This is a genomic window from Microcystis sp. LE19-195.1E, assembly GCF_027532095.1.
In the GTDB taxonomy this organism is placed as follows: Bacteria; Cyanobacteriota; Cyanobacteriia; order Cyanobacteriales; family Microcystaceae; genus Microcystis; species Microcystis aeruginosa.
The window spans coordinates 1-42,417 of record NZ_JAPZSZ010000018.1 but is presented as its reverse complement, the minus strand read 5'-3'; the positions used below and the strand labels follow the sequence as shown (position 1 = coordinate 42,417).

Sequence of the window (42,417 nt, the reverse complement as noted above, 5' to 3'; positions counted from 1 at the left end):
AACCAAGCTAAAAACTGAACCTTGACAACAGATAGTAGGGGGTTTTGTTCAGAAAAGAATTCAAATTCGGCCTTGAACGAGTAAAACTTTCTAGGAAATAAGGTTGAACATTAGATTTTTTCGACTTGTTCAAAGTGGCCGGAGGGCATTCGGACACTCAAAACGGACGTGGAGGAAAGCGTAAGACTACCGCTAAGGTAGCAGCATCCCGGGTCGCGTCAACCCCATTCAACGACCATCCTAAAAAGGTGGCGTGGTGAGGATGTCAACCGGCTGAATTTTTTTCAGCCAAAGACTTGACAAACTCCAAAATTTCTGCTAACCTTGTAGTATAGTGGGAATCCGTGTCGGCCTACAAACCCTCTTTTTAACTCTTTCTTAAGAATAAAAATTTTAACCCGAATTGCCGGTAGTAGCTAAACTAAGAGCAGTACCACGGGAAACGGTGACTATGGAAGTTATTTGCACGCGTCCCCACTGTCCGAAACCGCGTAATCAATGCCCAGACCTAGACGATAGCAATCGCTTAACCTCGATCGATCAGAAATATTGTACTACTTGCGGGATGCCATTAATTTTAGGGGGACGTTATTTGCCAGAACGTCTATTGGGACAAGGAGGATTTGGGGCGGCATTTTTGGTAGTAGATCGTTATAGTCCCAAAAAAGCTAAATGTGTACTCAAACAATTTCAACCTTCTGGTAATTTAAGTCCGCAAGCTTTAGAAAAAGCGAAAAACTTATTTTTTCAAGAAGCGCACGTTTTAGAAGATTTAGGCCGAGAACATCCCCAAATCCCCGATCTCTATGCTTTTTTCCCTTTAACAGTCAAGAATCAATTAACGGGAAAAGAAGAGCAATTTTTCTATCTGGCCCAGGAATATATCGACGGTAAAAACTTAGAAGAAATTCTCCAACAGCAACAAAAACCCTTTCAAGAAAGTGAAGTCAAAAACATTCTCGAAGAATTACTTCTTATCCTCAAATTTATTCATGAAAATGGTTCCATTCACCGGGATATAAAACCATCTAACATCATGCGCTCCCAAAATGGCCGCCTCTATTTACTCGATTTTGGGGCAGTAAAACAGGCTACCAATAACCCTAGTAATACACAAGAGAAATCCACAACAATTTACTCAGCTGGATTTGCTCCTCCCGAACAACAATTAGGCAATCAGGTATCGGCAGCCACGGATTTATATGCCCTAGCAGCTACCTGTGTTATGCTCTTAACTAATCGCGATCCTGATGATCTATACGATCCCCAAAAACAGGTCTGGAATTGGCAAAATTATGCCCCCAACATCAGTGCAGATTTAGCAAGAGTATTCAATAAAATGTTACTAGCAAATCCCCTGGATAGATTTCAATCCTGTGGAGAAGTTTTAACCGCTTTAAATACACCTCCCCCATCTCCTCCATCTCCTCCACCTTCTCCAATTCCTCCATCCCCTCCAGCTTCTCCAGTGATTAGAAAACCTTCCCGTTTTTCTCTTGGGGAAACTTTCGCTAATGCTGCCTTTACAGGATTTGAAGGGACATTATTAGTAATTGCCTTAAATAGTTTACTCCCCTCGCTAGGAATTGTCATCGCTTTTATGATCTTAGGTGGCTTAGTTTGGGCATTATTTAAAAAAGTGATTGAAGGGAGAGATTTACCGATTCTAGCAGCAATTACCCTCACCCTCATCTTCTTTCTTTCGCAACTGCAAGGAAGCCTAAATTTTCCTGAAATTGCTATCATTGCCGTGATGGCAGCCATCGGAGCAATTGCTATTACCGCCTTTTTCCGGTTAATATATCAGATAATTTTGCGATTATTTTAAAACCCTGAAAGTTTCAAAATTATCATCACTACCGCCAGTAATCGTGCCGCCGAGGTCTAAAATAGTTTGCAGATAGTCGAGGACTTCCTGAGAAATTAACTCTCCCGGCATCAAAACGGGAATACCGGGGGGATAGGGACAGATAACATCAGCACTAAGACGATCGAGGGCATTTTTCCGGGATACTATCTCTGTAGGGGCAAAAAAAGCCTTTCTAGGAGAAATAGCCAAATTTCCCGTGACTGGGGGAGGAGTGGGGGGTAAACTGGGAGAGGAAGGAGATTGAAGGCATTGAAAAGCAGTAATTAGGCGATTAATGTGTTCGCGATGGTTGCCGATGGAGATAATAAAAGTAAGTTGGCTTAAAGTCGGTAATTCTGCCGTGACAGCGTATTTTTCTCGCAAAATATCGTCTATTTCGTAACCAGTTAAGCCAAAATCTCTGACGATTACCGTTAAACGAGTGCGATCGAACCAGTGACAACCCGGGATAGAATGGGGAAAGTCTAGAACAGAGATATTAGGAATTTTATCGAGTTCTTTTCGGGCAGTAGCGGCTAAATCGAGGGTTTTGCTCAGTAAATCTAGTCCTTGCGTCGCCATTTGCTTTCTAGCACTATCAAGGGAAGCGAGAAGCAAATAACTAGGGCTAGTGGTTTGAACTAATTGTAAGGCTCGATCGACTTTTTCGGAACTAATGCGATCGCTTTTTAAGTGTAACATTGATGCTTGAGTTAAGGCCCCTAAAACCTTATGGGTGGACTGAATAGCCATATCAGCGCCGAGAGACAGGGCAGCCGGAGGTAAATCGGGATGAAAGGCAAAATGCGCCCCGTGAGCCTCATCGACGAGCAGCGGGATAGAATAATGATCGGTAATCTGGGCGATAGTTTCTAAGTCACAGCAAACCCCTTGATAGGTGGGAGAGACTACCATCACCGCTTTGGCGTCGGGATGAAGTTTCAGGGCATTTTCGAGGGATTGGGGGGTTATATTTAAATTTAGATCGATAGTGGGATTATATTCGGGATTGATAAAGATGGGCTGCGCCCCAGAGAGAATTAAGCCCGAAATTGCCGATTTATGAATATTTCTCGCCAAAATAATTTTATCTCCCTCGCCGCAAGTGGCTAAAATCGCCGCAATAATGCCACAACTGGAGCCATTGACTAAAAACCAGCTTTTATCTGCCCCAAATGTCTCGGCTGCTAAAATTTGCGCTTCTTTAATCACCCCCGTCGGGGCAAACAAATTATCAAGGTCGGGTAATTCGGGTAAATCGGCTTTAAAGACGCTTTTTCCCAGTAAATTACTTAAATCTTCCCCGATTCCTTCCCCCTGCTTATGCCCTGGCGCATAAAATGGTACATCTAAACTATTGACTTTTTTTTGCAGTTGTGAAACTAGCGGAGCAGATTCTGGCGAAGGCATTGTGAGAAGTGGGGTGTGGGGTGTGGGGTGTGGGGTGTGGGGTGTGGGGAAGTAGGGTGTGGGGTGTGGGGTGTGGGGTGTGGGGAAGTAGGGTGTGGGGTGTGGGGTGTGGGGTGTGGGGAAGTAGGGTGTGGGGTGTGGGGTGTGGGGAAGTAGGGTGTGGGGTGTGGGGTGTGGGGTGTGGGGTGTGGGAAGTATAAATAAAAATAATCTCCTGTCTCGGAGTCTCCTGTCTCGGAGTCTCCTGTCTCCTGTCTCCTGAATCCTGACTCCTGACTCCTGACTCCTGTTAACTATCTGTGCCTAACATTTGCAGTTTATATAAACTAGCGTAGAGGCCGTCTTCGGTTAATAAATCTTCATGGGTTCCCGATTCGACTAATTCCCCGCGTTTAAGGACAAGAATTCGATCGACATCGCGAATAGTGGAGAGACGATGGGCGATAATAATAGCAGTACGATTGACTAAAATCTGTTCTAAAGCTTCTTGAATTAATACTTCTGTCCCCACGTCTAAACTAGCGGTAGCTTCATCTAAAACTAAAATTTCGGGGTTACGAATAGCGACTCTCGCAAAAGCGAGTAATTGTTTTTGTCCTCCCGATAAATTTGCACCCCGTTCCCGTAAAAGGGTATGATAACCATCGGGTAACTCCTCGATAAAGTGATCGATATTAGTTAATTTAGCTGCTGCCTTCACTTGCTCAAAATCATAATTTTCCCCTAAAGTAATATTGCGAGTAACATCTCCGGCAAAGAGAAAAGTTTCTTGGAGAATGACACCGATATAACGTCTTAATTCTGCTTGGGGAAGATAACGAATATCGATCCCATCCACTAGAATTCTGCCCTTACTTGGTTCGTAAAGACGACAGAGAAGACGAATAATCGAACTTTTTCCCGCACCGGTGGGACCAACTAAAGCGACTTTTTCCCCTGGATGAATGATAAAATTGAGACCTTTGATAATATATTCATCGGGTTTATAACCAAACCAAACATTCTCAAAAATAATCTCGCCAGTTTGACGTTTTTCTGGGAAGTAAATATCTTTATAATTGTTAGAATCGTTGATTTCAATGGGAATACTAATTAATTCACCAATTCGTTCTATAGCAGTAAAACCCGCTTGAAACATAGTAAATTTTTCGGCAAACTGACGCAGGGGATTAAAGAGACGTTGGGAGAATAAAATAAAAGCTGATAAAACCCCAAAATCAATGGTTTTCTGGAGAATAAAAATCCCGCCTAACCATAATACTCCTCCCACGGCAATTAATCCGATCCATTCCAAAGTGGACGAGACAGCCGAATCATAAAAAATTGTTTTATCTAGGGATTGACGATAGTGAGTATTGATAGCGCGAAACATTTCAGCATTAAAGCGTTCGCGGCGAAATAATTGAACAATATTAACTCCGACTATATTTTCCTGTAATTGGGCATTAAGTTTTGATAATTCCTCGCGTACTTGATAGTTAGCGATGCGGTATTGTTTTTGAAAAAAGATAATTAAAGCAGTGACGGGAAATAACATCAACACCAACAATAGAGCTAATTGCCATTGCAGGGTAAACATGGTGATGATAATAACTAAAATATTGACCAAATCACTGACAACTCCGATCGCCCCACTAGCAAAAACTTCTCCTAATGCTTCCACATCGCTGGTTAAACGAGTGACTAAACGTCCCACGGGAGAGCGATCAAAAAAACTGGAGGAAAGGGAGGTGACATGGGTAAATAAATCTTCCCGGACATTAGCAGTAATTGACTGACCGACTTTCTGCACTAGATAACCTTGCATTGTCCCTAAAATCAGTCGTAAAATAATCGAAGCCGAGAGGATAATAATTAGGGTATTAATGGCTGCTGTTAAGGGCATTCGAGCCAAAAAATCCCAAGTTTGTTCCTTTTGCAAAAGGGAGACCGCTTGACCGATAATTAAGGGTTGGATCGCCCCTGTGAGAGATAGGGGAAAAAGAAGTATTAATGACCAAAATAGCAGGGCTTTTTGCTTTTTTGCGTAGGGAAGTAATCTTAATAACAATCTCCAGTCATTTTCTTTGACCGGAGGGGACACAGGGGAGGATGATAGACTCATGAAAGGGTTTCCAGTGAAATTCTCGGCAGCCAGGGAGAAATTACCCCCCTGTTGTTAACTTTTCTAACAGGCGATCGATCTGGAAATATTCCTCCATTAATTCTCGAATACAAGCGACTTTTACCTGTTCCTGTAAGCGAATCTTCCCGAAGGCCTGATCGACGATTTCCACGGTGGTGAGAGTATCTAAATTTACCGAGAGAATCGGTACTTCTAAATCCTCGGCCCGGCCCAAAATCAGGGGATCTGGAGAGATAGAACCAGTTAAGATTAAACAGGTGGTGGAAGTTTCTAGGGCAGCTAACTGTAGGTCTGTGCGATCGCCACCCGTAATCACGGCCATATTTTCCCCCTTGCGAAAATATTCTAAAGCGGCGTTGACATTCATTGCCCCGATCGCTAAACTTTCTACCATCCAATCCAAACGATCGGGCCGACATAATACTTTGGCCTCTAAAAGATGGACAATTTCCCGAACACTAATACTGCGCAGCAGTTTACTAGCGGGTAACAGTCCTAAAACTTCCACACCTTGGCCAGCGAGATAGGGTTTAAGGAGAGATTGTACTTCATCCCAATCATCGGTGGGGATATCGCTAATTACTACCCCCAGCAGCTGATTATTTAATTCCTGTTGCGCTTTCAGCAGACTATCGGCAATCAGGGGAGAACTATAGCGGGCCACCAATAGGATCGGAGTCTGGAGAATTTTGGCCATCTCCCCCATCGATAACTGAAAAATACTCCCTTCCCAGAGAGTCCCCGGCCCTTCGAGGAGGGCAATATCACTGTTAACCCGATCGAGATAGCCAGCAAGAATATTGCCGTAGTCCTGTTTATCTGCACCTTGCAGACGTTTAGCAACGGAATCCACATCTGTATAGATCACGGGTAAACGCAGCTGATCGGGGGATAATTCTAGTAATTGCCGGATAAATTCTACATCCTCATCGACCAATTGCCCATCGACGTAGCCCGGACAATTGCCCACTGGTTTGCCGTAACTTATCTCTAGGCCTTTTTGCCGCAAGAGATGCGCTAAACCGACGATAGTTCCCGATTTACCACTGAGGGGTTCCAGGGAAGAGATGAGTATAGATTTGGCTGATTTCGCCACGATTTGCTCCTTTTTAACCCGTAAAATCCCGACTTTTATTCTTCAAATCGCAGCAGTTTCCGATAAAATCCCTGCGAAAAGTCGGCTGAACCTAGCTGCTTAAAGGTTTTAATCGCATCGATGAGGTATTCGATCAACTCGGCGTTAATAATCGTCATCTCATAGCTTAGGTCGGCCTGTCCTTCAAATTGTAAACGACAACGGGTCAATTCCGAGGGCAATTTTGATACATACCAAGACGCCACAAAGGGAATCCCTTGACTGTTTTCTATGCGACGACGACCTTCTAAAGATCCTGCTTGATACAAAGCGATCGCATAGGGCAGGATACTATGTTTGTCCTTGGCATAGTAGGGCATATATACTACCACATCGGCCTTATTAGCGGGTTCTAATTGTTCGATAGTCGGCATAATTTAAGTAATAGGACAAAATTAACTTCTTGGTTAGGATAGGCACTCATGCAAGGGGCAAAAGGCAAGAGTTACTTAGATGTGTGTAATTGATTGTCTCTAGCTACTGTTAATTCTTTGGTTCACAGCCAAGTTACCATTGACACTGATATTTTCCATATATTTTAACCGATCGCCCCAGGAATCTCCCGATCGAGAAAATAGGCAGAATTGACGACCAGATCATCCCTCTATACTGAGGTTATCATCGGGTATAACTGGTATATGAACCCGAAAAACCGTGCCGGGGTAGAGGGAACTTGTTTGCTCGGGATTGGGACTGATAAATTCAATCGTCCCCCCCATGCTGGTAATTAATTCTTTTGCGATCGCTAAACCCAATCCTGTACCGGGTATATCTCCCCCTGCTTGCACTCCCCGGTAGTGACGTTGAAAAATTCTTTCTTGATCGCTCCTCGCTATACCATAACCCGTGTCTTTAAAAACAATTTCTACACTGTTCTTAACATTCTGCACCTCGACGGTGACTTTTCCGCCAGCAGGAGTATATTTGAGGGCATTATCAATTAAATTGCTGAATACTTCCCGCAAACCGGGGATATTGGCGCAAATAAGTGGTATGTCTTCCCCGTGAATCGTTTCTAGACTGAGATTTCTCTCTTTGGCTACGGCCTGGGCCGAAAGGAGCAGCGGATCGAGAATATCATGGAGATCGATCGGAGTTAGTTGGCCGCTGCCAGCAGGCAAGAGAAAGGCGGTGGGGGAAGATTGCGCTTGCAGGAGAGGAATATCGACGGTGGGGTAATTTTCGCTTTCTTGCTGAATTTGTGCCTCAAATTCGGCGATTAAGTCCCGAACTCGATCGCTTTCCCTCAGGATACCAGTAATGGCGGGATCGTTACCTTCTTCGGCTAAAAGCCTTTTGAGCAGAAGTTTACCAAAGGTTTTTAAAGCGGTGAGGGGATTGCGGATTTGATGGAGAAAGGTATCGAGGCGCTGACGTTGCCATTGTCGATAATAACGTTCTTCTCCTAATTGGCGATCAAGTACACAGGCCAAAGCGAGGGTTTGGGTGATTTTTTCCATCCGGGTTAATTCCCAACTTTGCCAAGGTCGTTTTTCTCTGGTTGTCACCAATAATCCGATCATGCCCTCTTCATACATTAAGGGTAAAAACAAGCGATGACTGCTGACGGTCTCCTGATTACCCCAGAGGTGGGATAAATCTTCTAACTTAACCGCAGTTAACAAGTCTGCCGCCGGTTGCCCCGGTTGTAAGGAAAGCCGCTTTTTTTGGGGAGAAGGGGGATTAAAAGGCGGATAAACAACGACTGGAATTAAATTACTCGATAAAGGTTCATTTAAATAAACCGCACTTCTGTCCGTTTCCATTTGCTCTCGCAAAAGTTCCATCTGTGCCTGACAGAGGGCAATAAAATCATCACTCAGGGGAGTCCGGGAGGGGGAGGAGAAGGGCATACCAAGAAAGTAAAAAGTAAAAAATCAGAAAACCTAGATACAGCTAGGGTTGCGAGTTTTGTTTCCCGGTTTACACAGGAGAGAATGGCCATCCTCTTGGGTCGAGGGCAGCCAGCAAAAAGCAATTAGGACAAGGGTTTGGTCACTATTTTCGGGGTGGATCAAGGTATATATTAAAAAAAGTTTAAGAATAATAAGTTTTGTATCGATATTTGTGGGTGTGTTTTTGTCAGAAAAACTTAAACCTAGTCTCAGTCTAGCTTCTAGTCAAACTTGTCTGTAATTGGGTTTGTGAGAGACACTTGATTTCTTGGTCTAGAACGGATATAATTGCTACGGCTTTTGTAACTATCATTACAACGATTAGCCAAAACAGGAGGTAATTGGGTTGGCCAGAAAACGGAAACGTAAAAGTCGCCGTCGTCAAGAAGGACGTAAGATACTTGAACTTATACCCCAGTATAGTATTGAAAGTGGCGAAGATAAACCCGTAACTGCGGCGCGTAAGTATATTCAAGCTATAGGCATTAGCCCACCAGCTTTATTGATTGTTAAGCGTAACGAGCATACAACCGATCGCTATTTCTGGGCTGAAAAAGGACTGTTTGGAGCGCAATATGTGGAGGAAAACCACTTCCTTTTCCCAAGTTTGCGCGACCTGCAGCCCCAGCCCCAGCCCCAGCCCGTCAAAGCACCGGTAGCAGTTGCCAAATAATTCACAGGACTATTAATCATATCATGGAAAGTCAACTCGTTTACCGAAAAGTAAACGAGTTTTTTTGTCTGAGATCTGGGAATCAGCCACCAGCTTTTCGCTGATGGCTAAAGATAAGAAATCTGAGGCTGAAAAACAGCCAAGTTTTAGGCGACATTACCGGCTGTGGCAGTAATAATTTGACGTACTTGAGCATCGGTCAGATTAGGATTGGCACTCAACATTAGGGCCACCAATCCGGCCACATGAGGTGCTGCCATCGAGGTTCCACTCAAGAAACCATAGCCACCATTAGGGAGAGTAGAATACACTTGCACGCCTGGAGCGGTGACATACCTCATCGAAGAATTGGAGCCAGCACGATTGGAGAAGGAAGCCATCTGGTTAGAACTATTAACGGCACCTACGGCAAGACCCCAAGAGGTGGCATTGAAAGCGGGATAACCGGGTTGAGCTGCCCCCGCATTACCGGCGGCCATAACCACGATAACACCGCGACTGCTGGCATACTGGAGGGCCGATTGAACTGCACTGTTAGTGCTACCACCGCCCAAACTCATATTAATCACATCAGCACCGTTGTCCACGGCGTAGCGAATGCCTTGGGCAACGCCACTATAGCTGCCACTACCAGAATCGCTCAAAACTTTCACTGGCATAATTCTGGCATTGTAGGCCACACCAGTGGCCCCGAAACCATTATTACCGGCAGCAATGGTTCCCGCCACATGAGTACCATGGCGGTTGCCATCTAAAGTGTTATTATTGCCATTGGCAAAGTTCCAGCCATAAACGTCATCAACGTAACCGTTGCCATCGTTATCAAGCCCATCATTGGCAATTTCGCCCGCATTCGTCCAAATATTGCCCGCTAAGTCGGCATGATTGCGGTCAACTCCTGTATCTAGTACAGCAACGACGACTCCTTGTCCTGTATAACCTCTTGCCCAAGCTTCCGGAGCATTAACTAAGTTAACCCCCCAGTCATTAGCACCACCAAAAGTGGGAACATTGGCAAAAGGACTTTGATTCAAGGCTCCGGCGACGGCTCTCGCGGCATTAACTAAACCGTATCCCGAAGTGGCACTATATCCGGGTACAACTGTGGCTGTGGTCGCCGACAGGGTTAAGTTATAGTTAGTGCTGCCACTGTAGGGATAAACCAGGACAAAGTAAGTACCCGCATTCAGTTGACCAGTAATACTCTCACTGATGTTACTGCCATTAGTGGAGCTAGTAATCTCATTGCCATTACTATCTAATAAGGACACATCGGCATCGGCACTTAATCCCGTTAAATTGAGGCTAAAGTCGCTACTGGTTCCTAAACTGAAACGATAGTAATCATTGGTGTCTGTAGAACCAACAAAATCACTGTAGCTGGTGGGAGTCGCTCCAATGGTGATATCACGGGCCGTTGCTAAGGTATTGCCGGCGTTATCTAAGGTAGTAAGATCAAGATCAATGCTCGCTACTTCTTCTTTGAAAAGAGATGTGGCTCGATTAGTGGCTATGGTGGGAAAAATTGATGAGTTATTCCCCGCTAGGAATTTCTGAAAATCTGAGGAATCTAGACTATCTATACAGTTATAGAGGTCGTTGGCGGCAAAGTTATCTATCATGGTGTTCTGGTGGTTTTTTAGTGGTTAAATGGCTGAGAGAACAATCAATAAGATATTATCAGACAGACAATATGGCGCTTCTGGTTTCTGTGTGAAAACGAGGTCTATACTGATAGAATATCCGCAAAATAGTCCTAAAAGTCTTGCCCGATAAGCATTAAGCAAAAATTATCACACAAAGTCGAGAAGAGCCAAAATTAGTTGCACATGGGGTGAATTATGAAGTAGGGAGCAGGGAGCGGGGAGCTTTTTTTCAGTGACCAGTCAACAGTAAACAGTAATCAGTGAAATGAAAACTTAGATCTGATCACTGATCACTGATTCAAAGCTGACGACCGACGAATGTTACGATTGTTACAACATCTTGACATTAATTCTGATACCCTGACAATGTGTCAATCTGTGCAGTAATGGGGCAGAAACTCAAGTGGTATCGATCCATATTTCTATTGTTGAGGGCAACCCGCACTTGCGATCGCTATTAACTTGGCATCTGCAACAGGCCGGTTATTTGGTTAATCAATCGGCAACCCTGCAAAGTGCTCGTCAAGCTTTCCTTCATCGTCAACCCACCTTAGCAATTATCGATTCCGACTTGCCAGATGGGGATGGAATCGAACTCTGCCGTTGGCTTGATCAACAAAAACAGTCTTTAATACTGATTCTCTCGGCCCGCAATAGCGAAAAAGATGTGGTCAATGGTTTAAAAGCAGGGGCCGACGACTACCTGAGAAAGCCCTTTGGAATGCAAGAATTTATGGCTAGGGTAGAAGTGTTAACTCGTCGTTTAGGCAGTAGGGCTGCCCCTCTACACTTGGATTATGGGCAATTAAAAATAGATTTAGCCCAACGACGGGTACAATTTCACGGGGAATATATCGAATTAACGCCCCAAGAATTTAGCCTACTCTACGTTTTAGCCCAAGCGGAGGGGACACCCCTATCAAGAGCCGATTTACTGCGTCGCGCTTGGCCTGAGGAAATTGATAATCCCCGGACAATCGATACTCATGTTCTCTCTCTGCGGAAAAAAATCGAAACCGATCCCAGGCAACCTAATTTAATTCAAACCGTCCGCAACGTCGGCTATCGTTTCAATTTAGAAATGTTGGCCGAGATGACTTCAGCTTTAGAAGCTAATATTATTGCCTCCACCAAAGGCAATCATAACGGCCATTCCATTAATAAAATTCCCGCTCACAATGTTAGTCGTTAATTCTGGCTTTGTCCGACTGATTAGCAGATTGTCTGAAATCGTCTCCTAACCACTTAATCGAAGCGAGGAGACGAAGGGCAAATTAAACCGTAGTCACCATTGACCGATCCGCTTGTTGCTGAAATTCCGTCAATAAACGCCGGAATTCGTCGCCGTCAATGGTTTCCTGTTCAATCAGTATATCCACCAAGCGATCGATCGCCACACGGTTATCAAGGATAAGTTTTGTTGCTAAATCGTGGCATTGCTTGACAAGTTCCCGTACTTGTGCATCAATTTTCGCCATCATCGCGAAAGAATGGTCGGCATGATAACCAGCAGCAGCACCACCGAGATAGGAATTGCCCTCCTCCTCTAGGGCAATCAATCCCAATTCCGACATTCCCAGACGCGTTACCATCTGTCGGGCCAGATAGGTAATTTTTTCAATATCATTACCGGCCCCGGTGGTCACTTCATCCTCACCGAAGACACATTCCTCCGCCACTCGTCCCCCTAATAATCCCGCAATTCGGGCTAATAACTGGGAACGACTGGTTAAACCCTGTTCTTCATCGGGAGTGAACCAAGTTAACCCCTGCGCTTGACCCCGGGGAATCAGGGTGACTTTTTCCACCTGATCGTGGCCGGGACAGAGAGTACCGACAATCGCATGGCCAACTTCGTGATAGGCGATCAAACGCTTGGCTTTACTATCGACTAAAGCGCGCCCTTCCATACCGGCCACAATCCGATCGATCGCATCGTTGACTTCCGCCATGGTAATCGCCTCTTTCCGTCTTCTAGCGGTAAAAATCGCCGCTTCGTTGAGCATATTAGCCAAATCTGCCCCGGTAAAACCGGGGGTGCGACGGGCGATCGCCTCCAGAGCCACATCAGCAGCCACCTTTTTATCGCGAGAATGGACCTCTAAAATGGCCAAACGTCCCTTACAATCTGGATAATCCACCACTACCTGCCGATCAAAACGACCCGGACGCAAAAGGGCCGAATCCAAAACATCGGGGCGGTTGGTGGCGGCAATGACGATAATGCCGCTATTTCCCTCAAAACCGTCCATTTCCGTCAATAATTGGTTCAGGGTTTGCTCCCGTTCATCATTACCTCCCCCATAACCGACCCCTCGTTGACGACCAACGGCATCAATTTCATCGATAAAAACCAAACAAGGGGCATTTTCCTGGGCTTTTCGGAACAGATCTCGCACTCGCGACGCACCAACCCCGACAAACATCTCCACGAATTCCGACCCGGAGATGCTGAAAAAAGGCACTCCCGCCTCTCCCGCGATCGCTTTAGCCAGTAAAGTTTTCCCCGTCCCCGGTGGCCCGATTAACAGGACTCCTTTGGGGATTTTTGCGCCAATAGCCGTAAATTTTTCCGGTTGTTTGAGGAATGTCACCACTTCCTGTAAATCTTCCTTGGCCTCATCCACACCCGCGACATCATTAAATTGTGTGTCGGTTTTCGCCTCCATCTGAAACCGCGCCCTTGATTTACCGAAGTTCATCGCTTGACCGGAAGCATTGGCAGAACGACGGATAATAAACACCAATAATCCCAAGACGAGAATAATCACTAACAGGTTAGTGAGAACATTGATCAAGGCCGAATTGTCAGTGCTGGGGAGAATGCCGTACTCAATTTTTTCAGCATCGAGTTTCTTGATTAATTCGGGATTTTGGTCAAATAAATTGACTTCTTTCGGGGGATCCTTGTCCGTTTGACCGACGAGGGTAACTGCTGCCTGCTGCGAAGAAGGATTGATTTCGACCTTTTTTACCTTTCCTTGCTCGATCTTCTCTAACAATTCACCGTAGGTGAGGGTATTTTGGTTTTTTTGACTCCAAGCAGGAGTGACATGGCCAAAGGTTTGCAGAATCATCCAAGTGGTGACAATCCCTTTCCATACTGGCCGACGACCACGATTCTTAGCTGACTTGGCTCTAACTACGGTGAGTGGAGATTTTTGATCCATAATTGACTCTATATCTAGTTACCCTGTATTCATTGTGACAGATCGACTCGATCGTGACCACTGTTCTGTTTTCCCCCAGGCACGACCCCGGGGGCAAATAGTGATGACGGTTTTTTGCTATATTGTATTTAGCTAGGTGGTCTAACAACTGCCTATCCCAATCACTAACAGTTTAGGGAAGTGGGTTTCGCCCGCTTTTTTTGTTGTCTAAATCATGACCCATCCGCTCATCCCCGACCTGCTGCACCTAGCCACCCCTATCGCTGAAAACTTGGGGCTAGAAGTGGTCGATATCGTTTTCCAAACCAATAAAAGGCCTCCCGTCCTGCGCGTCGATATTCGCAATCTGGGGGGGGATACTGGTTTAGAGGACTGTGAGCAGATGAGTCGGGCCTTAGAAACCGCCCTCGACAGTCAAGAAATCTTACCCGGGGCCTACGTTTTAGAAATATCTAGCCCCGGCATTTCTCGACAACTGAGCAGTGAGCGCGAATTTCAGTCTTTTAAAGGTTTTCCCGTCATCGTTACCGGCCAGGATAGCCAAGGAAAACCGCAAGAATGGCGCGGAAAACTGCAAGGTAGAGATGAGCAATCTATTTATCTTAACCAAAAAGGTCGCTCCCTGAGCATCGATCGCACTACCGTCATCAGCGTCCGTTTAGATGAGCAGCGCAAGAATCAGTGATCAGTAAACAGTAATCAGTTATCAGTAAGCAGTAATCAGTAAGCAGTAATCAGTAAACAGTAAACAGTAAACAGTAAACAGTAAACAGTAATCAGTAAACAGTAATCAGTAATCAGGGATAAAGATGAAGATAAATAAATAACTAACTAATTAACTTAAAACTTACATCTGATAACTTACATCTGATAACTTACATCTGATAACTTACATCTGATAACTTACATCTGATAACTGATACAAGGCTAATGGCTAAAAAACTAATAACTCAAAAGTAAGGAGAAAAAATAATTATGGCTACTGTTAATTTGCCCGGTTTAAAAATAATGCTCGAAGAAATTAGCCAACGACATAATCTGCCCAAAAATGCCGTACAAGAAGCCTTGCGTGAAGCACTTCTCAAGGGGTATGAACGTTATCGACGCGCCCAAAGTTTAGAAAAAGCTGCTCAATTCCATGAAGATTATTTCAATAACTTTGATGTGGAATTAGACGTAGAAGAAGAAGGCTTTCGCATCCTTTCTACTAAAACTATTGTCGAAGAAGTGACCAATGCCGACCATCACATCGGTCTCAAAGAAGTGCAAGAAGTGGCCGATGAGGCCCAGTTAGGGGATGAAGTAGTTCTTGATGTCACCCCCGACCAAAAAGAATTTGGTCGCATGGCGGCGATTCAAACTAAACAGGTTTTACTGCAAAAACTGCGGGATAACCAACGCAAAATGATTCAAGAGGAGTTCCAAGATCTGGAAGGAACGGTTTTACAGGCCCGGGTCGTCCGTTTTGAAAGACAGGCCGCTATTGTCATGGTACAAAGCACCTACGGTCAACCGGAAGTGGAAGCAGAACTACCCAAACGGGAACAGCTGCCCAACGATAACTATCGCGCTAACGCCACCTTTAAAGTGCTGCTCAAAAAAGTCCTGGAAGGTTCTCACCGCGGCCCGCAATTAATCGTTTCCAGAGCGGCGGCGGGTTTGGTAGTATATCTGTTCGCCAACGAAGTTCCCGAAATCGAGGAGGAAATCGTGCGTATTGTCGCCGTCGCCCGGGAAGCCAATCCCCCCTCCCGTCACGTTGGTTCGCGGACAAAAATCGCCGTCGATACCTTAGAGAGAGACGTGGATCCGGTTGGGGCCTGTATTGGGGCCAGAGGTTCGCGGATTCAAGCCGTGGTTAACGAATTGCGGGGCGAAAAAATCGACGTGATTCGTTGGTCTCCAGACCCCGCCACCTACATCGCCAATGCCCTTAGTCCCGCCCGTATCGACCAAGTTTTGTTCACTAATGCCGAAGAAAGACAAGCACTGGTACTGGTGGCACAGGATCAATTGAGTTTAGCGATTGGCAAAGAAGGGCAGAACGTGCGTCTAGCCGCCCGTCTGACGGGCTGGAAAATCGATATTAAGGATATAGCCCTCTATAAAGGCGAACAAGAGGTGAAAACTGATGAAACAGACCCAGAATCGCAGGATTTAGACCGAGAATGAACACCTTCGTCAATTATCGACGCTGTATTAGCTGCCGTCTCTTCGCCCCGAAAGAATCCTTTTGGCGAATTGTCCGACTACACCCGTCCGGACAGATACAATTAGATCAAGGCATGGGAAGATCAGCCTATATCTGTCCACAGCCCAACTGCCTGCAACTAGCCCGACAAAAAAATCGTCTCGGACGCACCCTAAAAGCCAATATTCCCGAAACGCTCTATGAATCCTTGCAAGAGCGACTCGGGACTGCCTGGCAAGGTCGTCCAAATCAGGATTAAAATTGACGATCATAGCCACAAAATCGTTAGCATGGAAATGGGACAGTCCTGACAGGCTCAAAAAATCAGCCAACTTATAGGATCACTAACACTTTAGCCGGGGGATAATGGATGAGTAACACGAAAGTCAGAATTTACGATTTATCAAAAGAATTGAATCTAGACAACAAAGACATTTTGGACATCTGTGACCAGTTGAACATCGAGTACAAGAGCCACAGTAGCACGATCAGCGAAGAGGATGCCCAACGCATCAAAGCAATCGCTGCGAAGGGATTTGCCTCGAGTACCAGTAAAAATAGCACGGGTCAGCGAGAATCGGCTAGTCCTGCCGAAGAAAAAAAACAAAAGATTTTAGCCCTGCATAAACACAACCGCCCCGAAACCGGCGAAGAAGGGGAAAGCTATCCCGGTCAAGCCGGTTCCTCGGCCAAACCGACTTTAATCAGTCCCCCCCGTCCCCCGGTTAAACCCCTCGTTGCTCCCCCAGGGCGCGACGAGGCGGCCGAAAAAACTCCCCCCACTGCAGCAGAGATGCTATCTCATAGCCCCAGTGTTAAAGAAACCCCGACCGAAACCCCGCTAGTGCCAGAAGCAGCCCCCACCTTAATCGCCCCACCTAATCGACCTTCCCTCACCCCGAAACCACGCCCTGAAACTGCCTCGGGCCGGCCAGAACCCCGATCTAAAAATGCTCCTGGCAGTAACGACAGGCCCCGGGGAGAAAAACGCGAGCGCGGCGAGAGCGAAAACGCCCCTAGTCCTGAGCGTAGGGTAGGCTTGGCTAAACCAGAAAAACCGACCCTCAACCGCAAACCCGACGGAAAAAGCCCGAAACTGGCGGAACCAGCTAGGGAAGTGCGGGAGACAGTGGAGTTGAAGCGCCCGGTTCGCCCCGGGTTACCCGCTAAAATCTCGGCTACCAGCGAGGAGGAAACCGATACCACCAAGAAATCTGGTGTTGATGGCACAGAAATCGATACAGATACCGGATTGCTCGGAGCAGACGGGCCCAAAAAACTCAAACGACCCACCATGCCCCCTCGCATGGCCAAAAAATCTACCTGGGAAGAAGAAGAAGAGGAAGAAAAAAAAGCGGCCAAAACCGCCAAAACTGCCGGCAAAAACAAACGCCGCACCCAAGCGCTCTTTGAAGATGACGATGATCTAGAATCGGAACTGTCCGGGTTAATTAATACCCCCAGTTTTACCCTCTCCACCGCTCGTCCCCCCAAACCGCCCACCGCTAAAGCTGCCACCCCTGGCACCCCAACAGCAGTCAAAGTTAAGCGGCCCAGTAAACCAACCGCCCACACCGGCAGCCCGAAAAGCGAGCGCCAAGAACCCCAAGAGGAAAAACGCCCGGAAAGCATCGTCGTCACCGGCAGTCTCACCGTGCGCGACCTCTCGGAATTGATGAAAGTCCCCGAAACTGAGATCATCAGAACCCTATTTTTTAAAGGGATGGCGGTTAATATCACCCAAACTCTCGACGTGGACACGATCGAAATGATCGCCAGGGACTTCGAGATCGCCGTGGAAACCCCCAGCACCCAGTCGGCGGCGATCAAAACCACGGAAATGATCGATGTCTCCGACTGGGAAAGTCTCCAGCGTCGTCCCCCCGTCGTCACCATTATGGGTCACGTTGACCACGGCAAAACCACCCTCCTCGACTCGATCCGCAAAACCAAAGTCGCCCAGGGGGAAGCCGGCGGCATCACCCAGCACATCGGTGCTTACCACGTCGATGTGGAACATAACGGCAAACCAGAACAGATTGTCTTTTTGGATACCCCCGGCCACGAAGCTTTTACCGCTATGCGCGCCCGCGGGGCGAGAGTCACCGATATAGCCGTGCTGGTGGTAGCCGCCGATGACGGCGTACAACCCCAAACGAAAGAGGCAATCAGTCACGCCAGGGCTGCCGAAGTCCCCATCGTTGTGGCGATTAACAAAGTCGATAAACCTTCAGCTAACCCCGACCGGATTAAACAGGAATTGACCGAACAGGGACTGGTGTCCGAAGATTGGGGCGGTGAGACGATCATGGTTCCCGTTAGCGCCCTGCGGGGTGAAAATCTCGATAATCTGCTGGAAATGATCCTCTTGGTGGCAGAAGTAGCGGAATTGGTCGCTAACCCCGATCGCTTGGCGAAGGGAACCGTCATCGAAGCTAACCTCGATCGCACCAAAGGCCCCGTGGCTACCCTGCTCGTCCAGAATGGCACTCTCCGCGTGGGTGATAGCATCGTCGCCGGTTCCGTTTTCGGCAAAATTCGGGCCATGATCGATGATCGCGGTCAAAAAGTCGAAGCGGCCACCCCCTCCTTCGCCGTGGAAATCCTCGGTCTCAGTGATGTGCCGGCCGCTGGCGATGAATTCGATGTCTATGAAAGTGAAAAAGAGGCCCGGGCGATTGCCGATCAACGGGCGATCGAACGACGCAACACCCGTTTACAACAGGCCCTCTCCTCCCGTCGCGTTAGCCTTAGCACCCTCTCTATCCAAGCTCAAGAAGGACAACTCAAGGAACTTAATCTCATCCTCAAGGCAGATGTGCAAGGTTCCGTCGAGGCCATCCTCGGTGCGCTCAAACAGTTACCCCAAAACGAAGTGCAGATTCGCGTTCTCCTCGCCTCTCCGGGGGAAATCACCGAAACCGATGTGGATCTGGCCGCCGCTAGTGGTGCGGTGGTGGTGGGCTTTAATACCACCCTTGCCAGTGGTGCGCGCGCATCCGCCGATCGGGAAGGGGTCGATATCCGCGATTACAATATCATCTACAAGCTTCTCGATGATATTCAAGGGGCGATGGAAGGTCTTCTCGACCCCGAAGAAGTGGAAGAACACCTCGGTTTCGCCGAAGTGCGCGCCGTCTTCACCGTCGGTCGTGGGGCCGTGGCGGGCTGTTATGTCCAATCTGGTAAACTGGTGCGGAACCGCTTCCTGCGCGTGCGTCGCGGCAAGGAAATTGTTTATCAGGGAGTTCTCGATTCCCTCAAACGGATGAAGGAAGATGCCCGGGAAGTAGCTACCGGTTTCGAGTGCGGTGTCGGTGTTTCTAAATTCAATGACTGGAAAGAAGGCGACATTATCGAAGCCTACGAAATGGTCATGAAACGTCGCACTTTATCCAGTTAATTAGACTTGAACCGTCGGGAGTCGGGAGTCAGTTATCAGTTATCAGTTATCAGTTATCAGTTATCAGTTATCAGTTATCAGTCATAATTCATAATTCATAATTCCCCCACTCCTCCACTCCTCCACTCCCCTGCTCCTCCACTCCCCCATCTCCCCACTTCCCTCTATGAAATCAGAACCTTTTTTGTGGATTCATCTGGCAGGGTTAGCGGCTTTGCCAATCTTTTTACAAATCGCTTGGATTGGTTTAGCTGTGGGCGATCCCTTGCCTTTTCTTTGGCTAGAATGGCTATTTCTAGGAGCGATCGCTATCATACCCGTCTTTTGGATGCAGTGGACAAAACCTTTTGATATTTTTAGTCTTTTGTTGGTTGCTCTAAAACCGAGTCAACTCACCCCCGAACAGTTAAAAATTCTCTCTCTTTTTAAACGTCCTCGCCATCGTCTTCTTACTCTTTTGGGAGTCGTCCTCTTAATTCTCATCACTTGGCCAATCTACAATTTTGCCCCTCTAGCGGCTGCCGTGGCCGCCTATCTCCCCCAATGGCGGCTTTTAGGTTTAGTAATCGCTGCGATCGCTCTCCTCTTAAGTCACCTATTTCTACAGGTTCCTCTGAGTGTTCTGGGGGTTTTAGCCACTAAGGAAAGTGACTGGACAGCCACCGAAGCTTTAGTTATTGAGCGCATTCCTGAGTTATTTACCATTGTTGGTCTAAAAGTTAATAAAATTATCTAAATTAGCCAAAATGCCGACAATTTCGGCTAGGAATGCCGGATTGATCGCCCGTTTAAGGGTTGAATATTCCTGGCATTACGGGGAAAAATCGCGGCCAATTGTTGCAGTTGTTGGGGAGAAATTTTGATCGCATTTTGCCAGACTAACCAGAGAACATCCTCGCTACAGGGGGGAGTGGACAAAGACCCCCGATATTCATAAAAATCGCTATTTTCTGGCAGTAAAAGCCCGGCATTGACCCAAGTATCGGGGATAATCATTTCAGGAGAAGGTTCTTGGGGCAAATAAGCCCAAATCGTTTGTAAATAGGGATTAAAAGCGCCGATTTCGGCTAAAATGCCCACAACTGCTAAATTTCCTCTCCCATTTCGATGCACTAAATGAATTTCTAGAGGGAAAGACTGACCTTTAATCTGATGTTCGCTGGGATGATGAAAATGAAACTGCAATAAATCCCAGTTTTCGCCGTGAAAACTCATGTTTCCACCTTTTTCGGTCTGAACCAAGATTGTACGACCGTTATGGCGAATTTTTAGGGGTACAGGACGATAATTAAAGGTGGGGTGGTATAGCTCTTTTTCAGTCACTATACTCAGATCGATCGGTGTTTGTTGCTTTCCCGTGGTGCAGAGGCGATAATTCCTTGATAATTCGCCCCAATGGTCAATATTTTGATAATTCCAAGCAAATTCTGGATTAATAGCCCCAAAAAGAGCGTGAGAGCCAATAAATTGCAGTAATTCTCGTCTATACATGGGATTAAATTCAGCCAACCCTAATTAGAAATTGTCTTGGGGATTTATGCCCAATTCCCGCAATTTAGCCGCTAATTTTGCGGCTTTCTGCCTTTCCTGTTGGACTTGATTTTCTGCTTTGCCTGCCGCTTCTGCGGGAGTGGGAACCAATTCACCTTCGGGGGTAAAATAGCGCAAGGTAAGGATTTGGTGGTAGTGGCGTAGCCCTCTTGCTTATCTGGTATGAACTGTGTAAAATATTCATTAACAAAAAAAAATAATTGGAACCCAATCAGTCTTTAAACATCTAGCTTGATGATCAGTTTTCTGATCAATATCTTTTTGTGGTTCGTGTTAGACTTACTCAAATATCAGTCTAACACAGAACAAAATCACCTCTTCGCCTGTATTGCCTTGTCCTAGTTGTGGTTCTCACCATACCATCAAGAATGGTTCTATTGATAACGGGAAACCCAAACGTTAATGTTAAGAATGTGGTGGCCAGTTTGTCAGCAATCCCACTACTAAAACTTTATGAACACACCAGAATTAGCCATTGCTACCGTTGGTTTAACCAAACAATTTGACCGCCATGGGGCTGTTAATCAAGTGGATTTACAGATTGAAGCGGGGGAAGTTTACGGGTTAATCGGTCCAAATGGAGCGGGAAAAACCACTTTAATTAGGATGTTAGCGGCAGCGGAAGAACCGACAACGGGAGAAATATATCTGCACGGAGAACGTCTTTTAAGAGATGAGAGTAATCCCCGTCTCAAAAGAAATTTAGGTTATCTACCCGATAATTTTCCCCTCTACGATGACCTAAATGTCTGGAATTATCTGGATTATTTTGCCCGTCTTTATCATATCCCTCGCTCCCAGCGTCATCGCCGCATTTATGAAGTTCTAGAACTGGTACAATTAACCGGTAAAAGCCATAATTCGATCGCTACTTTGTCCCGGGGGATGAAACAACGTTTAAGTTTAGCCCGAACGATTATCCATGAACCTTTAATTTTACTTCTCGATGAACCGGTTTCTGGATTAGACCCGATCGCTCGCCTACAATTTCGTGAGATTATTAAAGTCTTACAATCGGCAGGTATGACTATTTTAATTTCCTCCCATGTCCTTAGTGATTTAGCCGAACTTTGTAGTTCTGTGGGCATCATGGAATTAGGTTATCTAGTGGAAAGCACCTCTTTACAAGAATTAAATCAACGTCTAGCTGGTCAATACTTGCAGATTACGACTCTAGGCAATTTAGAAGCCTTAGAAACTGCTCTTAAACAATGTGTTTTTGTGGAAAGTTGGCAAAGAATTATTCATACTAATACTCTCCGGGTTAAATTTACGGGAACCCTAGAAGATAGTGCCGAATTGTTGAAATCTTTAGTCGTTTCTGGCCTGACCTTAAGCGAGTTTTATACTTGCCGCGAAGATTTAGAAGCTATTTTCCTAAAACTGGGACATCGACAGGCATCCTAAGGGGAAATAATAATTTTTAAATCTAACCAGATAGTAACTTTTCGACTAATTTAATTTGCTCCTGACTAAAACCAGCTTCCTTCAGGTGTGCCAGAAACCATTTTTGTCGATAACGACCGTCTAAATCCCTAGCCTTTTTGTAGGTATCCCGCGCTTTTTTACTATCACCTTGGTCTAAATAGACCATTGCCAAAGCCACAAGAGGATGGGGATTATTCGGCTCTAATTTAACTGCTTTTTCAGCGTTAGTAATAGCTGAATTAAAATCTTTTAAGCGATGATAGGCGAGGGATAAATTATAGTAGGCAATTTCATTATCGGGTTTTAAATTAGCGGCTTTAGTATGAGTAACTACGGCCTTTTCAAGATGACCACCGACAAGATAAACAATACCCAAAGCATTATAGGCAGCCACATGATCGGGAGCAATTTTAATCGTTTCTTCGAGGGTTATTTGTGCCGCTAAAGGTTGTTTAGCTAGGTGTTGTGTCCATCCTAAAATTACTCTCCCGTCTAGATGATTGGGGTTTAACTGTACCGATTTTTTTAAAGCTTCAATACTTTTGATAAAATCTCCCTGTTGACGATACTGTAATCCCAATTGACGATAACGATTAGCAGCTTTAATGTCTGATGCGGAAATAATCGGACTGGGAGAAGGAGAAACGATCATCTCGGCCGTAGGTTCTTTTTTAAGGGGAGAGGGAGGACTACAGCCCCAAAAAACCGGGGAACTAAACATGATCGAGATAGTCAGGAGTCGATAACTATTCATGGGACAATTAATACCAGTCCAATTGTTAAGGGTGTCATCAAATTATGAATTATTCCCCTGAATCCGTGCAACGGCTGCTCGATTCCGATGATTATGGCGATCGCTTATCGGGAGTTAATCAACTGCGTTATTTAGCCCCAGAAATCGCCTTCGAGATGTTACAGCCTTTAATTAAGGATAGTAACGCTAGGGTGCGTTATTCGGCGGTAAGTCAGTTAGATATCCTCGGTCGTCAGAATCTCGATCTGGCCTTAACTATTCTACGCGATCGCTTGTTGCATGATCCGGAAGCAGACGTAAAAGCGGCCGCGGCCGATGCGATCGGGGGGTTAAAATTAACGGCAGCCTACGATGATCTGGTGGCCGTCTATCAACAATCCTGCGACTGGTTAATTCAATTTAGCATTGTGGCAGCTTTGGGCGAATTGGGGGAACCCCGGGGCTTTGAACTGCTGGAAATCGCCCTTAACTCCGATAATGAATTGGTAAAAACGGCCGCTGTTAGCGCTTTTGGGGAACTAGGCGACCCTCGCGCCGTCTCTTTACTCGTTCCCTTGGCTAGTGATGATGACTGGCAACTGCGCTATCGTCTCGCTCAAGCTTTAGGCCGCTTAGGGGGGGAAGATGCGATCGCTGTTTTGACCCAGTTAACCGGCGACAAAAGCGCCCAAGTCGCCCAAGAGGCCCGCAATAATCTCGTCCAAGGGTGATGCAGAATAGTTGATTTTTGTCAATACCATTTACAATAAATTTTAATTAAGAATCGTTAACAAAGATGAAACAATTTACCCGTTTAATCTTGCTCGTCGGTCTTCTCGCGGGGGGCTGTTTCTCTGCCTCAATTGCGATCGCCGATAATCCCGCAGGGGCAATCGTGAGCAAGGATTCACAGGTTAACGAACTACTGCGTCAAGCGCGGCAATTGGTCAAAAATGGCAATTATGGGGAAGCTATAGCCATTTACGAGCGGGCTGCCGCCCTTGATGGCAATAATGCCAAAATTTTCTCTGGGATTGGCTTTTTACAAACGCGGCAAGGGGATTATAACGCCGCCGCCCAAGCATACCAAAAAGCTTTAAGTCTCGATCCGAGTAATCCCGACTTTTTCCATGCGCTCGGTTATAGTTTGGCTAATATCGGTGATTATGACAATGCATCCACCGCTTACTACTACGCTATCCAAATAGAACCGAAAAACGTCCAACACTACCTCGGTTTAGGGGTGGTGTTATTACGCCAAAAAAACTATGCTAAAGCGGGCGAAGTTTACCAATGGGTTTTAGCTCTCGACCCCAATAATCAGCAAGCCCACGAAATCATGGGTAAAGCCTTGATCGAACAGAATAAAAGCACCGAAGCCCTCGATTTTCTCCAAAAATCCCTGCAAAGATTCCCTAACAATAGTGAATTAAGATTGCAACTGGCCAGCCTTTTGCTCAAACAGGGCGATTTAAATGGCGGAACCCAAATTTTAAAGGAAATAGAGCGACAAAGTGCAGGAAATTTTTTAATTCAGCTAAAAATAGGTATTTTACTCGAAAAACAAGAGCGTTTTGACGAGGCTCTCCCCTTTTATCGTCGGGCTGTTTTCCTGCAACCCCAATCTTTGGAAGCACAAGCGGGAATCGGTCGCATCCATCTGGCCAGAAAAGATTATCTTGCAGCAATTATCGCCTATCAAGATTTGGCCGAAATCGCCCCCAATAACGCCGATGTCTATCTTAATCTCGGTCGGGCCTACGCGGGCCGGGGACGAAAAACAGAGGCTGCGGAAGCTTTTAAGCAAGCGCGAGCGGTTTATGTGCAGAAAAATAATCAATCTGGCCTCCAGGAAGTGGATGCTCTACTGAAGAAGTTGCTTGAATAAAACCAGATCAGTTATCAGTTATCAGTTATCAGATTTGAGTTTTCAGTTCACTGATGACTGTTTAGCGATTTAAGGAGTGATTTAGACAGTCAATAGTTTATTCCCAATCGATCGGCAGCCATTGATTATCTAACACCTGTTCGAGATTAAAAATTATCTGACTGGGTAAACCGCCGGGGGATAAACCCATTTTTTTCCGGACGGTCTCTAAAGCTGTATGGTAGGATGGCTCAAAAATCTCCCGAAGATAGGGCTTTAAACTAGGGCTATCCTCCAGTAAATCTTGAATTTCTGCCCGAAAATTATTGATTTCTCCATGACCATGATTGCCATTCCGGTCTCTTTCCGATTGCCAGTAAGTTAATTTGAGTAAATGTTCTAGGAGACGAGTTAAAAGACTTTTGAGCGCGTGTCTTTCACTTCTCCCCATCGATTCAATCTCCTCAATTAAGTTATCTAAATCCACCTCGGCAAATTTGCCTTTTTTTAATTGTTCTGCCGTGGTTTTTAGCCAGAGATAAAAATCTTCTTCGTATAGTGTTGGGGTCGCTGTTTCTGTCGATCTAGTCATGAAGGAACTGCCACAGGTGAAAACTAATCGGGATTCTATATTAATTAAACCCAAAAAAAAGAGAGCGCAAGCTCTCCTTCTTGGTTATTTGCTAATTTTACTAACTAGCGACAATATATTCCTTGACGTTGGCCCGGCGACGGCGTAAATGAGCCAGGGCCTGGTGTTCTAATTGTCGCACCCGTTCCCGACTGATGTTCATTCTCTGACCGATTTTGGCTAGGGATAACTCTTTGCCATCGGTTAAACCGAAACGGAGAGTAATTACTTCCCGTTGTTGGGGAGTTAATTCGGCCAGGAGATTGGCTAAGTCTTGCCGTAATAATTCTTGGGTGATGAAGGTATCGGGAGAAACTCCGCTATCTTCTAATAATTCCGACAATTCCGTATCTTGGTTATCGCCGACGCGCACATCAAGGGAGATGGGTTGACGGGCCATACTGAGATATTCGCGGATTTGAGCGGGTTCTAGCTCTAATTCCAGGGCAATCTCGGCAGGGGTGGCACTTCTCCCCAGTTTTTGGGCGAGTTCGCGCTGGGTTCTTTTGATTTTATTCAGTTTTTCGGTGATATGGATGGGTAAACGAATGGTGCGGGCCTGTTGAGCGATCGCACGAGTAATCGCTTGCCGAATCCACCAGTAGGCATAGGTAGAAAATTTATAACCTTTGGTGGGATCAAATTTCTCTACACCTCTTTCTAATCCCAGACTACCCTCTTGAATTAGATCTAGGAATTCCATGTTCCGCTTTTGATATTTTTTGGCGATCGCAACCACCAAGCGGAGGTTAGCTTCAATCATTTTCCGTTTAGCTCGATCGCCGGTCTTCAAGGCTCGATCCAGTTCATTTTCGCTTAAATTCACCGAATCCGCCCACTCCAAGCGCTGTGGTTCCCGTCCTAATTGCTTCGATAGTGCGTCTTTCGCTTCTAACAGGCTCATCATCCGTTGGACTTGTTTGCCGTAAATAATTTCTTGTTCGTGAGTTAGGAGGGGAACTCGCCCAATTTCGTGCAGATAGGTACGCACCATATCGGCATTGAGGGTGGGCTGTGATTGAGTTTGGTTGGTTTTTGCGGTGGGCATTGGTTTGGTGGTGACTCCTTGACACAGAAAAAGTCTGTTACTATTCCGACTCGCGGGTGAGTCTGGCTTATCTGAAGTCGGTATGAGTTTGATCGGAATTTCTTTGATTGTATCCTGCGCTTTTAGACGCGGGCAATCCCCTAAAGGTTCAAAGTTAATTCATTCTTTGGTATGATGTTAAGTTTATCTTTTTTTCCCAATATCTAGAACAGAAGTATTATACCAAAGGGCTATCAACTACAATCGCTTGTTTTTGGGTCGCTGTTTCCTGAATCCTCGGCAGTGCCGCTGATATTGTTAGGTAAGATTACAAAACAAAAAGGTGATTTTCCCGATTAGCTGTAAACAATCTGGCCGACTTTCGACCTTTTCGCCCTCAGCTTTGAGAGCAAAGCAGAACCAAGCTGAAAACTGACAGCCGAGAACCGACTTCTATATATATAATGACCGATCAACACCAGCAAAGCGAAAGATAATCATTGCGGATTTCCGAACTATTTTCTGTAGTATTTGCTACAAAATGCCAAATTAGCTGCGATTGAGAATCGGGAAAAATTGTTATAAAAATTAGGATTGCTAAAGGGGTAATAACTATCATAGAGACAGCAGGGCGGAGATCGGGATAAATTATCGTCTAAACCAAGCTTGATCGCACTCTCCACAATGCCGTTCTGTGGAACTCCTGAACAATGAGGACTTACTATGACTAAAACCGTCGTTATCGATCCCGTCACCCGGATCGAAGGCCATGCCAAGATCTCGATTTTCCTTGACGATGGGGGGGAAGTGGATGACGTGCGTTTTCATGTGGTCGAGTATCGCGGTTTCGAGAAATTCTGCGAGGGACGGCCGATGTGGGAGATGGCGGGAATTACTGCCCGAATTTGCGGCATTTGCCCCGTTAGTCACCTACTTTGTGCCGCCAAAACTGGCGATAAAATTCTAGCGGTGCAAATCCCCCCCGCGGGTGAAAAACTGCGGCGCTTGATGAATTTGGGACAGTTAACCCAATCCCATGCTTTAAGCTTTTTCCATCTTAGCAGTCCCGATTTTCTGCTTGGTTGGGAAAGTGACCCCGCTAAACGGAATATTTTCGGTTTAATCGCAGCCGATCCCGACCTAGCGCGAGCGGGCATCCGTTTACGTCAATTTGGACAGAAAGTTATTGAACTTTTGGGAGCAAAAAAAATTCACCCCGCTTGGTCTGTCCCGGGAGGTGTGCGTTCTCCTTTGAGCGAAGAAGGGCGACAATGGATTAAAGAACGACTGCCGGAGTCTAAAGCGACTCTTTACACGGCCTTAAACCTGTTTAAAGGACTTCTAGACAATTTAACCACAGAAATCGCCGCTTTTGGTAATTTCCCTTCCCTGTTTATGGGATTGGTCGGTAAACGGGACGAGTGGGAACACTACGGTGGTCATATTCGTTTTACCGATAGTCAAGGCAATATCGTGGCCGATAACCTGAGCGAAGACAATTATCGCGATTATATCGGTGAATCAGTAGAAAAATGGTCTTATTTAAAGTTTCCCTACTATAAACCCCTCGGTTATCCCAACGGTATCTATCGGGTTGGTCCGTTGGCGCGCTTAAATGTTTGTTCCCATTTTGGCACGGAGGGAGCGGATATCGAGTTACGGGAATATCGCCATCGGGTCGGTGGTGTAGCCACCTCTTCTTTTTACTATCATTATGCCCGATTAGTGGAGATTTTAGGCTGTTTAGAGCGTATCGAACTTTTAATCGACGATCCCGATATAGTTTCTCAACGCTGCCGGGCCGAAGCAGGAATTAATAATCTGCAAGGGGTGGGAGTTAGTGAAGCGCCCCGGGGTACTTTATTCCATGATTATAAAGTGGATGAAAATGGTTTGATTGAAACGGTGAATTTGATTATTGCCACGGGTAATAATAATTTGGCCATGAATCAAACGGTGAAACAAATCGCCCAACATTATATCCATGGTGGCGAAATTCCCGAAGCGATGTTAAACCGGGTGGAAGCGGGTATTCGTTGCTATGATCCCTGTTTAAGTTGTTCCACTCACGCTATGGGACAAATGCCGCTACAGCTAGAGTTAGTTAATGCAGCCGGTGAGGTGCTCAATACTCGACAACGGGGTTAATTATCTAAGTTGTTGGGGGGTTAGGCAATAGGGGAAATTTATCCTAATACCTGACCCCATTTTACTATTTTTACGGTCAAAATTCTAGCTAAGAATTTCTAGGTTTTGATAAAGAATTTCTATCGGACAAGAAAAGTTAATACAGTTAATAGTGATTAAATCTCCCGCTTGATAAATATGGGGAATCCAGAGGTTATTAGATTGACGTTGATATTGTTCGATTAGGACTTGTTTTTGTTCGATAAGTAGATATTCCTCTAATTCAGGGATAGTTTGATAATCGGCAAATTTATCGCCTCTATCAAAGGCTGCCGTGGAGTCGGATAAAACTTCGATAATCACTCGCGGATGCAGGATAAAATCTTCCTGGGAAACTCGATCTCGTTGGTCACAAGTAATGGCAAAATCGGGATAATAGAAGATATTTAAGCTAGGGAGACGCACTTTCATATCGGTAGCGTAGGCAAGACAACCACTACCCCGTAAATGATTAATTAATTGGGCTGAAAGATTACCTGTGATGATAACATGGGCTTTACTGGCCCCCGCCATCGCCAAGATTTGCCCTTGCATATATTCATGTTTAATGGGACTAATTTTCTCTATTTCCAGATAGTCTTTTGGAGTAAAATAAGCGTGACTTTTACCGGCTGTCATGGTGTTTACCTCGCTCATTGTTAGTTTTCTAACGGACAATTAAGCCAAATAACTGAGTCTAAATCAGTCTGATTGCCTTCAGTAATTAGCTTTCGTATCAGTTCAATATAATTAAAATTACTCTCGAATAAAACAAAACGTCTATCTAAAGAAGCGGCCGCTAGTCCCACGGTTCCTGAACCAGCAAAGGGATCTAAAACCACATCACCTTTAAAAGAGTAATAGGTAATCACTTTTTCTGCCAATTCTACGGGAAAAGCGGCGGGATGTTTTGAGTTAGTGACTGGGTTAATTTTCCAGACATTAGTGCGTTCATAACCATCGGCAATTTTTGAGGCTTTTACTACTTCTTGATCGGGATGATTACGAATATGCCAATCGATGAGTAAATCCGTGTGTTTACGATACACTAAAACGTATTCAGTCACCGGCACAGTTTTGTATTGGAGAGGATTGCGATCGGCAGCAAATCTGCGGCCTCTACCAGTTGCCCACCCTGCTCCCTCTGGTTTTAGCCAAATAATATCATCAATAAAATCGTAACCTTCCTCAACAAAAATTCGATGCAAATCAAAGGGGACAGCAATACGTTTAGAAGCTTGATTACGGGAAGCACGACGCAACAGCACGGGAGAAATATTAATGACAAAAAAACGTCCTTCACTCAAAACTCGATGGCATTTTCTGATTACCTGTCGCAGCTTCAATAGATAGGTTTCGTATTCTTCAAATTCCGAATATTCTGGACGAGCATTAAAATAGGGTGGTGAGGTAAAGATTAAATCAACACTTTCTGCTGGCATTTCCTCCAAAAGTTCACTACAATCACCAAATCCGATCGTATTTCTCAGAGAAGAAAGCTTGTATTCTTTTTTGGGTTTCTTGCGGGTTTCTAATTTAGATTCATCCTGTTTTAACAGACGAGCGATAATAATTTCAGCCCGGGTTGTTTTATCTAACAAAATCTCGGTAGTGTAGGCATCGATCACCACTTCCCCAACGGTTTTTTTCTGTTCATTACATAAAGGAATTCGCCAAATATGATATCTGTCATCCACTTCTGGTAAACCTAATTTAATCGCATTAACTAAATTTATTTCTCGCAACCAATTAAGGACAATTTCTTTAGCTTCTGCCACCGTGCGAAGTAGATAACCGCGCTTTTCCGATACCAGTTCTTTTTCCATGATATTACTCTAGTTTTCTCTAGAATTCTAGCTGATCATTATCCAAAAAACTAGGAGAGTCTCAAGATAGAAATTGGCCACCCTTTAAAAATTCCACATTTCTAAGACTTTTCCCGTAATTGTTTGATTTAACCAGAAAGTATTATGACTGAGGGAGTGAAGATTATTTGCCGTTACTTTCCAGCTTGCTTGGGGATGAAAAAGAATTGCTTCTGCGGGATTACCGGGGTTGAGAGATGCCGGTTTTTGTTGTAAACAATGACAGGGATTGAGACTAAGCGCTTGCCACAATTGTAAAGCTGATAATTGCCCGGTTATTACTAATTTTTCCCAGAGTAGCGGTAAAGCTAATTCTAACCCGATCGCGCCGGGGGGTGCTTCTGCAAAAGAGACGGTTTTTTCTTCGTAGGTATAGGGACGATGATCGATCGCGATTGCATCGATAATTCCCTCCTTAATTGCCGCAATTAACGCCTTGCGATCGCTTTCGTTGCCCAAGGGTGGAGCGAGGTGTAAACTGGGATGATAGCTGGCGATCGATCCTGTATTTAAGAGCAGATGCAACCACGTCACACTAGCGGTTATCGGCAATCCCCGCATTTTTGCCTCGCGAATTAATTCCACTCCTCGACGGGTAGAAATTCGCATTAGGTGAACAGGTGTATTAATTTCGCCGACGATTTCTAAAATTGTGGCTAAAGCAGTGGTTTCGGAAATAGCAGGATCCCCCGGTAAACCGAAGCGAATCGAGGTTTCTCCCTCACGCATGACTCCATTACCCTTTAATTGCTGATTTACGGGGGAAAGGGCGATATTTTTACCGAAGGGTTTTAGGTATTCCAATAAGTGCCGCAACAGTCCCAAATCTTCCAGTCCGCGATTATCGGTAAAACCCACCGCTACAGGCATTAAATCGGCTAATTCGGTCATTTTTTGCCCTTGTCTTCCTAGGGTGAGACTTGCCCAAAAATGCAGACGAGTCGATTTTGAGTCAAAAAACTCTTGACTTTTTTGCTGTAATGTGCTAATGATTGCGGGGTGATCGAGGGGGGGGAGAGTATTGGGGAGAATTGCCACCCGGGTGCAGCCTCCGGCCGTGGCAGCTTGGATCAGAGATGCGAGGGTTTCTCTGTCCTCGTGGCCGGGTTCCCCGGAATGACTGTAGAGATCGACTAATCCTGGAGCAAAAATACAGTTTTGACCAGAAATATAGTTACTATTTTCTCTTGGGGGAAGCTGAGATTCGATCGCTTTAATTACCCCCTCCTCAATCCAGACATCGGCAATGCGATCGGTTTGTGTCAGGGGGTCAAGGACTCTAACCTGTTCTATGATCGTCGAGGATTGGCTATTCACGCAGACTAATTAAAACGTCATTTTTTCCTCTGGCAGTATATCACGTTAAGTAAAAAGTAAAAAGTAAAAAGTAAAAAAGTTGAGTTCTCGGTTAGGTTAAGGGACGATAAGTTAGAATATTGATCGACTACGGTTTTAATCTTTATTTTAATTGGCTGGCCTACCCTAGGAAGAATTGATAGCCGAATCATGCAGTTAGAACTTTTCGATTCTAATAATTTAGAAGAATTTAATCGGGGAACCCCGCGATTAGTTTCTTTTCGAGATTTAGTACCAGAAATCACCAGCACCAGTTATCTAACCCATGGCATCTATTATTATCCTGCCAAATTTATTCCCCAAGTGGTGAGATTTTGCCTTGATAACTACACTAAAAAGGATGATTGGATTATCGATCCTTTTGCTGGTTCTGGTACGGTGGGTTTAGAGGCTAAACTTTGTCAAAGAAATGCGGTTTTAACTGACCTGAATTATCTTTTAAACCATATTATACCGATTAAGATCACAGAACACCAAGAACCATTGAGTTACTCAGAGTTAGATAAAAAAATCTTACAAGTTTTTGCCAGCAAGGATAAATTTATCCCTCAGTGGTCAAATTTAAACTATTGGTATCCAGAGGATATTTTAGCAGTTTTACAGAAACTTTGGGCAGGTCAAAAAAGTCTAGAACCTGATTTATATTCCCAGATCATTCAAGCGGTTTTAGTGAAAGTTAGTAAACAGTTTTCCTATGCAGAACATACCAAACCTAAATTATTTCAATCGAAATACAAAAAATCAGATATACAGGAACTATTACAAAGAGATTGGCAAGAGGAATTAAAACGAACGATTAAAGAGATGAGTTTTGAAACTTTAACCAGCGTTAATCAATACATTACCGTAACTTGGCATAATTGTAATCAGGTGCTTTTTTATGGAGGAGTAGATAGTGCCACTTTTGAGATCGAGCAAAATCTAGAGTTAGATTGTTTAATTAGTTCCCCCCCCTATCTGCAAGCACAAGAATATATCAGAACAGCAAAACTAGATTTATATTGGTTAGGATATACAGAAAAAGAAGTACAAAAAATCTCTAAGCTAGAAATTCCCTACCGACAGGCTACCAGATTAATCGAAACCGAAACATTAAATCAAGTGAGATCGACTTTAGAGAAAGAGAATTTACATAAAATACTCGATTCCTATTTTTGTCACACTATCAACGCTTTAGAAAATGCCACCAGAAAATTAAAACAAGCTGGGAAAGCTTGCATTTTTGTGGGTAATCCGAAAGTGGATGGGGTGGAAGTAGAAACTTGGCGAATATTAGGGGAATATTTTCAGGAAAATGGCTTTATTTTTGATACCGTCTTTGAGGATAGAATTAAAACCAGACAATTATTCAAATCTCGCAAGAATAAAAATCCTGATGGCATGAAATCTGAATATTTGCTCATCTTAGAAAAAAGGTAACTTTCTATTGCTTATGTAGCCCAAATATTCCCTATTTCATCAATATTTGACCTGTCTGGAATCCTTACCTAATTTTCAGGAAACTATTCAAGATGAACCCTATATATCTGGTCAATTATTGGCTGAAGTAAAGTTAATTATTAAGACAGATAATGCTACCGTTAATTATGTTTGTGAACTTAAAACAAGATTAAATCATGATCTATCTTAATCGGTGATATAATATTTCGTAAGCTTGGGTCAAAGATTACCATGAAATCAAAGACTTTTACTAATGATCGGGGGTTTATTTAGCTTAATTGTTTAGGAATTGATAGCAAGTAATCTTGAATTTATTGATGTGGATGGTAGTAATTACAAAGGCAGAACGCTCGCAATGTTTGATAATATTTGTAAATTTATTGCCGAAAACTTCTCCGATGATCTAGCCACTTGGTTATTGGGTTCTCCCCTCCCCTTAACCGTCCTCGACCCGACGGAATTACAATTAGACCCCATTCGTGCCGATTCTCTGATTTTTTTGCAGTCAGAGGAATTGATTCTCCATACCGAATTTCAAACCGACCCCGACTCCAAAATTCCCTTCCGAATGCTCGATTATCGCCTTCGCGTCTATCGTCGTCATCCCCAAAAACAAATGCGTCAAGTGGTAATTTATCTGCGACGTAGTGATTCCCCGCTAGTACAAGAAAATACTTTCCGTCTGGGGGAAACCTTTCATTCCTTCCAAGTCATCCGTCTTTGGGAAGAAAATACGCCACAATTTTTCCATCATCCCGGTTTATTACCCTTTGCCATCCTCAGCAATACCGATGATCCCGAACAGGTGTTAAGTCAGGTGTCCCGTTCTCTAGAAACTATCTCTCAAAAACAGGTGCAAAGCAATCTCGCCGCCGCTACCAGTATTCTCGCTGGGTTAGTATTAAATCGAGAGACGATTAAAAAAATCCTTCGGAGTGAGATTATGAGAGAATCCGTCATCTATCAAGATATTTTAGAGGAAGGCGAGGAAAAGGGACTACAAAAAGGACGACAAGAAGGCGAGGAAAAGGGACTACAAAAAGGCAAAGAAGAAAAAGCTCGACAAATTGCCCTAAAAATGCTATCTGCTGGCTTTTCTATCCCAGAAATCGCCCAATTTACCGATTTATCCCCCGACGCGATCGAGGAATTACAAAGACAGCAGCACAATTAAAGCTTTTAACCGCAAAGGGTGGGTAATTAGGGAAATTTCGGCTCATCTCCCCACCCCACACCGATTAACCCCGTTTAGCGAGGCGACGCACCACTAAACCGCCCCCTAGTATGCCTAATCCGATAATACTAGAAGGTTCAGGAGTTCCTACTGGCGGCTGACCCTGGCTGAATACCTGTACCCGACTGTTGCCCGTATCGGCTACATAGATATTACCACCGCTACCGACGGCGATACCGTAGGGTTCCAAGAACTGACCGTTCCCCGAACCTTGGCTACCCAAAGTGGACTGGAAGACACCACTGGGGTCGAATACCTGTACGCGACTGTTGTTCGTATCGGCTACATAGATATTACCACCGCTATCGACGGCGATACCGTAGGGTGAATAGAACTGATCGTTCCCCGAACCGAAGCTACCGAAAGCGAACTGGAAGACACCACTGGGGTTGAATACCTGTACGAGATCGTTGCTCGTATCGGCTACATAGATCTTACCACTGCTACCGACGGCGATACCTTGGGGTGAACTCAAATTACCGACCCCGAAAGTGGACTGGAAGACACCACTGGGGTCGAATACCTGTACGCGACCGTTGCTCGTATCGGCTACATAGATATTACCACTGCTATCGACGGCGATACCGTAGGGTGAAAAGAACTGACCGTTCCCCGTACCGAAGCTACCGAAAGCGAACTGGAAGACACCACTGGGGTTGAATACCTGTACGCGACCGTTGCCCGTATCGGCTACATAGATATTACCACTGCTATCGACGGCGATACCGGAGGGGTCCGAGAACTGACCGTTCCCCGAACCTTGGCTACCGAAAGTGGACTGGAAGACACCACTGGGGTTGAATACCTGTACGCGAGCGTTCAACGTATCGGCTACATAGATATTACCACCGCTACCGACGGCGATACCGTAGGCTAAAAAGAACTGACCGTTCCCCGTACCGAAGCTACCGAAAGCGAAGGAAAAACTGGCCGCAGTGGCACTGGTGGCGATACCAACACATCCGATCGCAGTGGCCGTGACTAGGGAAAAGGATTTGAGCAGAGCCTTTGATAAGCTATGCTTCTCCCCCCCCCCCGTGATTGATAAGTTGGGTTGATGACATAAAACTTCATAAAATTAAACTGATTGTAACCTACCCCCTTCCTCTAGCAATTGTCAAGGACTTTTTCCAAAGGTGTGCGATTTTTGGGGCAAAAATTCACTAATTACGCTTCTTTACGCCCTAAAGCTACTTTTAATTGTCAGTTTTGACCGTTGAAAGATAGTATTAAAGCCAGAAACCCAGGGTAAAATCAGGGTTTCACTTTAGGCCAAACTCAGGTTAAACATCGATTTGATCCCAAAAAAGCCGCAATTTTCTCCACGGCGGCCTCTAGAATATCGGGATCGTGAACTAAGGCAAAACGCACATAACCCTCGCCACCCTTACCAAAACCGGAACCAGGAGAGACCGCGACACCGGTTTGGGCCACCAATTGCCGACAAAAATCGACGGAATTACCCGGCCAACTGGGGGGAATTTTCGCCCAAACGTACATAGTAGCGGCCGGAGTGGCAACTGGCCAACCGATGCGATTTAGGGCATTAATAAACACATCCCGGCGTTTTTGGAAGATAGCGACGGTTTCCTTGACTGAATCTTGATTACCGGTTAAAGCAGCGATCGCCCCGTTGAGGATGCCCAAATACTGATTAAAATCAACCATGGCTTTAATCTGTCGCAAAGCCATAATTAACTGCGGGTTGCCAATGGCGAAACCGATGCGAAAACCGCCCATATTATAGGACTTGGAAAAGGTAAAAAACTCGATCGAATTAGTTTTAGCTCGATCGGCCTGTAAAATTGACGGGGGGGGCGATGTTCCCGCAAAAAAGATGTCTAGATAGGGAAAATCGTGGATTAAAACTAAATTATGCTGACGGCAAAAATCAACCGCTTTTTGGAAAAATGCCAAAGGTGCGATCGCTGTAGTGGGATTATGGGGATAACTCAAGACCATCAGCTTCGATTGTGCCAGCACTAGGTCAGGAATGTCCTCTAAAACCGGCAGAAAGTCATTTTTTGCCAAAATTGGCATTCCGTAGATTTGACCGCCGGCAAGGGCAACACCGCCCAAATGGGAGGGATAACCCGGATCGAGCAGCAGGGCAAAATCCCCGGGGTTGAGAAGGGCCAAAGGTAGATGGGCCGTGCCTTCCTGAGAACCAATTAGGGGTAAAACCTCCGTTTCCGGATCGACGGGGACACCAAAGCGATCGCTATACCAGTTAGCGGCAGTTATTCGGAAGTCTCCCGTACCATTATGGAGTAAATAGCCGTGGGTGTGAGGATCGTGGAGAGATCGCTCTATAGCATCGATAACATGGGGAGCAGCACCAAGATCGGAGGAACCGAGCGAAAGATCGATAATGGTATTACCCGCTTCTCTACTGGCAGCTTTTGCCCGATCCATATCGGCAAAAACGTTGGATTGGAGTGCCTGTAAGCGGTGTGCTAGGGTTAAGTTATTCATAACCACAGATACCTAATTAGCTGACATAGGTATCGATAAAAGATTGTAATTGTTGTTTGCCGATCGCCCCTTCATGAGTGGCAATAATTTCGTTATCTTTAAAGATGCGTAAAGCGGGAACACCTTTCACATCACATTTAGCCACCGAGTTGGGGTTAGGGTCTATTTCTAGTTTAACTACTTTTAGCCGTTCGCCGTAGGTTTTGGCCACCCAATCGATCGAGGGGGATACCAGACGGCACGGACCGCACCAACTCGCCCAAAAATAGACTAAAACGGGTTTTTCGACCTCAAAAACCTCTTTGTCAAACTTCTGATCGCTAATGACAGTTACGCTACTCACAGTATTTATTTCCTCACCATCGCTACTGATCATCATAGGGGTTCTGGGTAATTTTCGGCAATTATCCACTTCTACGCTTCCTTACACATTAGGATCAAAGACATCCCGTAAACCATCACCGATAAAATTAATACTTAACACCGTGATCACGATAGCTAGAGCGGGAAAAATGACCAAGTGGGGGGCAGTTGTCAAGTAATCTTTAGCTTTAAATAACATTTGTCCCCAAGTCGGCACATCGGGGGGGAAACCCAAACCCAAAAAACTCAGGGTTGACTCGGTAATAATCGCATTACCCACCGCTAAAGTAGCCGCCACGATAATCATTCCCAAAACATTAGGCAATAAATGCACCCAGATTAAACGGAAAGGAGTGGCCCCCAAAGCAATCGCAGCCGAGATAAATTCCATCTCCCGTAACTTTAAGAAATTTCCCCGCACCAATCGCGCCACCGACATCCAATTTAAACCCCCGATTACTAAAACCACGAGGATAAAAATGCCCGTTTCCGGTCCGGCGATTTTCTTGATACTATCGCGAAATAGATAGACAATCAGTAAAAGTAGGGGCAATTGGGGCAAAGATAGGAATAAATCCGTTAATCGCATCAACAAACCATCGATCGCGCCCCCGTAAAACCCAGAAATAGCTCCGATCGCTGTCCCTAGAATCATCGCCACCATCATAGCAGCAATGCCCACCGCTAGGGAAATTCGACCCCCCACCAAAATCCTCGCCAATTGATCCTGGCCCAGATCATTAGTCCCAAAAAGATGTTTTAAACTAGGGGGAGCAGTGGTTTGACTAAAATCAATGGTATCGATGGGGACCCGATAGAAAATCGGACCGAATAGGACAGCAAGAATAATTATCATTAATGCGATCGCTCCTATTACCGCCAGGGGATCTCGGTAAAAACGTCGCCAAGTATCGATAATTGCAGAAGACAGGGGAGACATAATCAAGAAAATCACAGATGATTAAAATTTACACGGAAATCGAACGGGGGCAAAATTGGTTACAGCGCCATCAAAAATGTTGTCCGATATTTGCCCTAGTTTTGGGGTTTACCGAGACGGGATTAATCCCCGGAATCTCCACCGCCGGTGCTACCCCGGAAGATAGAAAATATACAGCGATCGCCGATGCCGAATTTATCGTTAAAGGAGTTTCACCCCATCCCCGTTATCCCTTACCCCCCCTAACGGTGGGAGCCTCCCCCGCCTATATTACCCGCGCCGTGGTGGAAAAATTAGCCATTCCCGTCCTCGTTTTTAACGCCGGTTTACCCTTGCCCCCGGCCGTCGATTATATCGAACTGGGGGGACAACCGGCCCGTTGTCTCTCCACCGGCCGCGCCCTAGACCTGACCATAGTAAAACACCTGTTCGCCCAAGGATTAACTTGGGGAGAAAAATTAGCCCGCCAGTCTAGTTATCTAATTATCGGCGAGTGCGTGGTCGGCGGCACCACCACCGCCCTCGCCATCCTCACCGGATTGGGTTATCGAGCCAACGGCAAAGTTAACAGCAGCCATCCCCAGTGCAATCATGCTCAGAAACAGGCAATAGTTGAGCAGGGATTAGCCAGAAAAGAAATTTTTGATCCTTTTGAGGTAATCGCCGCCCTAGGCGATCCTCAGCAGATTTTCGTCGCTGGCATGGCCATCGCCGCCAGTGGGCAGGGTGGGGTACTCCTCGCCGGAGGAACCCAAATGTTAGCCGTTTCTGCCCTAATTCAAGCTCTAGTGGCTAAATATGCCTATCCGGTTAACTGGGAAAATATCATCGTCGGCACAACTCGCTGGGTAGCGGAAGATAAAACGGGGGATACGGTGGGATTAGCCCGCATGATCGGAAAATTGCCTTTATTAGCCACACAATTAGACTTTTCTGCCTCTAAATACCCGGGTTTGCAAGCTTATCAACAGGGTTTTGTCAAAGAGGGAGTGGGTGCGGGGGGATGTGCGATCGCCGCTTGTTTGTACCGGAATTGGACTAATCAAGATTTGGTCAAAGCGATCGAAAATTTAATCGGGTTTCAACTAAACTGTTGACTATCTAGGGTTTGCGGCAAAAAGTTTTTCCTGGGTGTAGGGTGTAGGGTTTTGCCGATTTTCAGGTGGTCAATTACCTAATTTTCAGGGAAAAAGTCCCTGAATTTTCCCCCTGATCACTCCCATGCCGGCCACTTTTGGATTTCAAAAAGGTCTAAAAGTCTTATCCAACAAGGTTTTTAGATTTATTCAGCCAACCCTAAATACGCGGGCAGCTTATGAGAGAAAATAGTGACAAGCAGATTTCTAGTCAATAATTAGGGCTATTTTCCCCGTCATCGAACCAGTTTCTAGCAATTGATGGGCGCTGATAGCTGCCGCTAAAGGGAAGGTTTGGGAGAGATGAATAGTTAACTTTTTCTCGTCAATTAAACGCGCCCCTTGTCTGAGAATTTCTGTTTGATATTTTTGCGCTTCTGGCAGTCCCATCAAAGCCGGGGTTAACATTAATTCTAAACTAATCCGCAAATTGCGATCGCGCGCTTCCTTCCAGCTGCCCGTAGGTTCCAAAATCGTCACCATATCGCCGTACACTCGCACCGCTCGGCAAGTTTGGCCAAAAGTTTCCCCTCCCACCGTATCAAAAGCGACATCTACCCCTTTCCCTGCGGTTTGTTGAAGTATCGCCGAGACAAAATCGGTTTGTTTGTATAAAATCGGGTAATCTGCCCCTAATTGCCGCACTAAACGCTCTTTATCGCTATTTCCCACCGTCGTATAAACTTTAGCCCCCTTCAGTTTCGCCAATTGAATCGCGACATGACCAACACCCCCGGCCCCGCCATGGATAAGTACGCTTTGTCCCGACTGGAGACGGGCGCGATCATAGAGTGCTTCCCAAGCGGTGATTAAAACTAAAGGTACAGCGGCCGCCTCGGCAAAAGAAAGAGATTTCGGCTTGTGGGCTAGATAATCCGCCTCGATCAGGGCATATTCAGCATAATTTCCCGTGCCAGCCTTGCCCAGTCCGCCGTTACAAAAATACACTTCATCCCCGGGGCGAAAATCCTGCACCGCCGCCCCAACGGCCTCGACAATTCCCGCCCCGTCACAGCCCAAAATGGCCGGCATTTGCTCGGGGTAAAAAGTGCCGCGTTTACGAATTTTTGTATCAATAGGGTTGACACCAGCGGCTTTTAATGCTACTAAAACCTGATGCGGTTGACTAATTTTCGGGGTGGGGACTTCCTGAAGCTGTAGGACATCCACGGCGGTCATGAGGATAGCTTTCATTCTGTCTATTCGGGATTAACCCACATTAATGTCTGACCGAATTCTACCGGTTCACCGTTAGCGACGGCGATTTCGACGATTTGCCCGGCCACCTCCGCTTCGATTTCATTCATCAACTTCATCGCTTCGATGATACAGACCGTTTGTCCGACACGGATCCGATCGTTTTTTTCCACGAAAGAGGGTTCATCGGGAGCAGCAGCGCGATAAAAAGTGCCGACCATGGGAGAGGTAATCGCCAGCCATTTTTTATCCATAGCGGCGGCTACGGGTTCGGGAGTGGGGGTTTCTGGGACCGGGGTGGGACCTGCGGCTACCACTGGAGCGGCGACGGTGTCCGTCACCACCGGCAAGGGAGCGGCGAGAGGCCCAAGGGCAGTATTAACGGTTCCTTTGCGGATATTTAGCTCCAAATCTGCACTTTTCAGGCTAAATTCACTGATATCCGTTGCTGCCAATGTTTTGATCAGTTCTCGAATTTCGTTGTAATCAATAGTCACCGCTCTGAAATCCCCTCGCAAATAAAAAGCAACAAATCCAAATTCACACCTACCAAACCGTCGATTTTTTGCATCTAGCGGCTAAGTTTTGGGAAACAGGCTCAGAAACACTGGCTTTAGTCCTAAACCCGTCCCTAAGCCCTCATTTCTGGGCTTCTGATCACAATTATTCCCGTCCCAGATAGGAACCATCCCGGGTATCCACTTTGATCCTTTCACCGATAGAAATAAACAGGGGAACCATCACCTGCGCTCCCGTTTCTACGATCGCCGGTTTGGTGCCACCGGTGGCCGTATCTCCCTTGACTCCCGGATCCGTATCGGTGATTTCCAAGATTACCGAGGTGGGCAATTCCACATCTAACACTTGCTCATTCCAAAAGAGAATATTGACTTCCATTCCTTCCTTCAGATACTTGGCTCGATCGCCCATTTGTACAGGGGTGAGAGTTGCTTCCTCAAAAGTCTCCATGTCCATGAAGACAAACTGATCGCCTTCTTTGTAGGTGTGCTGCATGGTACGCTTTTCGATCGTGGCTGAGGGTAAGGTTTCCCCCGCCCGGAACGTCCGTTCTACCACGTTGCCGGTCTGAACATTTTTTAACTTGGTTCGCACGAAGGCCGATCCCTTGCCCGGTTTGACGTGCAGGAATTCCACCACCCGCCAGACAGAGCCATCTATCTCGATGGTCGTACCGCTCCGAAAGTCGTTACTCGAAATCATGAAATGCTGTTTAGGCCAAGAAAGATCAACATTCCATTTTACATACTTCCTGTACCCAAAAAAACTTTTTTCCCGCCCCTACAGGTAAGGGGGAGGTGGGAGGTGGGGCAAGCAAGGGACAAAAGCTAATCACTTAAGTAGGGTTTGCTGAAAAAGCTTTTCGGTGGTGGCAGGGTGTGGGGTGTGGGGTGTGGGGTGTGGGGTTTTACCAGTTTTGAGGTGGTCAACTACCTAATTTTCAGGGAAAAAGTACCTGAATTTTCCCCCGATCCCCGCAATGGCTGGCACTT

General features: G+C 45.7%; 37 protein-coding genes and 3 pseudogenes. 18 read left to right on the top strand and 22 right to left on the bottom strand.

Going from position 1 to position 42,417, the window contains the following annotated elements; all coding sequences use genetic code 11:
• Positions 1 to 451 precede the first annotated feature (451 nt).
• Positions 452 to 1,828, top strand: a complete 1,377-nt coding sequence (locus O9300_RS01550; RefSeq protein WP_287969645.1) for a serine/threonine-protein kinase — start codon at positions 452 to 454, stop codon at positions 1,826 to 1,828.
• Here O9300_RS01550 and O9300_RS01545 read toward each other — a convergent pair.
• The gene (locus tag O9300_RS01545) at positions 1,820 to 3,259 is read right to left on the bottom strand and encodes an aminotransferase class I/II-fold pyridoxal phosphate-dependent enzyme (RefSeq protein ID WP_287969643.1); all 1,440 of its coding nucleotides are present in this window, start codon (positions 3,257 to 3,259) and stop codon (positions 1,820 to 1,822) included. The genes O9300_RS01550 and O9300_RS01545 overlap by 9 nt on opposite strands.
• Before the next feature lie 8 nt (positions 3,260 to 3,267).
• On the opposite strand from O9300_RS01545, the gene O9300_RS01540 reads away from it, so the two are divergent.
• Positions 3,268 to 3,459, top strand: a complete 192-nt coding sequence (locus tag O9300_RS01540; RefSeq protein WP_287969641.1) for a hypothetical protein — start codon at positions 3,268 to 3,270, stop codon at positions 3,457 to 3,459.
• Between the two features lie 89 nt (positions 3,460 to 3,548).
• On the opposite strand, the gene O9300_RS01535 is transcribed toward O9300_RS01540, so the two are convergent.
• From O9300_RS01535 to O9300_RS01520, 4 genes are all read right to left on the bottom strand, one after another.
• Positions 3,549 to 5,363 (bottom strand): ABC transporter ATP-binding protein, encoded by a 1,815-nt coding sequence (locus O9300_RS01535; RefSeq protein WP_287969639.1) that lies wholly within the window; start codon positions 5,361 to 5,363, stop codon positions 3,549 to 3,551.
• Between the two features lie 40 nt (positions 5,364 to 5,403).
• Complete coding sequence (locus O9300_RS01530; protein ID WP_287969637.1) at positions 5,404 to 6,480, bottom strand: phosphotransacetylase family protein; 1,077 nt, start codon at positions 6,478 to 6,480, stop codon at positions 5,404 to 5,406.
• Between the two features lie 35 nt (positions 6,481 to 6,515).
• Positions 6,516 to 6,893, bottom strand: coding sequence for a type IV pilus biogenesis protein EbsA (ebsA, locus tag O9300_RS01525; RefSeq protein WP_061431277.1), 378 nt, complete (start codon positions 6,891 to 6,893; stop codon positions 6,516 to 6,518).
• A gap of 222 nt (positions 6,894 to 7,115) precedes the next feature.
• A complete protein-coding gene (locus O9300_RS01520) occupies positions 7,116 to 8,372 on the bottom strand; it encodes a GAF domain-containing sensor histidine kinase (protein WP_287969635.1) in 1,257 nt (418 codons plus the stop codon).
• A gap of 388 nt (positions 8,373 to 8,760) precedes the next feature.
• Here O9300_RS01520 and O9300_RS01515 point away from each other — a divergent pair, with 388 nt between their 5' ends.
• Positions 8,761 to 9,087 (top strand): DUF3155 domain-containing protein, encoded by a 327-nt coding sequence (locus O9300_RS01515; RefSeq protein WP_147069809.1) that lies wholly within the window; start codon positions 8,761 to 8,763, stop codon positions 9,085 to 9,087.
• 146 nt (positions 9,088 to 9,233) lie between these two features.
• Here O9300_RS01515 and O9300_RS01510 read toward each other — a convergent pair whose 3' ends face one another.
• Positions 9,234 to 10,709, bottom strand: coding sequence for a S8 family serine peptidase (locus O9300_RS01510; protein ID WP_287969633.1), 1,476 nt, complete (start codon positions 10,707 to 10,709; stop codon positions 9,234 to 9,236).
• Positions 10,710 to 11,136: 427 nt separating this feature from the next.
• Here O9300_RS01510 and O9300_RS01505 point away from each other — a divergent pair, with 427 nt between their 5' ends.
• On the top strand, positions 11,137 to 11,925 hold the full coding sequence (locus O9300_RS01505; protein ID WP_287969631.1) for a response regulator transcription factor: 789 nt from the start codon (positions 11,137 to 11,139) through the stop codon (positions 11,923 to 11,925).
• Between the two features lie 82 nt (positions 11,926 to 12,007).
• Here the strand turns inward: O9300_RS01505 and ftsH are convergent, their stop codons facing one another.
• Positions 12,008 to 13,903, bottom strand: coding sequence for an ATP-dependent zinc metalloprotease FtsH (ftsH, locus tag O9300_RS01500; protein WP_287969630.1), 1,896 nt, complete (start codon positions 13,901 to 13,903; stop codon positions 12,008 to 12,010).
• 214 nt (positions 13,904 to 14,117) lie between these two features.
• On the opposite strand from ftsH, the gene rimP reads away from it, so the two are divergent.
• The 5 genes from rimP (at position 14,118) to O9300_RS01475 (ending at position 20,233) form a co-directional block, all read left to right on the top strand.
• Complete coding sequence (gene rimP, locus O9300_RS01495) at positions 14,118 to 14,588, top strand: ribosome maturation factor RimP (RefSeq protein WP_287969629.1); 471 nt, start codon at positions 14,118 to 14,120, stop codon at positions 14,586 to 14,588.
• 290 nt (positions 14,589 to 14,878) lie between these two features.
• The gene (nusA, locus tag O9300_RS01490) at positions 14,879 to 16,075 is read left to right on the top strand and encodes a transcription termination factor NusA (protein ID WP_287969627.1); all 1,197 of its coding nucleotides are present in this window, start codon (positions 14,879 to 14,881) and stop codon (positions 16,073 to 16,075) included.
• Positions 16,072 to 16,353 (top strand): YlxR family protein, encoded by a 282-nt coding sequence (locus O9300_RS01485; RefSeq protein WP_287969625.1) that lies wholly within the window; start codon positions 16,072 to 16,074, stop codon positions 16,351 to 16,353. The genes nusA and O9300_RS01485 overlap by 4 nt, the downstream gene beginning before the upstream one ends.
• A gap of 111 nt (positions 16,354 to 16,464) precedes the next feature.
• A complete protein-coding gene (infB, locus tag O9300_RS01480) occupies positions 16,465 to 19,497 on the top strand; it encodes a translation initiation factor IF-2 (RefSeq protein ID WP_287969623.1) in 3,033 nt (1,010 codons plus the stop codon).
• 166 nt (positions 19,498 to 19,663) lie between these two features.
• Positions 19,664 to 20,233 carry a low-complexity tail membrane protein gene (locus tag O9300_RS01475; protein ID WP_004159551.1) on the top strand — a complete coding sequence of 190 codons (570 nt, stop codon included), beginning with the start codon at positions 19,664 to 19,666 and terminating at the stop codon, positions 20,231 to 20,233.
• 26 nt (positions 20,234 to 20,259) lie between these two features.
• On the opposite strand, the gene O9300_RS01470 is transcribed toward O9300_RS01475, so the two are convergent.
• Entirely contained in the window at positions 20,260 to 20,988 is a 729-nt protein-coding gene (locus O9300_RS01470; protein WP_287969622.1) for a carbonic anhydrase, read from the bottom strand.
• Positions 20,989 to 21,012: 24 nt separating this feature from the next.
• Positions 21,013 to 21,165, bottom strand: a pseudogene (locus O9300_RS01465) (Uma2 family endonuclease); the annotation flags it as partial.
• A 120-nt stretch (positions 21,166 to 21,285) separates the two neighbouring features.
• On the opposite strand from O9300_RS01465, the pseudogene O9300_RS01460 reads away from it, so the two are divergent.
• A pseudogene (locus O9300_RS01460) lies at positions 21,286 to 21,448 on the top strand (ISNCY family transposase); the annotation flags it as partial.
• Between the two features lie 53 nt (positions 21,449 to 21,501).
• On the top strand, positions 21,502 to 22,455 hold the full coding sequence (locus tag O9300_RS01455; RefSeq protein ID WP_287969620.1) for an ABC transporter ATP-binding protein: 954 nt from the start codon (positions 21,502 to 21,504) through the stop codon (positions 22,453 to 22,455).
• Between the two features lie 22 nt (positions 22,456 to 22,477).
• On the opposite strand, the gene O9300_RS01450 is transcribed toward O9300_RS01455, so the two are convergent.
• Positions 22,478 to 23,230, bottom strand: coding sequence for a tetratricopeptide repeat protein (locus tag O9300_RS01450; protein WP_287969619.1), 753 nt, complete (start codon positions 23,228 to 23,230; stop codon positions 22,478 to 22,480).
• Between the two features lie 44 nt (positions 23,231 to 23,274).
• On the opposite strand from O9300_RS01450, the gene nblB reads away from it, so the two are divergent.
• Both nblB and O9300_RS01440 read left to right on the top strand, forming a co-directional pair.
• Complete coding sequence (gene nblB / locus O9300_RS01445; protein ID WP_079209541.1) at positions 23,275 to 23,940, top strand: phycobilisome degradation protein NblB; 666 nt, start codon at positions 23,275 to 23,277, stop codon at positions 23,938 to 23,940.
• A gap of 65 nt (positions 23,941 to 24,005) precedes the next feature.
• Positions 24,006 to 25,097 carry a tetratricopeptide repeat protein gene (locus O9300_RS01440; protein WP_287969617.1) on the top strand — a complete coding sequence of 364 codons (1,092 nt, stop codon included), beginning with the start codon at positions 24,006 to 24,008 and terminating at the stop codon, positions 25,095 to 25,097.
• Positions 25,098 to 25,194: 97 nt separating this feature from the next.
• Here O9300_RS01440 and O9300_RS01435 read toward each other — a convergent pair whose 3' ends face one another.
• Together O9300_RS01435 and O9300_RS01430 are read right to left on the bottom strand one after the other, a co-directional pair.
• A complete protein-coding gene (locus tag O9300_RS01435; protein WP_190723247.1) occupies positions 25,195 to 25,668 on the bottom strand; it encodes a DUF29 domain-containing protein in 474 nt (157 codons plus the stop codon).
• Positions 25,669 to 25,768: 100 nt separating this feature from the next.
• Complete coding sequence (locus O9300_RS01430) at positions 25,769 to 26,755, bottom strand: RNA polymerase sigma factor, RpoD/SigA family (protein WP_287969616.1); 987 nt, start codon at positions 26,753 to 26,755, stop codon at positions 25,769 to 25,771.
• A 702-nt stretch (positions 26,756 to 27,457) separates the two neighbouring features.
• On the opposite strand from O9300_RS01430, the gene O9300_RS01425 reads away from it, so the two are divergent.
• Complete coding sequence (locus O9300_RS01425; protein WP_287969614.1) at positions 27,458 to 28,882, top strand: Ni/Fe hydrogenase subunit alpha; 1,425 nt, start codon at positions 27,458 to 27,460, stop codon at positions 28,880 to 28,882.
• 84 nt (positions 28,883 to 28,966) lie between these two features.
• On the opposite strand, the gene O9300_RS01420 is transcribed toward O9300_RS01425, so the two are convergent.
• The 3 genes from O9300_RS01420 to O9300_RS01410 all read right to left on the bottom strand — a co-directional run bounded on the left by O9300_RS01420 (position 28,967) and on the right by O9300_RS01410 (position 32,082).
• Positions 28,967 to 29,539 carry a Uma2 family endonuclease gene (locus tag O9300_RS01420; RefSeq protein ID WP_287731762.1) on the bottom strand — a complete coding sequence of 191 codons (573 nt, stop codon included), beginning with the start codon at positions 29,537 to 29,539 and terminating at the stop codon, positions 28,967 to 28,969.
• 20 nt (positions 29,540 to 29,559) lie between these two features.
• Positions 29,560 to 30,726, bottom strand: coding sequence for a DNA-methyltransferase (locus O9300_RS01415; protein WP_287969612.1), 1,167 nt, complete (start codon positions 30,724 to 30,726; stop codon positions 29,560 to 29,562).
• Positions 30,727 to 30,810: 84 nt separating this feature from the next.
• The gene (locus O9300_RS01410) at positions 30,811 to 32,082 is read right to left on the bottom strand and encodes a dihydroorotase (protein WP_287969610.1); all 1,272 of its coding nucleotides are present in this window, start codon (positions 32,080 to 32,082) and stop codon (positions 30,811 to 30,813) included.
• Between the two features lie 189 nt (positions 32,083 to 32,271).
• On the opposite strand from O9300_RS01410, the gene O9300_RS01405 reads away from it, so the two are divergent.
• From O9300_RS01405 to O9300_RS01395, 3 genes are all read left to right on the top strand, one after another.
• Entirely contained in the window at positions 32,272 to 33,540 is a 1,269-nt protein-coding gene (locus O9300_RS01405; protein ID WP_287969608.1) for a DNA methyltransferase, read from the top strand.
• Between the two features lie 46 nt (positions 33,541 to 33,586).
• Positions 33,587 to 33,751 (top strand): hypothetical protein, encoded by a 165-nt coding sequence (locus tag O9300_RS01400; RefSeq protein ID WP_287969606.1) that lies wholly within the window; start codon positions 33,587 to 33,589, stop codon positions 33,749 to 33,751.
• 165 nt (positions 33,752 to 33,916) lie between these two features.
• Positions 33,917 to 34,735, top strand: coding sequence for an Rpn family recombination-promoting nuclease/putative transposase (locus O9300_RS01395; protein ID WP_287969605.1), 819 nt, complete (start codon positions 33,917 to 33,919; stop codon positions 34,733 to 34,735).
• A 64-nt stretch (positions 34,736 to 34,799) separates the two neighbouring features.
• Here the strand turns inward: O9300_RS01395 and O9300_RS01390 are convergent.
• From O9300_RS01390 to O9300_RS01375, 4 genes and pseudogenes are all read right to left on the bottom strand, one after another.
• Positions 34,800 to 35,859 (bottom strand): annotated as a pseudogene (locus O9300_RS01390) (6-bladed beta-propeller).
• Positions 35,860 to 36,073: 214 nt separating this feature from the next.
• A complete protein-coding gene (locus O9300_RS01385; RefSeq protein ID WP_287969601.1) occupies positions 36,074 to 37,270 on the bottom strand; it encodes an LL-diaminopimelate aminotransferase in 1,197 nt (398 codons plus the stop codon).
• Between the two features lie 16 nt (positions 37,271 to 37,286).
• The gene (locus O9300_RS01380) at positions 37,287 to 37,649 is read right to left on the bottom strand and encodes a thioredoxin family protein (protein WP_287969598.1); all 363 of its coding nucleotides are present in this window, start codon (positions 37,647 to 37,649) and stop codon (positions 37,287 to 37,289) included.
• 45 nt (positions 37,650 to 37,694) lie between these two features.
• Positions 37,695 to 38,573 (bottom strand): ABC transporter permease, encoded by an 879-nt coding sequence (locus O9300_RS01375; protein ID WP_190720051.1) that lies wholly within the window; start codon positions 38,571 to 38,573, stop codon positions 37,695 to 37,697.
• Positions 38,574 to 38,590: 17 nt separating this feature from the next.
• Here O9300_RS01375 and cobT point away from each other — a divergent pair, with 17 nt between their 5' ends.
• Positions 38,591 to 39,670, top strand: a complete 1,080-nt coding sequence (cobT, locus tag O9300_RS01370; protein WP_287969597.1) for a nicotinate mononucleotide-dependent phosphoribosyltransferase CobT — start codon at positions 38,591 to 38,593, stop codon at positions 39,668 to 39,670.
• A 246-nt stretch (positions 39,671 to 39,916) separates the two neighbouring features.
• Here cobT and O9300_RS01365 read toward each other — a convergent pair whose 3' ends face one another.
• The 3 genes from O9300_RS01365 to efp all read right to left on the bottom strand — a co-directional run bounded on the left by O9300_RS01365 (position 39,917) and on the right by efp (position 42,127).
• Positions 39,917 to 40,903, bottom strand: a complete 987-nt coding sequence (locus O9300_RS01365) for a zinc-dependent alcohol dehydrogenase family protein (RefSeq protein ID WP_287969596.1) — start codon at positions 40,901 to 40,903, stop codon at positions 39,917 to 39,919.
• Between the two features lie 5 nt (positions 40,904 to 40,908).
• Positions 40,909 to 41,403 carry an acetyl-CoA carboxylase biotin carboxyl carrier protein gene (accB, locus tag O9300_RS01360; RefSeq protein ID WP_287969594.1) on the bottom strand — a complete coding sequence of 165 codons (495 nt, stop codon included), beginning with the start codon at positions 41,401 to 41,403 and terminating at the stop codon, positions 40,909 to 40,911.
• A gap of 166 nt (positions 41,404 to 41,569) precedes the next feature.
• Positions 41,570 to 42,127, bottom strand: a complete 558-nt coding sequence (gene efp, locus O9300_RS01355; RefSeq protein ID WP_002780130.1) for an elongation factor P — start codon at positions 42,125 to 42,127, stop codon at positions 41,570 to 41,572.
• Positions 42,128 to 42,417 lie beyond the last annotated feature (290 nt).

What these genes read in the sequence shown, in the direction of transcription:
- O9300_RS01550 (WP_287969645.1), top strand. Translation starts at nt 452, where the DNA reads ATGGAAGTTATTTGCACGCGTCCCCACTGTCCGAAACCGCGTAATCAA.
- O9300_RS01545 (WP_287969643.1), bottom strand. Translation starts at nt 3,259, where the DNA reads ATGCCTTCGCCAGAATCTGCTCCGCTAGTTTCACAACTGCAAAAAAAA.
- O9300_RS01535 (WP_287969639.1), bottom strand. Translation starts at nt 5,363, where the DNA reads ATGAGTCTATCATCCTCCCCTGTGTCCCCTCCGGTCAAAGAAAATGAC.
- ebsA (WP_061431277.1), bottom strand. Translation starts at nt 6,893, where the DNA reads ATGCCGACTATCGAACAATTAGAACCCGCTAATAAGGCCGATGTGGTA.
- O9300_RS01520 (WP_287969635.1), bottom strand. Translation starts at nt 8,372, where the DNA reads ATGCCCTTCTCCTCCCCCTCCCGGACTCCCCTGAGTGATGATTTTATT.
- O9300_RS01510 (WP_287969633.1), bottom strand. Translation starts at nt 10,709, where the DNA reads ATGATAGATAACTTTGCCGCCAACGACCTCTATAACTGTATAGATAGT.
- ftsH (WP_287969630.1), bottom strand. Translation starts at nt 13,903, where the DNA reads ATGGATCAAAAATCTCCACTCACCGTAGTTAGAGCCAAGTCAGCTAAG.
- rimP (WP_287969629.1), top strand. Translation starts at nt 14,118, where the DNA reads ATGACCCATCCGCTCATCCCCGACCTGCTGCACCTAGCCACCCCTATC.
- nusA (WP_287969627.1), top strand. Translation starts at nt 14,879, where the DNA reads ATGGCTACTGTTAATTTGCCCGGTTTAAAAATAATGCTCGAAGAAATT.
- O9300_RS01485 (WP_287969625.1), top strand. Translation starts at nt 16,072, where the DNA reads ATGAACACCTTCGTCAATTATCGACGCTGTATTAGCTGCCGTCTCTTC.
- infB (WP_287969623.1), top strand. Translation starts at nt 16,465, where the DNA reads ATGAGTAACACGAAAGTCAGAATTTACGATTTATCAAAAGAATTGAAT.
- O9300_RS01475 (WP_004159551.1), top strand. Translation starts at nt 19,664, where the DNA reads ATGAAATCAGAACCTTTTTTGTGGATTCATCTGGCAGGGTTAGCGGCT.
- O9300_RS01470 (WP_287969622.1), bottom strand. Translation starts at nt 20,988, where the DNA reads ATGTATAGACGAGAATTACTGCAATTTATTGGCTCTCACGCTCTTTTT.
- O9300_RS01455 (WP_287969620.1), top strand. Translation starts at nt 21,502, where the DNA reads ATGAACACACCAGAATTAGCCATTGCTACCGTTGGTTTAACCAAACAA.
- O9300_RS01450 (WP_287969619.1), bottom strand. Translation starts at nt 23,230, where the DNA reads ATGAATAGTTATCGACTCCTGACTATCTCGATCATGTTTAGTTCCCCG.
- nblB (WP_079209541.1), top strand. Translation starts at nt 23,275, where the DNA reads ATGAATTATTCCCCTGAATCCGTGCAACGGCTGCTCGATTCCGATGAT.
- O9300_RS01440 (WP_287969617.1), top strand. Translation starts at nt 24,006, where the DNA reads ATGAAACAATTTACCCGTTTAATCTTGCTCGTCGGTCTTCTCGCGGGG.
- O9300_RS01435 (WP_190723247.1), bottom strand. Translation starts at nt 25,668, where the DNA reads ATGACTAGATCGACAGAAACAGCGACCCCAACACTATACGAAGAAGAT.
- O9300_RS01430 (WP_287969616.1), bottom strand. Translation starts at nt 26,755, where the DNA reads ATGCCCACCGCAAAAACCAACCAAACTCAATCACAGCCCACCCTCAAT.
- O9300_RS01425 (WP_287969614.1), top strand. Translation starts at nt 27,458, where the DNA reads ATGACTAAAACCGTCGTTATCGATCCCGTCACCCGGATCGAAGGCCAT.
- O9300_RS01420 (WP_287731762.1), bottom strand. Translation starts at nt 29,539, where the DNA reads ATGACAGCCGGTAAAAGTCACGCTTATTTTACTCCAAAAGACTATCTG.
- O9300_RS01415 (WP_287969612.1), bottom strand. Translation starts at nt 30,726, where the DNA reads ATGGAAAAAGAACTGGTATCGGAAAAGCGCGGTTATCTACTTCGCACG.
- O9300_RS01405 (WP_287969608.1), top strand. Translation starts at nt 32,272, where the DNA reads ATGCAGTTAGAACTTTTCGATTCTAATAATTTAGAAGAATTTAATCGG.
- O9300_RS01395 (WP_287969605.1), top strand. Translation starts at nt 33,917, where the DNA reads ATGTTTGATAATATTTGTAAATTTATTGCCGAAAACTTCTCCGATGAT.
- O9300_RS01385 (WP_287969601.1), bottom strand. Translation starts at nt 37,270, where the DNA reads ATGAATAACTTAACCCTAGCACACCGCTTACAGGCACTCCAATCCAAC.
- O9300_RS01380 (WP_287969598.1), bottom strand. Translation starts at nt 37,649, where the DNA reads ATGATGATCAGTAGCGATGGTGAGGAAATAAATACTGTGAGTAGCGTA.
- O9300_RS01375 (WP_190720051.1), bottom strand. Translation starts at nt 38,573, where the DNA reads ATGTCTCCCCTGTCTTCTGCAATTATCGATACTTGGCGACGTTTTTAC.
- cobT (WP_287969597.1), top strand. Translation starts at nt 38,591, where the DNA reads ATGATTAAAATTTACACGGAAATCGAACGGGGGCAAAATTGGTTACAG.
- O9300_RS01365 (WP_287969596.1), bottom strand. Translation starts at nt 40,903, where the DNA reads ATGAAAGCTATCCTCATGACCGCCGTGGATGTCCTACAGCTTCAGGAA.
- efp (WP_002780130.1), bottom strand. Translation starts at nt 42,127, where the DNA reads ATGATTTCGAGTAACGACTTTCGGAGCGGTACGACCATCGAGATAGAT.